Origin of the sequence: Rhodococcus sp. IEGM1428, assembly GCF_050321865.1 — a bacterium.
In the GTDB taxonomy this organism is placed as follows: domain Bacteria; phylum Actinomycetota; class Actinomycetes; order Mycobacteriales; family Mycobacteriaceae; genus Rhodococcoides.
The window spans coordinates 411975-469645 of sequence record NZ_JBNQFW010000004.1; the positions used below are offsets into that span (position 1 = coordinate 411975).

At 65.6% G+C, this 57671-nt stretch carries 52 protein-coding genes and 1 riboswitch (2 of these 53 cut by a window edge); of the genes, 39 read left to right on the forward strand and 13 right to left on the reverse strand.

The genetic code is table 11. The features are described from left to right. A protein-coding gene (locus tag ACQR3T_RS20185; protein WP_094610236.1) for a DEDD exonuclease domain-containing protein crosses the window boundary here: on the reverse strand, positions 1–1294 show its 5' portion. The gene continues 422 nt to the left of window position 1, outside the view; 1294 of the gene's 1716 nt are visible here — the first part of the coding sequence; it begins with the start codon at positions 1292–1294; the stop codon falls past the left edge of the window. 568 nt (positions 1295–1862) lie between these two features. After that, positions 1863–2025: riboswitch (cyclic di-AMP (ydaO/yuaA leader) on the forward strand. Positions 2026–2041: 16 nt separating this feature from the next. On the opposite strand from ACQR3T_RS20185, the gene ACQR3T_RS20190 reads away from it, so the two are divergent. The 4 genes from ACQR3T_RS20190 (at position 2042) to ACQR3T_RS20205 (ending at position 6512) form a co-directional block, all read left to right on the forward strand. Further along, positions 2042–2596 (forward strand): C40 family peptidase, encoded by a 555-nt coding sequence (locus ACQR3T_RS20190; RefSeq protein WP_032379066.1) that lies wholly within the window; start codon positions 2042–2044, stop codon positions 2594–2596. Positions 2597–2904: 308 nt separating this feature from the next. Further along, entirely contained in the window at positions 2905–3960 is a 1056-nt protein-coding gene (locus ACQR3T_RS20195) for an NlpC/P60 family protein (RefSeq protein ID WP_428694721.1), read from the forward strand. Between the two features lie 30 nt (positions 3961–3990). Continuing rightward, positions 3991–5364 (forward strand): hypothetical protein, encoded by a 1374-nt coding sequence (locus ACQR3T_RS20200; protein ID WP_428694628.1) that lies wholly within the window; start codon positions 3991–3993, stop codon positions 5362–5364. A gap of 23 nt (positions 5365–5387) precedes the next feature. Further along, positions 5388–6512 carry a glycosyltransferase family 4 protein gene (locus ACQR3T_RS20205; RefSeq protein WP_032403934.1) on the forward strand — a complete coding sequence of 375 codons (1125 nt, stop codon included), beginning with the start codon at positions 5388–5390 and terminating at the stop codon, positions 6510–6512. Between the two features lie 25 nt (positions 6513–6537). On the opposite strand, the gene ACQR3T_RS20210 is transcribed toward ACQR3T_RS20205, so the two are convergent. After that, positions 6538–8346: an AMP-dependent synthetase/ligase gene (locus tag ACQR3T_RS20210; protein WP_428694629.1), complete on the reverse strand. Its 1809-nt coding sequence runs from the start codon at positions 8344–8346 to the stop codon at positions 6538–6540. A gap of 203 nt (positions 8347–8549) precedes the next feature. Here ACQR3T_RS20210 and ACQR3T_RS20215 point away from each other — a divergent pair, with 203 nt between their 5' ends. The 6 genes from ACQR3T_RS20215 (at position 8550) to ACQR3T_RS20240 (ending at position 13257) form a co-directional block, all read left to right on the forward strand. Beyond that, positions 8550–8942: a hypothetical protein gene (locus ACQR3T_RS20215; protein ID WP_032379061.1), complete on the forward strand. Its 393-nt coding sequence runs from the start codon at positions 8550–8552 to the stop codon at positions 8940–8942. A gap of 134 nt (positions 8943–9076) precedes the next feature. Continuing rightward, a complete protein-coding gene (locus tag ACQR3T_RS20220) occupies positions 9077–9511 on the forward strand; it encodes an SRPBCC family protein (protein WP_428694630.1) in 435 nt (144 codons plus the stop codon). A gap of 32 nt (positions 9512–9543) precedes the next feature. After that, complete coding sequence (locus tag ACQR3T_RS20225) at positions 9544–10785, forward strand: ArsA family ATPase (protein ID WP_428694722.1); 1242 nt, start codon at positions 9544–9546, stop codon at positions 10783–10785. Between the two features lie 73 nt (positions 10786–10858). Then, a complete protein-coding gene (locus ACQR3T_RS20230; protein WP_094620010.1) occupies positions 10859–11311 on the forward strand; it encodes a hypothetical protein in 453 nt (150 codons plus the stop codon). Between the two features lie 64 nt (positions 11312–11375). Next, the gene (locus ACQR3T_RS20235) at positions 11376–12350 is read left to right on the forward strand and encodes an ROK family protein (RefSeq protein WP_032404044.1); all 975 of its coding nucleotides are present in this window, start codon (positions 11376–11378) and stop codon (positions 12348–12350) included. A gap of 178 nt (positions 12351–12528) precedes the next feature. Continuing rightward, complete coding sequence (locus ACQR3T_RS20240; RefSeq protein ID WP_032379058.1) at positions 12529–13257, forward strand: lysophospholipid acyltransferase family protein; 729 nt, start codon at positions 12529–12531, stop codon at positions 13255–13257. Positions 13258–13262: 5 nt separating this feature from the next. Here ACQR3T_RS20240 and ACQR3T_RS20245 read toward each other — a convergent pair whose 3' ends face one another. Beyond that, entirely contained in the window at positions 13263–14558 is a 1296-nt protein-coding gene (locus tag ACQR3T_RS20245; protein WP_428694631.1) for a glycosyltransferase 87 family protein, read from the reverse strand. An 80-nt stretch (positions 14559–14638) separates the two neighbouring features. Between ACQR3T_RS20245 and ACQR3T_RS20250 the strand changes: the two genes are divergently transcribed. After that, positions 14639–15130 carry a polyadenylate-specific 3'-exoribonuclease AS gene (locus tag ACQR3T_RS20250; protein ID WP_032379547.1) on the forward strand — a complete coding sequence of 164 codons (492 nt, stop codon included), beginning with the start codon at positions 14639–14641 and terminating at the stop codon, positions 15128–15130. Positions 15131–15175: 45 nt separating this feature from the next. Further along, the gene (locus ACQR3T_RS20255) at positions 15176–16561 is read left to right on the forward strand and encodes a class II 3-deoxy-7-phosphoheptulonate synthase (protein ID WP_032379057.1); all 1386 of its coding nucleotides are present in this window, start codon (positions 15176–15178) and stop codon (positions 16559–16561) included. Between the two features lie 19 nt (positions 16562–16580). Here ACQR3T_RS20255 and pknB read toward each other — a convergent pair whose 3' ends face one another. Beyond that, positions 16581–18563, reverse strand: coding sequence for a Stk1 family PASTA domain-containing Ser/Thr kinase (gene pknB / locus ACQR3T_RS20260; RefSeq protein WP_428694723.1), 1983 nt, complete (start codon positions 18561–18563; stop codon positions 16581–16583). Positions 18564–18766: 203 nt separating this feature from the next. On the opposite strand from pknB, the gene ACQR3T_RS20265 reads away from it, so the two are divergent. After that, positions 18767–19138, forward strand: a complete 372-nt coding sequence (locus ACQR3T_RS20265) for an Rv2175c family DNA-binding protein (RefSeq protein WP_032379055.1) — start codon at positions 18767–18769, stop codon at positions 19136–19138. On the opposite strand, the gene ACQR3T_RS20270 is transcribed toward ACQR3T_RS20265, so the two are convergent. Both ACQR3T_RS20270 and ACQR3T_RS20275 read right to left on the reverse strand, forming a co-directional pair. Next, complete coding sequence (locus tag ACQR3T_RS20270) at positions 19135–20100, reverse strand: phytoene/squalene synthase family protein (RefSeq protein WP_428694632.1); 966 nt, start codon at positions 20098–20100, stop codon at positions 19135–19137. The genes ACQR3T_RS20265 and ACQR3T_RS20270 overlap by 4 nt on opposite strands. Positions 20101–20110: 10 nt before the next feature. Further along, positions 20111–21667 (reverse strand): alpha-(1->6)-mannopyranosyltransferase A, encoded by a 1557-nt coding sequence (locus ACQR3T_RS20275; protein WP_155293244.1) that lies wholly within the window; start codon positions 21665–21667, stop codon positions 20111–20113. On the opposite strand from ACQR3T_RS20275, the gene ACQR3T_RS20280 reads away from it, so the two are divergent. Beyond that, a complete protein-coding gene (locus ACQR3T_RS20280) occupies positions 21657–21806 on the forward strand; it encodes a hypothetical protein (RefSeq protein ID WP_242459187.1) in 150 nt (49 codons plus the stop codon). The genes ACQR3T_RS20275 and ACQR3T_RS20280 overlap by 11 nt on opposite strands. Before the next feature lie 107 nt (positions 21807–21913). On the opposite strand, the gene crtI is transcribed toward ACQR3T_RS20280, so the two are convergent. Further along, positions 21914–23497 (reverse strand): phytoene desaturase family protein, encoded by a 1584-nt coding sequence (gene crtI, locus ACQR3T_RS20285; protein ID WP_428694633.1) that lies wholly within the window; start codon positions 23495–23497, stop codon positions 21914–21916. An 11-nt stretch (positions 23498–23508) separates the two neighbouring features. Next, the gene (locus tag ACQR3T_RS20290) at positions 23509–24630 is read right to left on the reverse strand and encodes a polyprenyl synthetase family protein (protein ID WP_428694724.1); all 1122 of its coding nucleotides are present in this window, start codon (positions 24628–24630) and stop codon (positions 23509–23511) included. 185 nt (positions 24631–24815) lie between these two features. Between ACQR3T_RS20290 and metF the strand changes: the two genes are divergently transcribed. Continuing rightward, entirely contained in the window at positions 24816–25742 is a 927-nt protein-coding gene (gene metF, locus ACQR3T_RS20295; protein ID WP_428694634.1) for a methylenetetrahydrofolate reductase [NAD(P)H], read from the forward strand. Positions 25743–25747: 5 nt separating this feature from the next. On the opposite strand, the gene ACQR3T_RS20300 is transcribed toward metF, so the two are convergent. Genes ACQR3T_RS20300 through ACQR3T_RS20320 form a run of 5 tightly spaced genes read right to left on the reverse strand, consistent with a single transcriptional unit; the run spans position 25748 to position 30781 of the window. Then, complete coding sequence (locus ACQR3T_RS20300; RefSeq protein ID WP_428694635.1) at positions 25748–26917, reverse strand: glycosyltransferase; 1170 nt, start codon at positions 26915–26917, stop codon at positions 25748–25750. Then, positions 26914–27669 carry an LppM family (lipo)protein gene (locus ACQR3T_RS20305; RefSeq protein WP_179278358.1) on the reverse strand — a complete coding sequence of 252 codons (756 nt, stop codon included), beginning with the start codon at positions 27667–27669 and terminating at the stop codon, positions 26914–26916. The genes ACQR3T_RS20300 and ACQR3T_RS20305 overlap by 4 nt, the downstream gene beginning before the upstream one ends. Before the next feature lie 27 nt (positions 27670–27696). Continuing rightward, positions 27697–28554, reverse strand: a complete 858-nt coding sequence (locus ACQR3T_RS20310) for a carotenoid biosynthesis protein (protein ID WP_428694636.1) — start codon at positions 28552–28554, stop codon at positions 27697–27699. Next, the gene (locus tag ACQR3T_RS20315) at positions 28551–30158 is read right to left on the reverse strand and encodes a phytoene desaturase family protein (RefSeq protein ID WP_428694637.1); all 1608 of its coding nucleotides are present in this window, start codon (positions 30156–30158) and stop codon (positions 28551–28553) included. Before ACQR3T_RS20315 ends, ACQR3T_RS20310 begins: the two co-directional genes overlap by 4 nt. A 5-nt stretch (positions 30159–30163) precedes the next feature. Continuing rightward, positions 30164–30781, reverse strand: a complete 618-nt coding sequence (locus ACQR3T_RS20320) for a GNAT family N-acetyltransferase (protein WP_428694638.1) — start codon at positions 30779–30781, stop codon at positions 30164–30166. Positions 30782–30978: 197 nt separating this feature from the next. On the opposite strand from ACQR3T_RS20320, the gene ACQR3T_RS20325 reads away from it, so the two are divergent. From ACQR3T_RS20325 to ACQR3T_RS20440, 24 genes are all read left to right on the forward strand, one after another. Continuing rightward, positions 30979–31434, forward strand: a complete 456-nt coding sequence (locus ACQR3T_RS20325; RefSeq protein WP_032403945.1) for an SAV_6107 family HEPN domain-containing protein — start codon at positions 30979–30981, stop codon at positions 31432–31434. A 227-nt stretch (positions 31435–31661) separates the two neighbouring features. After that, positions 31662–32099, forward strand: coding sequence for a DUF3040 domain-containing protein (locus tag ACQR3T_RS20330; RefSeq protein ID WP_428694639.1), 438 nt, complete (start codon positions 31662–31664; stop codon positions 32097–32099). A gap of 519 nt (positions 32100–32618) precedes the next feature. Beyond that, positions 32619–33050 carry a division/cell wall cluster transcriptional repressor MraZ gene (gene mraZ / locus ACQR3T_RS20335; protein ID WP_027497352.1) on the forward strand — a complete coding sequence of 144 codons (432 nt, stop codon included), beginning with the start codon at positions 32619–32621 and terminating at the stop codon, positions 33048–33050. Between the two features lie 219 nt (positions 33051–33269). Then, positions 33270–34301 carry a 16S rRNA (cytosine(1402)-N(4))-methyltransferase RsmH gene (gene rsmH / locus ACQR3T_RS20340; RefSeq protein ID WP_037177468.1) on the forward strand — a complete coding sequence of 344 codons (1032 nt, stop codon included), beginning with the start codon at positions 33270–33272 and terminating at the stop codon, positions 34299–34301. Beyond that, positions 34298–35104 (forward strand): hypothetical protein, encoded by an 807-nt coding sequence (locus tag ACQR3T_RS20345; protein ID WP_428694640.1) that lies wholly within the window; start codon positions 34298–34300, stop codon positions 35102–35104. Before rsmH ends, ACQR3T_RS20345 begins: the two co-directional genes overlap by 4 nt. Continuing rightward, on the forward strand, positions 35101–36957 hold the full coding sequence (locus tag ACQR3T_RS20350; protein ID WP_428694641.1) for a peptidoglycan D,D-transpeptidase FtsI family protein: 1857 nt from the start codon (positions 35101–35103) through the stop codon (positions 36955–36957). The genes ACQR3T_RS20345 and ACQR3T_RS20350 overlap by 4 nt, the downstream gene beginning before the upstream one ends. A gap of 159 nt (positions 36958–37116) precedes the next feature. After that, the gene (locus ACQR3T_RS20355; protein WP_428694642.1) at positions 37117–38718 is read left to right on the forward strand and encodes a UDP-N-acetylmuramoyl-L-alanyl-D-glutamate--2,6-diaminopimelate ligase; all 1602 of its coding nucleotides are present in this window, start codon (positions 37117–37119) and stop codon (positions 38716–38718) included. Further along, the gene (locus ACQR3T_RS20360) at positions 38715–40220 is read left to right on the forward strand and encodes a UDP-N-acetylmuramoyl-tripeptide--D-alanyl-D-alanine ligase (RefSeq protein ID WP_428694643.1); all 1506 of its coding nucleotides are present in this window, start codon (positions 38715–38717) and stop codon (positions 40218–40220) included. Before ACQR3T_RS20355 ends, ACQR3T_RS20360 begins: the two co-directional genes overlap by 4 nt. Beyond that, positions 40217–41302 (forward strand): phospho-N-acetylmuramoyl-pentapeptide-transferase, encoded by a 1086-nt coding sequence (gene mraY / locus ACQR3T_RS20365; RefSeq protein WP_032379042.1) that lies wholly within the window; start codon positions 40217–40219, stop codon positions 41300–41302. The genes ACQR3T_RS20360 and mraY overlap by 4 nt, the downstream gene beginning before the upstream one ends. Positions 41303–41305: 3 nt before the next feature. Continuing rightward, entirely contained in the window at positions 41306–42766 is a 1461-nt protein-coding gene (gene murD, locus ACQR3T_RS20370) for a UDP-N-acetylmuramoyl-L-alanine--D-glutamate ligase (protein ID WP_428694644.1), read from the forward strand. Then, a complete protein-coding gene (ftsW, locus tag ACQR3T_RS20375; protein ID WP_428694645.1) occupies positions 42763–44379 on the forward strand; it encodes a putative lipid II flippase FtsW in 1617 nt (538 codons plus the stop codon). Before murD ends, ftsW begins: the two co-directional genes overlap by 4 nt. Beyond that, positions 44376–45518 carry an undecaprenyldiphospho-muramoylpentapeptide beta-N-acetylglucosaminyltransferase gene (gene murG / locus ACQR3T_RS20380; RefSeq protein ID WP_428694646.1) on the forward strand — a complete coding sequence of 381 codons (1143 nt, stop codon included), beginning with the start codon at positions 44376–44378 and terminating at the stop codon, positions 45516–45518. The genes ftsW and murG overlap by 4 nt, the downstream gene beginning before the upstream one ends. 66 nt (positions 45519–45584) lie before the next feature. Continuing rightward, positions 45585–47090, forward strand: a complete 1506-nt coding sequence (gene murC / locus ACQR3T_RS20385; RefSeq protein ID WP_428694725.1) for a UDP-N-acetylmuramate--L-alanine ligase — start codon at positions 45585–45587, stop codon at positions 47088–47090. Further along, positions 47087–47896: a cell division protein FtsQ/DivIB gene (locus tag ACQR3T_RS20390; protein WP_428694647.1), complete on the forward strand. Its 810-nt coding sequence runs from the start codon at positions 47087–47089 to the stop codon at positions 47894–47896. The genes murC and ACQR3T_RS20390 overlap by 4 nt, the downstream gene beginning before the upstream one ends. A 172-nt stretch (positions 47897–48068) precedes the next feature. Beyond that, positions 48069–49322 carry a cell division protein FtsZ gene (gene ftsZ, locus ACQR3T_RS20395; protein WP_428694648.1) on the forward strand — a complete coding sequence of 418 codons (1254 nt, stop codon included), beginning with the start codon at positions 48069–48071 and terminating at the stop codon, positions 49320–49322. Then, positions 49319–50086: a peptidoglycan editing factor PgeF gene (pgeF, locus tag ACQR3T_RS20400; RefSeq protein WP_428694649.1), complete on the forward strand. Its 768-nt coding sequence runs from the start codon at positions 49319–49321 to the stop codon at positions 50084–50086. The genes ftsZ and pgeF overlap by 4 nt, the downstream gene beginning before the upstream one ends. Positions 50087–50105: 19 nt before the next feature. Further along, positions 50106–50864, forward strand: a complete 759-nt coding sequence (locus ACQR3T_RS20405; RefSeq protein ID WP_428694650.1) for a YggS family pyridoxal phosphate-dependent enzyme — start codon at positions 50106–50108, stop codon at positions 50862–50864. Positions 50865–50946: 82 nt separating this feature from the next. After that, positions 50947–51594 (forward strand): cell division protein SepF, encoded by a 648-nt coding sequence (locus ACQR3T_RS20410; RefSeq protein WP_037150824.1) that lies wholly within the window; start codon positions 50947–50949, stop codon positions 51592–51594. A gap of 82 nt (positions 51595–51676) precedes the next feature. Next, a complete protein-coding gene (locus tag ACQR3T_RS20415; RefSeq protein WP_032379036.1) occupies positions 51677–51964 on the forward strand; it encodes a YggT family protein in 288 nt (95 codons plus the stop codon). A 159-nt stretch (positions 51965–52123) separates the two neighbouring features. Further along, positions 52124–52975 carry a DivIVA-like cell division protein Wag31 gene (gene wag31, locus ACQR3T_RS20420; RefSeq protein ID WP_032379035.1) on the forward strand — a complete coding sequence of 284 codons (852 nt, stop codon included), beginning with the start codon at positions 52124–52126 and terminating at the stop codon, positions 52973–52975. 81 nt (positions 52976–53056) lie between these two features. Beyond that, on the forward strand, positions 53057–53233 hold the full coding sequence (locus ACQR3T_RS20425) for a hypothetical protein (RefSeq protein WP_032379034.1): 177 nt from the start codon (positions 53057–53059) through the stop codon (positions 53231–53233). Positions 53234–53518: 285 nt separating this feature from the next. After that, positions 53519–56656 carry an isoleucine--tRNA ligase gene (gene ileS / locus ACQR3T_RS20430; RefSeq protein ID WP_032379537.1) on the forward strand — a complete coding sequence of 1046 codons (3138 nt, stop codon included), beginning with the start codon at positions 53519–53521 and terminating at the stop codon, positions 56654–56656. A gap of 11 nt (positions 56657–56667) precedes the next feature. Beyond that, positions 56668–57342, forward strand: a complete 675-nt coding sequence (locus ACQR3T_RS20435; RefSeq protein ID WP_230594651.1) for a peptide deformylase — start codon at positions 56668–56670, stop codon at positions 57340–57342. A gap of 59 nt (positions 57343–57401) precedes the next feature. Further along, a protein-coding gene (locus ACQR3T_RS20440) for a DNA polymerase IV (RefSeq protein ID WP_052070819.1) crosses the window boundary here: on the forward strand, positions 57402–57671 show its 5' portion. It continues 1041 nt past the right edge of the window; the window shows 270 of its 1311 coding nt (coding positions 1–270); its start codon is at positions 57402–57404; the stop codon falls past the right edge of the window.

The window sequence follows — 57671 nt, forward strand, 5'->3', positions numbered from 1 at the left end:
GCAGGCGCGCGGCAGTCTCGTAGAGCTCCCTGTCCGCAAGTTCGGCGACTCGCCGGCGCATGGAATAGAGGATCGCGTCGTCCTGGCCACACACGAGCGCAAGAAACTGCGCCGGTGCGCCGGAGTACTCGTCGGCCGTCATCGGCCCGGAGAGCGCAGCTGGGCAGCCGCCGACGTCGGTTGCCGGGCAGTCGTCACCGTGCCGAACCGAACGAGCCAGCCGGCGGGTGCACGTGCGCAGACGGCAGAACTCCGCCACGAGCGCCGAAGCCTCTGCGGCGTCACCGCGAACCGAGAACGGTCCGAGACTGTTGGGCGTCGGCGTCCGGACTATCGACAGTCGTGGGAACGCCTCGTCGGTGAGGGTGATCCACCAGCCCTTCTTGGGAAACTTCGAGCGACGGTTGTACGGCGGGATGTGCGCCGAGAGCAGGCGCAGCTCTCTGACACCGGCTTCGAGTGCGTGCGCGCACTCGACGTGGTCGACACGCGTGGCCAGGGAGACCATCTCTTTCATCCGGCCCCTGGTCTCGGACCCGGTGAAATAGTTGCGTACTCGGCGCTTGAGGTTGTTAGAGGTGCCGACGTACAAGACCTCATCGGACGGGCCGCGGAAGAGATAGACGCCGGGCGTGCCGGGCAGGTGAGCGGCCAGCCCGCGTTTGGCGCGCTGGCCGGCCGACACCGCCGGAAGGTAGTCGACCAACTCGGCATAACTGTGAACGCCCTGATTGCCCACTCGTTCGATGAGGCCGTGCAGAACGTCGACCGTTGCACGGGCGTCGTCGAGTGCCCGGTGAGTCGGCCGGGTGCCGGATCGGAACAGTGTGGACAGCGCGGAGAGTTTGACCGAGGGGGCCTCGTCGCGAGTGAGTACCCGACGAGCCAGCTTGACGGTGCACAACACCTGGAACCGGGGCCACGCTATGTCGAGACGACTGGCGGCGGCCTTGAGGAAACCGGTGTCGAAGCCCGCGTTGTGGGCCACCAGCACCGAGCCGCGGGCGAACTCGAGGAAACCGGGTAGCACTCGTTCTATCCGAGGCGCGCCGATCAGCATCGCCGACGTGATTCCGGTGAGTTCGACGATGTACGGGGGAATGGACCTGCCCGGATCGACGAGGGTGGCGAATTCGCCGAGAATTTCGCCTCCGCGAACCTTGACCGCACCGATCTCGGTGATGGCCTCCGTGTCTGCGCTGCCGCCGGTGGTTTCGAGGTCGACGACGACGAACGTGGTCTCGTGCAGTGGGGTGTCCAGTTCGTCGAACGTCAGCTGGATGGGCAGGCTCACCGGGACGACGGTAGGTCCAACCTCCGACAAGAACGCGCATGGCGGCGTCGTCGGTGACCGTGTCGTCGCGCCCGGACCGTGAAGTGTCACGAAACCTGTCGGTGGCGCGCGCTACCTTTCGCTCGATCGGCTGATTCGGCCGCCTGAAACAGCAAAGAGACAAGGATCACAATGATCGTCGACTGCAGTGACTGCCTGGTCCGTGACATCGCCTGCGCGGACTGCGTCGTGACGGTGCTTCTGGGGCCGCCGGGAATGCCATCGAGGTCGGACGGACGGTGGGTCGGACCACCCTCGCCGATAACGCTCGAGCAGGAGGAACTGGGTGCGATGGGGGTGCTCGCGGATGTCGGTCTCGTCCCTACGCTCAAGCTCGTGACGAACGCGGACGTGACCGCCGAAGTTCCGTCGTTACCGACTCGTGACGCACCGGGGGATCAGCGCGCTGGTTAGCGAAATTCGGGTCGAATTCGGTTGCGTCGGCGCGTTGGGGTCGACACAGGGGTATGCCATTTCGTAACCTTCCTGAGACCTTGCGGAGTCTCGCCAGTCCAAACCGGAGTGGCGTCGCAAGTCACCGCCTAATCGATCACTCGCGAGAGTGTTCGTACCGGGAACCCGATATCTACTGGGGTGAATCCCGCTGAGCCACCCACGGTGGCCGGTGGGTAGGGCTGCTCTTCCCAGCCCGAACCCGTCAGCTAACTCGGTCGGCGGACGATAGGAAGAAACGGAGCACCATCTTTCGTGGCGTCACAACTTTCCAACCGATCATTGCGGCGAGTTCTCGTAGCCGGAGCGCTCACGGCAGGCGTGGTCATTCTTCCCGCTGCACCCGCGATGGCGGCCCCCCTCACCATCCCCGGCGTCGGAACCTTCGAGATTCCCGACATCCCGGGCCTCCCTCCCCTCAACATTCCGGGTATCCCCGCACCGGGTGCGCCGCTGGCTCCCCAGGTCACGCCCGCAGCGAAGGCCGTTCAGGCTGCTGAGTCCAAGATCGGCGCTCCGTACGTGTACGGCGCCTCGGGTCCGGATTCGTTCGACTGCTCGGGTCTGATCCAGTGGGCGTACAAGCAGGCTGGCCTCAGCCTGCCGCGCACGAGCTACGACCAGGCAGCCGCGGGCACTCCGGTCTCGCGTGACAGCCTGATGCCCGGCGACGTCGTCTCGTTCTACGGCGGCTCGCACTCGGGTATGTACATCGGCGACGGCAACGTCGTGCACGCATCCACGTCCGGCGTGCCGGTCAAGGTTGCTCCCGTGGACTCGATGCCGTTCGACGGTGCTCGTCGTTACTGATTCGAGCCGCAGACGTTTCTGTGATCGACCGACAGGGTCGAGCCGTACCCCGGCTCGACCCTGTCGTCGTCTCCGGCCACGGCATGCGACACGCCGGTCCGGTGGACAGCGGCCGCCCCAGTTCGTAATCTGATCGAGACCTGGTCGATGTTTACTTTGTGACCTGTCACCGACGAACCCCATCGATTTCAGACGGTGTTCACCTCCGCGCCCGCAAGAGCATGGGTATGGTTCGTTTCCGGCTGCTAATCCAACCGTCGCCTCGTGTAGGCGACAGATGTAAGGACGGAGAGTCGCTTTTCGTGGCGATATCGAGATCGAACCGAGTGTGGCGGCTGGCCCGTAACTCGGTGGTTGCTGTCGCGTTGGCCGCAAGCATCGCCGTAGTGCCGACGCAGACTGCGATCGCTCAACCGGGATTCGACTCGGCGTCCGACGCCCAGACCAAGCTTGCGGAGCTCTCCCGAGATTCCGAGCAGACGAACGAATCTCTGCACAACGCTCAGATCGACCTCGATGCCAAGACTGCGCAGCAACTCGATGCCCAGGCCGCCGTCGATCGGAGCCGCGCCGCTCTCGACGCAGCGCAGGCGCAGTTGACTCGGCTCAAGCCGGCCATGGACAAGGTAGCCAACGTCAACTATCAGGGCGCGCGTACCAACCGCCTCTTCGCTGTCATGGTCAGCGACTCACCTCAGCAACTGCTCGACCAGATGTCGGCTCTCGATGTGATCTCGGCCGAGACCGCCGGCCAGGTCGCCCAATTCCAGCAGGCGAGTTCGGATGCCGCAGCGGCCGAACAGGCGGCAACAACGGCCGCGGACCAAGCTCGTGTCGCGGCCGAGCAGGCCAAGGCGGTCAGTGACGATCTCCAGGCCAAGCAGAGCGAACTGCAGGGCCAGATAGCCGAGGTGATGGCCGCCTACAGCGCGTTGTCGTCGTCCGAGCAGCTCTCTCTCGCTGGATCGGCATTGCCCGACGGTTTCGATCCCACGACGATTCTGCAGAATCTGACGCCAGGGTCGGGTACCAGCGCGTTGCAAGCCGGTCTGACGCAGATCGGTAAGCCGTACGTCTGGGGTGGAACAGGTCCGGACGGCTTCGATTGCTCGGGACTGGTGGTGTGGGCGTACAAGCAGGTGGGAAAGACGCTCCCTCGGTCGAGTCAGGCTCAGGCCGAAGGCGGTACCCCGGTGGATCAGAAAGATCTGCAGCCGGGAGATGTGGTGCTGTTCTATCCGGACGCCTCGCACGTCGGTATCTATGCAGGTAACGGCAACGTGTTGCACGCGTCGACGTTCGGGGTCCCCGTCAAGGTGCAGTCGATGGCGTCGTTCCCGTACTACGGGGCGCGTCGATACTGAGGTGTGCCTCGACGATCGACGCCTGCGCGTATGAGCGGGCCTAGCCAGCCCGCGGGGATCCGCCTCCTGGTCCGATCGGCGCGGCTTCGATGGACAGCACTTGTTCTCGTTGCTGCAGTAGCGCTCTCGGTGGTCGTCTTTCACAACGTCTACAGCACCGACGGTGAATCCCGAGCTGCGTCGACCGACACGTCCGTCGGCCAGGCCCCGCCGACCTACGATCAGCAGCGCCGCGCCGATGTGACCGTCCTTCTCGACCGATGGGCCGACGCAGTTCGCGCTGGAGACGTCGACGGTCTGCGGGCATTGATGGATCCGCGGGCCGATCCTGATTTCGTCGAGACGCAGGTACGTAGGGCCGCGTCGGTTCCGGGCGTACCGTTCTCCGAATTCGGCTACGTCCTGGGCGACGACCCGGAAACACCGGTTCCTCCTTCGATTGCAGAGCCACTCGACGCCACCGACATCTGGGCACCGCCGGTGTATCTGCGCTACGCCGTGGCGGGGCCGGACGCGTCGCCGACGAGTCGGCCGGTCTCGCTCGTCGTAGCCGAGCGGGACGGTCGATGGCGGCTCGTCGACGATGCGGACCTGCCCGAGTATCGACGCCACACCTGGCGTGTGCCGTGGGACTTCGGATCGTTGACGACACGATCGGTTCCCACAACTTCGGGGACATCGGTGGTCATGGGGCATCCGGACCGGGAGCAGTTCGTCGATGCCCTGGCAGCCGAGCTCCCGTCGGCAATCGATGCCGTCACCGACTTCTGGGGAGACGACTGGGCGCGGGACGGTCTGGTATTCGTTGCATCCTCCGCCGAGGAGTTCGCCGAGCTGACCGGATCCGATCCGTCGACGGACGTGGCTGCGGTGACCGTGTCCGACGCGGTGGCAGGGGACGGTTCGCGTCCGACCGGCCAGCGGGTGGTGTTCGGTCCCGATGCCGCGGCCCGATTGACGCCGTTCACCGTTCGCTCGGTTCTGCGGCACGAGTTGACCCATGTGGCGGCCAGGGCGCGGACGGCGGACGGTACGGCGTTGTGGCTGGCGGAGGGGTTCGCCGACTACTCCGGGTACCGCAATTCCGGTGCCGATTTTTCGCAGCTCGCTCCTACCCTCGCCGCGATCGTGGCGTCGGGTGGACCGCCGACGGTGCTGCCGAAGGACGAGGATTTCGGTGCCGGAGGGGCGCGGTCGAGTGTGGCCTACGAGTCGGCGTGGTCGGTGTTCGCGTTCGTGGCCGATCGGTTCGGCGAGCCGACGCTGCGCAGGCTGTACGAGGCGTTGGCGGCTGGACCCGCCTCGGACGGCTCCACCGATGCCGCCTTCACGTCGGTACTGGGATTGGACCGCACCCAGTTCGTCGCCTCGTGGGGCAACTGGGTGGCTGATCGGGCGCGCTGACCTCGAGCGCTACGGTTGACGCCATGCGTCGTACTCTTCTCGTGACGAACGACTTTCCGCCTCGCCCGGGTGGAATCCAGTCCTACCTGCACAGTTTCGCCTCGCAACTACCCGCAGACGAGCTCGTGGTCTATGCACCGCGGTGGCGCGGTGACTCGCACGAGAAGTTCGATGCCAAGCAGCCGTTCGAGGTGATCCGGCATCCGACGACCCTGATGCTGCCGACTCCGCTCGTGGCGCGCCGGGCAGCTCGAATCCTGAAGTCGCATCGGTGCGACTCGGTGTGGTTCGGGGCGTCGGCTCCGTTGGCCGTGATGTCGTCGCACCTGCGCAAGGCTGGGGCAGAGCGCATCGTGGCCAGTACGCACGGTCACGAGGTCGGTTGGTCGATGGTGCCGGGCGGGCGGGCGACCCTACGCACGATCGGCGAGAACACCGATGTGGTGACCTACGTCAGCAAGTACACCCGGGGTCGGTTCAGCTCGGCGTTCGGTCGGACCGCAGCCCTCGAGCACCTGCCGCCCGGTGTCGATACGGATCGTTTCGTCCCCGACGACGCCGCGCGAGCGGAACTTCGCGCGCGCTACGGCCTCGGCGACCGACCCACCGTTCTGTGTCTCTCGCGGCTCGTACCCCGTAAGGGACAGGACTTCCTGATCCGAGCGCTCCCGGGAATTCGGCGAGCCGTCGACGGTGCCGTTCTGGTGATCGTCGGAGGAGGGCCGTACGAGAAGACTCTGCGCGAGCTCGTTCGATCCACCGGAATGGAGCAGCACGTGGTGTTCACCGGCACGGTGCCGTCCGCGGAGCTCGCCGCCCACCACACCATCGCCGACGTGTTCGCCATGCCGAGCCGCACCCGTGGCGCGGGTCTCGACGTGGAGGGTCTCGGAATCGTCTACCTCGAAGCGTCTTCCTGCGGTGTGCCCGTCGTAGCCGGAACGTCCGGCGGTGCGCCGGAAGCTGTGCAGCACAACAAGACCGGGCTCGTGGTCGACGGAACGTCGGTCTCGTGCATCACCGATGCGATCGTACGAATCCTGTCCGATCGCGCGCTGGCAACACAGATGGGCAACGCTGGCCGCGCATGGGTCGACGCCGAGTGGCGTTGGGACGTGCTGACGGAGAAGTTGCGATCGTTGATCTAGCGTCCGTAGTTCGAGGCCGTTGGCCTCACCGGGCGTAGATGGATTCGATCTCGTCGGCGTACGCCTTGGTGATGACGTTGCGCTTGAGCTTCATCGTCGGGGTCAGCTCGCCGCTTTCCTCCGAGAAATCATGGGGGAGCAGTCGGTATTTCTTGATGGACTCCGCGTGCGAGACGGACTTGTTGGCGTCGGCGACGGCAGCATCGATCTCGGCGACGAGATCGGGGTCCTTCTGCAGATCCGCCGCCGTGGCGTCGGTGGCCTTGCCGTGCGCGGACTTCCACCGATCGAACGCCTCCGGGTCGAGAGTGATGAGCGCCCCGATGAACGGTTTCTGATCGCCTACGACAACAGCCTGGCTGATCAGAGCGCCCGCACGAAGTCGGTCCTCCAAACCGGCAGGCGAGACGTTCTTGCCGCCGGCCGTGACGATCAATTCCTTCTTGCGACCCGAAATCGTGATGTACCCGTCGTCGTCGACGCTGCCGAGATCTCCAGTGCGGAACCACCCGTCGTCCAGTGACTCGGCGGTTGCCTCCTCGTTGCGCCAGTAACCGTCGAACACCACCGGCCCGCGTAGTTGAATTTCTCCGTCTTCGGCGATGCGAACGGTGTTGCCGGGCAACGGACGTCCGACACTGCCCACGCGTTGGAAGCCGATGGTGTTGACGGCGAAGGCAGCGGTGGTTTCGGTCAGCCCGTAGCCCTCGTAGATCGTCACGCCGATGCCTCGGTAGAAGTGGCCGAGCCGGCTACCGAGTGGAGCGCCACCGGAGATGGCCAGTTCGCATTTGCCTCCGAGCGCCGCACGCAGCTTGCCGTAGACCAACTTGTCGAACACGGTGTGCTTGGCGCGCAACACGATTCCCGGCCCGCCGGTGTCCTGCGCCTCGCTCCATTCCACCGCGCATTCGGTGGCCAGATCGAAGATCTTGCCCTTGCCGTCGGCATGCGCCTTCTGCTTCGCGGTGTTGTAGACCTTCTCGAACACTCGCGGCACCGAGAGGATGAAGTCCGGCTGGAACGTTCCGAACGTCGCGACGAGGTTCGGGATGTCGTTGGTGTGACCGAGCGTGACCCCGGCGTCGAACGACGCGATACTCACTGCCCGTGCGAGTACATGGGCCAGCGGTAGGAACATCAGGGTGCTTCGGCCCTGCGTCATCAGGGACTTCAGCGACGTCTCGCGAATACCGAGAGACTCCGCGAGCAGATTGGCGTGGGTCAGTTGGACGCCCTTGGGGCGACCGGTGGTGCCCGAGGTGTAGATCAACGTTGCCGGATCGGACGAGCTCAATGCCGAAACCCGTCGGTGCACAGAGTCCTCGGTGACATCTGCGCCCCCGTCGATCAGTGCCTGCACCGCGTCGGCGTCGGTGTCGGCCGACTCGATCACGAACGTCCGACGCACGGACTGTGCCGCTGCCACAACATCTTTCGTTTCCTGCACGTGCGCGTCGTTCTCGAGCACGAGCAGTACCGGCTCGGCATCTTCGAGAATCCACTCGACCTGCCCGGCGGAGGATGTCTCGTAGATCGGCACGGTCACCCCGCCCGCGGCCCAGATCGCATAGTCGACGACAGACCACTCGAATCGCGTCGACGACATCAATGCAACTCGATCACCCTGTTCGATGCCTGCTGCAATCAGACCTCGCGCCACCCCGACGACCAGTCGCTCGAACTCGGCCGCGGTGACGTCGGTCCAGCTGCCGTCAGCGAGGCGGCGGAACACGACGGCATCGGGCGTGTTGCGAGCACGGAGGAAGACGGTGTCGACAGCCGAGTCGGTGTCCTCGATGGCGTACTTTGCGGCGGCTGTGTACTCGCGCACGGGATTACCTCCGGATAGAACTGGGAGAACGAAAGTCGATAGCTCGGCTTCACAGATACTCTAGACCCGGCTCGAGGACGCGTGAATGCGCCTCGAGTGGAGCCTGCCGGAACGAGCAATGAAACCTCGAGTGGAGCCTGCCGGAACGAGCAGTAAAAGAGGTGACGTGCGCGGCCTGCGACCGGATATGTGAAGCTCTGTCGATGAGCAGTATTCAAGTTGCGGACCAGACATTCGTGGCCGCCCCCGGGGAACGGGTGGCGCAGGCGTTCGCCTCACCCGAGCGGTGGCGTCGGTGGTGGCCGGATCTGAACCTGACCATCACCGAGGACCGGGGTGAGAAGGGGATCCGCTGGGCGGTGCGCGGCGGTGTGGTCGGAACGATGGAACTGTGGCTCGAGCCCGCGCTGGACGGAGTCGTCGTGCACTACTTCCTGCATGCGGAGCCCTCCGGTTCCGGCGAGATCGCGTCGCAGCAGCATGCTCGTCGGGTGGCGGGCCGCGCCATGACCTTCGAGCTCAAACGCGAGCTGGAGGCCGGTCGGTCTGCGGGTGAGGCACCGAGCCACGTAGCGTCGAGTTCAGCTCGCGATTGAACCGCGCGGTACGGTCGGCCGGTTCGCGATTGTGCGTCCGCGGATCGATCGTGTGAGATAGATCTGCCCCCAGTTCCACGGCTCAACAGCGAACGAATCGATCGAAGTACCCGAGAGGAAGCGGACGAGAAGTCATGGCGGAGAAAACCCAGAGATCGATCGTCGTCGAAGCCCCGCCGAACCAGGTCATGGACGTCATCGCCGATTTCGACGCGTACCCAACGTGGGTCTCGGCCGCGAAGTCCGTCGAGGTACTGGACGTCGATGCGGACGGACGCGGTAAGCGCGTGAAGTTCGTGCTGGACGCCGGGATGGTGAAGGACACCTACGAACTCGAGTACGACTGGGCCGCCGACGGCAGCTCCGTGTCGTGGAACCTCGTATCGGGTGAAATGCAGAAGTCGCAGAAGGGCTCGTACACGCTGCGCGAAACCGGCGGCGGCACCGACGTGACGTACGAGCTCACCGTGGACCTGAGCATCCCGATGATCGGCCTGTTCAAGCGCAAGGCAGAGAAGGTCATCACCGACACTGCACTCAAGGAATTGAAGAAGCGGGTCGAAGGCTGAGCGAAGCTCGCACCGAACCCCGCACCACGGTGATGCTGTTCCTCGGCAAAGGTGGTGCGGGGAAAACCACGCTGGCGGCGGCGTCGGGCCTGCGACTGGCGAAGGCCGGCCAGCGGGTGTTGATTGCCTCCGTGGATCAGGCACCGTCGCTCGTCGACGCGTTTTCGGACCTGCCCGACGGCGCTGTCGATGGCGAGTCCGTGGAGCTGTGCCGAGTCCGACCCGTCACGGCGGGCCTGGACATCGTCGAGATCGACACGCTGAGACTGCTCGAGGCGCGGTATCGAGGGCTCGGTTCCTTGGTGGCGATGGCGTCGGCGGGCCACGAGCACGGGGTGAGCTTCGGGGCGATAGAGCCGGAGGAGCTACTGGGCTTTCCAGGAATCGAAGAGTTGCTGGGGATGCACGAGATCTGTCGTCTGGTGGACGAAGGTCGCTGGGACACAGTGATAGTGGACATGCCTGCATCGGCCGATGCGTTGAGAACTCTGCAGTTGCCCGACACCGTGGCCGCGTATGTGGAGCGTATCTGGCCGCACCACGATCGGATGGTGGCCGGCACCGGTTCCGATGTGCGGCTCACGCTCGTGGTGGCGATGATCGAGCGAGTGCTGGCCCAGGTCGATTCGGTTCGATCGCTGATCACCGACCCTGCGCGCACCGGCGCAACCGTGGTCGTCACTGCCGAACAGCTCTCGGTCGTCGATGCCGAGCGAACACTGTCGGCCGCGGCACTGCTCGGAATCAGAATCGATCGGGTTCTCGTCAACAAGATTCTGCCGAGGCTCAACTCCTCGTCGATCGGTCTGGTCGGTGCCCATCCGGCCGTGTTCTGGTTCGAGAGCTGGCGGGCCACGCAGCTCGCCGCCGTCGCCGAGCTGCGCCTACGCATCGGCACCGTACCGATAGTGGAGGTGGAGCGAGTTCCTGGTGAACCGGTAGGGTTGGGGCCCTTGCAGGACGTGGCCGATCGCCTGGAACCGAGCCTGCTCGAACGGCGCGCGCCGGAGCGGGGTGAGCAGCCCTCCGTGGTACTCGAGTCCGGGAGCGGACTCGAATCCGTATATGCGATGAGAATGCTGCTGCCGGTAGTGGATTCGACGACCTTGGGTGTGGGGCGAGTGGAGGACGACTTGATAATCACTGCCGACGGGAGGCGACGACGCATCAGGTTGGCGTCGGTGCTTCGTCGGTGCATCGCAGACTCCGCCGAGCTCGACGGGCCCTGCCTGGTGGTGCGCTTCCGCCCGAATCCCGACGTGTGGCCACTGTGACAGAACGTGCGGCCACGGTGACAAGACGTGCGGCCACGGTGACGACTCCGCGCACTACGTTCGGGGTGCAGCGATGACCTCCGGGCATTCCGAGCTGGGGGCCGATCTGTTGGCCCTGGCCGACACCGTGCTCACTCGGCTCGACCCCATCCTGCGCCGGGTTGCAGAGACTCAGCAGGAACGTGATCAACAGGGCTGCAGTTGGTGTCCGGTATGTGCACTTGCTGCACTGGTGCGCGGCGAGCGGCACGATCTGGTCGAACTCGTGGCCTCCGAGGGCACGGTGATCATCGCGTTGCTGCGTCAACTGCTCGCCGACCACACGAACACCGGAACCGGTCACACCGCCGCGGCTCCCGCGGAAGCCTCGCCGCCAGAGCCCGGGCCGGACCCGACGTCGACCGAACCGGTCGACCTTTCGAACGTGTCGGTCGACACGAATATCCCGGGCGAACGTCGAGCGGCGTTCGTTCCGATTACCGTTCGAGTGAAGAATTCACGATCGGACACGCAGGATCGTCCGTGACGGGTGAGCGCGCGGATCGATCGGTGACAGCCGTGTGGGGGACGGCGGAGAAAGGCATCAACGAATGAAACGACACCAGCAGCGACTGACGGTCGGCATCGACGTGGGCGGGACGAGTCTGCGGGCCTCCGTCGTCGACGCCGAGGGGCAAGTGCTGGATTCGACGGCTGCTCCCACTCCGCACACCGCGCGGGCACTCGAGCGCGGGCTCGACCGTGCCGTGCAGGAGTTGGCCGGGCGACACGACATCGCCGCCGTCGGGCTCGCGGTTGCAGGATTCATCGATTCCGAGCGCACGACGGTGCGGTTCGCTCCGCATCTGCCGTGGGTGAACACCCCCGTCGCAACCGAGATGAGCAAGCGCATCGGACTGCCGGTGCTGCTCGAACACGACGCCAACTCGGCGGCGTGGGCCGAATACCGATTCGGAGCCGCATCCGGTGGTCGCAACGTGGTGATGGTGGCCATAGGTACCGGAATCGGAGCGGCGCTGCTGATCGACGGCAGGATCTACCGCGGCAGCCACGGCGTGGCACCGGAACTCGGTCACATTCAGGTGGTTCCCGACGGCCGGGCGTGCCCCTGCGGCAAGCGTGGCTGCTGGGAGCGGTACTGCAGTGGTACTGCGCTGGTGGATACCGCCGTCGAGTTTCTTGCTGCCGACCCGTCGTCGTCGACGACTCTGGCCCGTGAGGTGTTCCTCGATCCGGGCTCGTTGACAGGTCGTCGGATCGCCACTGCCGCGCAGGACGGTGATTCGATCGCGCGACGAACGATGGAGGATTTCGCGCAGTGGCTCGGGGTCGGACTGTCGATGGTCAGTGACGTGTACGACCCCGATCTCATCGTGCTGGCCGGGGGAGTGGCCACGTCGTCGAGCCAGTTTCTCGCCCGTGCGACCGACAAGTACGCGGAGCTGGTGACCGGCACCGGCCATCGACCGTTGGCTCGTATTCGGAGTACGCAACTGGGCGAAGCGGCGGGCATGATCGGGGCCGCGGAGCTGGCCCGGGCCCAGTTCGTCACCGGTGTGCGCTGACTGAATCGACCCATATCGTGTGAGCTCGGTCCCGGAGTCGCAGATGATGTGGCTGGTGTCATAAACCGTGGGTACAGTTCACTACGCGGCACGGTTCCAGGACGCACGGCCGCGGTCGATTCTCGCTCGCGGGAGCAGGCACCAAATGATTTCCGGACCATCATCAGGGAGCGCGTCAATGTGGTACTGGCTGTTCAAATTCGTCATCGTCGGGCCCCTGCTCATCGCCTTGGGTCGGCCCACGATCGAGGGTGCGGAGAACATTCCGACGCACGGTCCGGTCATTCTGGCGAGTAACCACAAAGCCGTTCTCGATTCTTTCTACCTCCCGCTGAAAACGCCGCGCCGCATCACCTTTCTCGCCAAGAGTGAATACTTCACCGGTCCCGGACTCAAAGGTGCCTTTCAGAAGTGGTTCTTCACGGCGGTGGGACAGGTGCCGATCGATCGCACCGGAGCCGACGCGGCACAAGACGCTCTCAACGCCGGTGTTCGCGTGATCGAAGCGGGCAAGGTTCTCGGCATCTACCCCGAGGGCACGCGCTCTCCCGACGGCCGGTTGTACAAGGGCAAGACCGGCATGGCGCGTCTGGCTCTGCAGACCGGAGTTCAGGTCGTACCGGTCGCGATGGTCGGTACCGAGAAGATGAACCCCATCGGTTCGCGCGTCTGGCGGCCCGCCAAGGTCACTATCCGCGTCGGGAAGCCCATCGACTTCTCACGTTTCGAGGGAATGGCAGGCAATCGGTTCGTCGAGCGTGCCGTCACCGACGAGGTGATGTACGACCTGATGCTGCTGTCCGGTCAGGAGTACGTGGACGTGTACGCCGCGTCTCTGAAGAAGGCTGCACCGGTGGAAGATTCGGCTCCCGCGGCGCGCCGCATCCCCGACTCCAAGGCCAGCTGAATCCGCTATCGCTGAACCGCAGCGGCTTCGTTCGATGTGTTCGAGCGGTCGGAGAAGCTGATCGCGGCCAGGGCAACGATCGAAGCCAGAGCCCACCACACGTAGGCGGAGGCCGCGAACTGGTCCAGCAACGGCCAGCCGAGCCCGCTCCATCGTCCCTCGCCGAGCTTCCAATGTGGCGGGTACACCATCAGCGCCAGTCCGACCGCAACCAGAGTCAGCAGCAATGCACTGCGGCGGCGATAGCCGAGGACGGCCAGCACGATGGTGAACGGGACCGCCCACACCCAGTGATGCGACCAGGATACCGGTGAGACCAGCAGGCCGAACATGGCGTTGATCGTCAGGGCCAGCGCAATCTGCCCGGCCGCGAACGCCTTTCGCATTGCGACCGCCGCTACGCCGAGTACCACCACCGACAACGCGATCCACAGGATCGACCGGGGCAGCTCGTCCAGTCCCAGGCGCGCGAGTACGCCGGTGATCGACTGGTTCGGCGGGTAGGCCGGGCCACCGATCCGGTCGGAATCGACGATGGTCTCGGTCCAGTACTTCACCGAGTCCGACCACGTCAGCGCGAAGCCGATTGCGGTGAACACGGCGAAACTCAGAACCGAGATCACAGCGGCGCGAAAGTCCTTGCGCAACAGAAAGAACAACACGAACACGGCGGGAGTGAGCTTGACGGCGGCCACGAGACCGATCAGAACCCCTCGCGGCCACGGAGTCTTCTTCGGCAGGCAGTCGAGTGCGACGAACGCCATCAGCACGATGTTGATCTGTCCGTAGTTCAGCGTCGAGGTGACCGGCTCCAGTACGAGCACCGACAACGCGAACACTGCTCCGGCAGACCACCACACGAGTGTGCGAGGACGAAGTCCGAGCGAGGTGAGGGTGACTACGACGGTGACCAGCAGCAGCAGCATGGACAGCACCGTGACCGCGATCGACGCGGCGTACAGCGACACCGACGACAACGGGCTGAAGATCGCCGCGGCGATCGGGGGATAGGTGAACGGCAGGGTCGTACCGGTCGCGATCGGCGGCAACTGCCCGTAGAGGTCCCCGCCCTCGGCGAACACCTGACCGCCGAGTCGATACACGTCCAGATCCAGCCGGTAGTGCTCGCCGATTGCCCGCAGACCCGGAAAGCCGTTGAGGTGGAAAAGGACGCCGACCGCGGCGGCGATCAGGACGACGATCCTGCTCGACACGACGGCCCATCGCGGCCACCGACGTGGCGTCGGCCCGGCCGGCTCCGATGCCTCGGCGATCGGACGGTTGGTGTCGGGCGATGTCACAACGTGGGCCTTTCGGGGCTGTTCGGATTCGGACTACCGGTACGTGGGGAGGTGTCGGGGCACGCGCTAGGGTGAGCCGCGTGCGCTACTTCTACGACACAGAGTTCATCGAGGATGGTCGCACAATCGAGTTGGTCTCGATCGGTGTGGTTTCGGAGGACGGTCGCGAATTCTATGCGGTGTCCTCCGAGTTCGATCCCGAGCGCGCAGGCCGCTGGGTTCGGCGCAACGTGCTGCCCAAGCTGCCACCGTACTCGTCACCGCTGTGGATGAGTCGGTCTCGAATCCGGGACGAACTACTCGAGTTCCTGGTGCCGCACTACGGTGCCGAGGTCGAATTGTGGGCGTGGGTGGCTGCGTACGACCACGTAGCGCTGTGTCAGCTGTGGGGTTCGATGACCGAGCTGCCCCGTTCTCTGCCGCGGTTCACCCGGGAGTTGCGCCAGCACTGGGAGGATCGAGGCAGCCCCGAGCTGCCGTCGGTTCCCGACGATGCGCACGATGCACTGGCCGATGCACGGCACAATCTGGCGAAGTTCCAGGCGATCGAGGAGTACTCGCACCGCGGGTGAACACCCGTTGTCCTGCGATGACAGTGGTGCGAATATCCTGTACCCGTGAACTGGACTGTCGACGTACCCATCGATCGCTTGCCCGACCTGCCGCCGTTGTCGCCGACGATGCGCACTCGATTGGACGATGCGTTGGCCAAGCCGGCTGCGCAGCAGCCGCAATGGGACCCCGAGCACGCAGCGGACATGCGCAAGGTGCTCGAGAGCGTTCCGCCCATCACCGTCGCCGGTGAAGTGGAGGCGTTGTCGGACAAGCTTGCCGCCGTTGCGCGCGGTGAGGCCTTCCTGCTGCAAGGCGGCGACTGTGCCGAGACGTTCGTGGACAACACCGAACCGCACATCAAGGGCAACATCCGCACGCTGTTGCAGATGGCAGTGGTGCTCACCTATGGAGCGAGCATGCCGGTGGTGAAGGTGGCGCGGATCGCCGGACAGTACGCCAAGCCACGCTCGTCGAACATCGATGCGCTCGGTCTTCAGTCGTACCGCGGCGACATGATCAACTCGCTGGTGGCCGACGAAAGCGTCCGCGGCCACGACCCGTCGCGACTGGTGCGCGCCTACGCCAACGCCAGTGCCGCGATGAACCTGGTTCGCGCACTCACCGGCGCGGGCATGGCGGATCTGCACAAGGTGCACGATTGGAACCGAGAGTTCGTCGCGCAATCGCCTGCCGGTGCGCGCTACGAGGCGCTCGCGGGTGAGATCGACCGCGGGCTGCGGTTCATGGATGCCTGCGGCGTCTCCGACCCCAACCTGCACACCGCGCAGATCTTCGCCAGCCACGAAGCGCTCGTTCTCGACTACGAGCGGGCAATGCTGCGCCTGGACAACACCGACGATCACCCCAAGCTGTACGACCTGTCGGCTCACTTCCTGTGGATCGGCGACCGCACCCGCCAGCTCGATGGGGCACACATTGCCCTGGCCGAGCTGATCTCGAACCCGATCGGTCTCAAGATCGGGCCTACGACGACCCCCGAGATGGCCGTCGAGTACGTCGAGCGCCTCGACCCGACCAACAAGCCGGGCCGTCTGACGCTGATCTCACGCATGGGCAACGGCAAGGTCCGCGACATCCTGCCTGCCATCATCGAAAAGGTGCAGGCCACCGGACATCAGGTCATCTGGCAGTGCGACCCGATGCACGGAAACACCCACGAGGCGTCGACCGGATACAAGACGCGGCACTTCGATCGCATCGTCGACGAGGTGCAGGGCTTCTTCGAGGTACACAACGGTCTCGGTACGCATCCGGGCGGAATCCATGTCGAGCTGACCGGTGACGATGTCACCGAGTGCCTCGGCGGCGCACAGGACATCTCCGATCTGGACCTCGCCGGCCGCTACGAAACGGCCTGCGACCCGCGCCTGAACACGCAGCAGAGCATCGAACTGGCCTTCCTCGTAGCCGAGATGCTCCGCGACTGAATCGGTCGCTACATCCGGCTCAGGGCAGCGAGACGACCATCACCTCGGAGCCCGGTTCCACGTGGGAACCGGCTCCGGGGCTCTGGGTGATCACCAGCGAGCCGTCCGTGTCGACCACCTGACGGACGTCGATGGTCAGGCCGAGGGCTGCGAGCGTGGTGCGCGCCGAACCGACCGAACGCCCGAGCAGCGAGGGCACGGTGACGGCGTTGGACACCTCGAGCACGGCGGTGGTTCCCGATCTGACCGTCTGCCCGGCTTCCGGCGTCGTTCCGATTGCCTTGCCGCCGTCGGTCTCGTCGTCGAACGTCTCCCGAACCTCGCCTACGGTGATTCCCACCGATTCGAGCGTTGTGCGGGCCTGGTCGACGCTCTGGCCGCGTACGTCGGGAACCTCGACCGGCGGTGCGCCTTTGCTGCGCAGTACCGTCACCGAGCTTCCGGTGGTCAGAACGGTGCCCGGTGGTGGGTCCAGTGCTGCGACCCCGCCGATGGGAGCGGTGGTACTGAAGGCCTCGCCGCCGTCGACGGGAGTGAAGGTCCGGTCTCTCAGTTGCTGTTCCATATCGGCGACGGACGCGCTCGCGTCGATCGAGGGGACGCTCGGGCTACCCAGTGACACCAGCAGAAACACTGTGTCGCCCTTGGCGATTCGTGATCCGCCGGTGGGGTCGGTGCCGATGAGAAGGTCGGTGTCCACCGAATCGGAGTAGGTTCCGCGCACCGCCGCCTCCAGCCCAGCGGCCTCGACGGCGCTGGTGGCACCGGAGGTGTCGAGCCCGTCGACCATCGGGACGGCGGTGTAACGACCCGACCCCATCCACCAGCCGCCGAAGCCGACCAGCACGGCGAGGAGGGCGACGACGAGGAGCCAGATGACGATCGCTCGACGCGAGCGCTGTCGATCCGCCTCGAAGTCCGGGAAACGGTACTGCCCTCGGCCTGTCGCAGGTGGCTCGGCGGGCGGCGCATCGTCGTCTTCCGGGGCGTACTCGACACCGCGGGAGGTCGGTGACGTCACCACTCGGGTGTGCTGCACCCCGTGTTGCGGGGGCGGGGGCGGGGAATCCTGGACCACCTGGGTGCGAGCGGACGGCGCACGATCACCGGCCACCGTCGTCGGTGCTCCTGCGGCCGCGGAGCTCAGATGCTCGGCCGACCGCTTCGGCGCGGGTACTCGGTAGTCGGGCAGCGCCAGCGCCGACGCGGCCCCGCGCAGCGCACGCGCCATGTCGTCGGCGTTGCGATACCGGTGTTCCGGGGCGCGGACGGTCGCGTGCTGGACCACCTCGTCGAATTGCGGCGGAACGCCCGCGATGAAGGTGGAGGGAAGCGGTACGTCGTTGTCGATTCGCTGATAAGCGATGGACAGCGAGGTGTCGCCGGTGAACGGGGTGCGTCCGGTCAGCAGCTCGAAGAGCACGATCCCGACGCCGTAGACATCGCTGCTCGCGGACGCCGAGCCGGTGGTGACCTGTTCGGGAGACAGGTACGCGGCGGTGCCCAGAATCACACTGCTGGACGTGACCGTGGAGGCTGCGATGGCACGCACGAGTCCGAAATCGGCGATTTTCACGTCGCCGTCGTCGCTGATCAGAATGTTCTCGGGTTTGATGTCGCGGTGCACCAATCCTGCTCGGTGGGCGACCGCGAGCGCCTCGAGAACCGGCCGAACGACGGCGACTGCCGCGTGCGGTGGCATGGGGCCACGCTCACGCAGGAGCTCGCGGAGGGTTCCGCCCTCGACGAGTTCCATGACCAGGAAGGCGTGCTCGCCGTCCCGCCCGTGGTCGTACACGGCGACGAGGCCTGGATGGCTGAGCCTGGCCACGGCCCGTGCCTCGAACTCGAATCGCTGGACGAACTGCGGATCCTCGGCGAACTTCGGATCCATTATCTTCACCGCGACCGGGCGATCGAGCCTGGTGTCGAGGCCGCGATAGACCGTCGACATACCGCCCCGTGCGATCGGTCCGTCGATACGGTATCGACGATCGAGCATCGAACCCGGTCTCACCGAACCTCCTCTCGTCGTCCACTGCTCTGGCTGCTGTGCTGTCCGCTTCGGTACCGGACCTCTTCTGTGCGGAACTACGACGCCGATCGTATCGGTGTGTCGACCGGCCATCGGCGATCGTGTCGTGCTGTCCCTGTCGGGTCTGCCGTTTTTGAAGTCTGGACGCCGGACCCGTTAACGTTACCTGCGTGAGTGCCATTCCCTATGCCGACGACGTGCTCGATCCGTCGGTGTCTTTGCTGCAGTTCGCCGACGTCGCGAAGATCCTCGACGTTCCCAAGACCCGCGTCGAGCAGCTCGTTCGAGATCGCCAGCTGCTGGCTCTGAAGCGTTCGCGTGTGCCCGGCGTTCCCGAGCAATTCCTCGACGCGAGGACGGGCACCATCGTCAAGGGCCTGCCCGGCTTGTTGGCCGTGCTGCACGACGGCGGCTACGAGGACGAAGAGATCCTGCGGTGGCTGTTCACCGAAGACGAGAGCTTGCCCGGTGCGCCCGTGGCCGCACTGCACGGTGACCTGATGCGCGAAGTGATCAGGCGCGCACAGGCCATGGCCTTCTAGCGAACGGTCGCACGCTTGAAGCCGGTGACCGCGAACTGTGGAAGTGCGATTCGAGCTCGAGTCCACTGCGGCACCGTCGCCCGCTGGGAGAGCACTCGGTAGCCCTGCGATTCGACCTCGTCCAGAATCCGGCCGTAGAGGATCGACGCCGTACGCATCGACGGACGCACTCGCGGGTCGAGCATGTCGATACCGGCATCGGACGTGCGATAGATCGAGCGGGTGACGGCGATGAGGTGGGCGAGAGCTCGGGTGACCCGGGCATCGACGCTGCCGGTCGTGCGACACCACCGGAGCAGTTCTTCGTCGACTCCGAAGGCAGCCAGCTCGTCGGTGGGGAGATAGATTCGATCGCGATCGAGGTCCTCGCCCATGTCCCGAATGAAGTTCGTCAGCTGGAACGCCTCGCCCAGTGCTGCGGCAGAAGGCTCGGCCTCGGACCGTTCGACGACGGTTCCCAGGATCGGCAACATCTGCAGTCCGATGACCGCAGCGGAGCCGTACATGTACTCGCGCAGTTGCTCCATAGTTCGGTAGCGCGAGACGAACACATCGCTGCCCGGGATGTCCATGCGCATCGAGTGCATGAACGCGACGAAGTAGTCGTGCTGAATGTCGTACCGCAACACGGTGTCGCACAGTGCGCTCAGTACCTGGTCGGTCACGCTGTGCGGCAACGGCTTTCCGGCCAAGGCGTCGCGCACTCGGGATTCGATCGCGTCGAGCTCGACGATGCGGCGAGCATTGAGCTCGTCCGATCCGACGGCGATGTCGGTGCCTTCGAGGTCGACTATGTCGTCGACCATGCGGGCGAATCCGTACAGCGCGTGCACTGCAGCGCGCTTGTCTGTCGGCAGCAGGCGGGTGGCGAGGAAGTAGGTCTTACCGTGCTGGGCGTTGAGCTCGCGACAGATTCGGTACGCCTCGTGCAGCGCCGGATCGATGCCGTCCAGTTCCTTCATCGCGGGAGTCTCATGAGGTGGACTCGTCTCCGGATGGTTCGGGTGCGGTGTTCTTGGGCGCGTTCGGCACGGCACGGTGTTCCCTGGATCGGTCCGATCGTAAACGCAGCGGGTCGACGCGCGTCAACGCGAGGGCGGCAACCACGGCCGCGATGACGGCCAGTGCCACGTGCACGATGTTGTACAGGCCGATGGCACCGTCGGGTTGAAAGACGAGCATGAGCCATGTCGACAGACCGGTCAGGACCATGAGCGTCGTTCGAGACAGTGCGAAGCCGGCGGCGATCGCCAGCGGCCAGGAGTAGTACCAGGGCAGGGCAGCGGGGGAGAGAACGACCGTGGCGACGAGGGCGATCAGGATGCCCTTGACGGCGTTTCGCTCGGACTTGCGGCCCCACCACCAGGCCGCAGCGAGAATGACCACCAGGGCGATCGAGCACAGCAGCCGCATGACGTAGAGAACCGGGTCCAGACGAAGATCGAGGAACCAGGAGGTACCGACGGTCACCAGGTGCGCGAGAATCGTGGGCAGCGAAAGCCAGTTGATGATCTTCGCCGATCCCGAGAGCGCTGTCAGCCACCCGATTCCCACTCCGGCGACCAGCGAAGAGACCGCGAACACCGCAACGAAGACCGCGGCTCCGATACCCGCGGTCTTCGTGAACACCAGCACCGGCGAGGGCGGCGTTCGACCTTCGGCGCGGGCCTTGTCCCGTACGTGCAACATCCAGATCCAGACCAGGAAGGGCAGTGCCAGGCCCGCGGTCGCCTTGATCGCCACCGCGATCGCCACCAGCGCGATGCCGGCCACGTGGCGATGTTCGAGGGCCAACACGATGCCGGCCGTCATCAGGCCGACCATGAGCAACTCGTTGTGCACCCCGCCGATCAGGTGGATCAGGACCAAGGGGTTGAGAACCGCGAGCCACACAGCGGTGGTCGCGCGGCCGCCGAGGTGCTTGGCCAGCCGCGGAACCGCCCACATCATCAGCGCCAGACCGGGGAGCATGGTCAGGCGCAGGAGCATGGTCCCCGCGATGACGTTGTCGCCCGTCAACGTGGTGATACCGCGCCCGAGTAGCAGGAACAAGGGGCCGTAGGGGGCCGTCGTCGTGGTCCAGACATTGCTGACGTTGTCGAGCAGAACCCCCGGATTGGCAACGGGGCCAACGCCGTACGGATCGAAACCGTCACGGAGCAGGGCACCCTGAGCCAGGTAGGAGTAGGCGTCGCGGCTGAACATCGGTACCGACAGCAACAACGGTGCCGTCCATGCCGGAACGATCCACCTGAGCTCGCCGACCGTGGTGCGTCCGTGCAGGGTCGCTCGCCCGAGCCGGACCCAGGCGGTGATCATCAGCAGTACGCCGACCCAGACGATGATGGTCGACAGTACGAATCCGTGGCCGAATCGCAGCCACGACAGGTGCATCTCCTCGAGCAGCGGATCGCGTCGGCGCACGCTACCTGCGCCGAACCCGCCGAACGTGATGCAGACGGCCCCGACAACACCGAGGATTGCCGCTTTGCCCTCCGGGCTGCGCAGAAAGTTTCCCGTGGCGGTCATTCTCGACGGTCGTGGTGAGGTCGAGGACGCAGAGGCGTCGTCCGACGATCGATCCTCGGAGGTGGAGTGCGACGAAATCGAAGACATTGCCGCCTACTCCTCCTCTGCAACGAATTTGTTGTTCGCGATCTACATCTGAAGCCGATGCGTTTCGCCCGACGCCGAACGATCATGGTCGCAGCAATGAACGCGACCGGCAAACGATCGCGTTCAGCTTAGTTGGTCCGTGCAGTGAATCGAACGAAGCTACCGCCCCGAGCGTCCTGCCACCCGCTCGGCGGCGAGCTTTCCCGACACCAGAACCGTCGGAACGCCCACACCCGGCGTCGTACCGGAGCCGGCGAGAACCACGTTGTCGAGTCCGGCGACCATGTTCTTGCGTCGGAACGGCCCGGTCTGACGGAACACGTGAGCGGACGAGAACGGCGATCCTTCGATCATGCCCTTCTGCGCCCAGGTCTCGGGTGTGTCGATGTGGTCGAGAACGAATCCGTCCAGGACTCCCGCGTACCCGCGACCCTCCATCGTCGTCAGTATTTCGCGGAGATAGGGGTGCGCCAATTCCGCCCACGCCAGCGGGGCGCTGTCCAGATTGGGACACGGTGCCAATATCGACACCGGCTCACTGCGAACACCGCTGCGCACCACTTCGAGGTTCGGATCGCTCACCGAAGGCCGGGTGATGAGCAACGAGGGATCGGCCATCAACGATCCCTTGCCCGCCTTGGCGGTGATCCTCCGGAACGTCTCGGCCCATTCGTCGCCGAAGTCGATGGTGTGATGCGCGCGAGCGGGCCACTTGGCGGTCTGTTCGACGGGAACGGTTCCGTGCGCGACGACCGCCGACGGTGAGACGACGCCGTAGCCGTTGCGCCTGCCCTTCTTCGACACCGACGCCCGGTCCAGGAGTCGATCGACCACGGGCAGGTCGGCGGTGAGAACGAGTGCGTCGCAGGCGATTCGATGGCCGGTTGCGGTCAGCACGGAGTCGGCACGCCCGCGGTCGACGGTGATGTCGACGATCTCGGTGCCGAGGTCGAGTGTTCCGCCCGCGGTGACGAACGCGTCGGCCATGGCCCTGGCGATGGCCGCCATGCCGCCCTCGGGGAAGAAGACGCCGAGCGAGGTGTCCATGTGTGCGATGGCCCCGTAGACCGCCAGAGCCTTCTGCGGTGCCATGCCTGCGTAGAGCGCTTGAAAGGTGAAGACGCGGCGCAGCCGGGTGTCTTCGAGGAAGCTGTCGACACGCGGTCCGAGTCTGCCGAAGCCGCCCAGCTTGATCAGCGTGGCGGTGTCGCGAACGGCGGCCTTGGAACCCACGAGATCGAGCGGGGAATCGAAGTTCGAGTCGATGTACCGGTCGAACTCGGCATCGAAGATGTCGGCCAGCCACCGACGCAGGTTGCGGTATCCCTGCGCCTCGGCGGGCCCACAGGTCCGTTCGACCTCGGCCGCCATCGCCTCCGGGTCCGAGTAGACGTCGATCGACGTACCGTCGGCGTACCGCGTGTGATACGAGGGCGACAGCGCCCTGAGCCGGATCTGCGGCGTCGTCGACTCGAAATCGGCACCCACCGCGGCCAGTGCCTCCAGCACCAGGTTCGGCATGGTCAACACGCTTGCGCCGTTGTCGATGTCGTACAGATGCGAACCGTCGGTGTCGGACACCGGATACACCCCGACCCGGCCGCCCACGGTCTCGTCTCGTTCGACGATGGTGACCTTCTTGCCTGCTCCGAGTAGATGCAGACCGGCAGCCAATCCAGCCAATCCGGCTCCCACCACCACGACCCGGTCGGTGGGTCCGGCGACCGTGCGAATCGAAGACATGACGCTCACTTTCAGTACTGCCGCTTGATTGCGGCGGTTGCCATGGCGCGCAGATGCGCGGCGGCAGCCGGCTCGATCGAACTGTTGTCGAGGGTCGCCACCGCCCGAGCACCGAGCTCGTCGATCTGCCGTTCGACGGCGTCGACTGCTCCGAGTTCGACCAGAATCGAACGAATGTCGGCCACTGCCTCGGCATCGAGTTCGGTTCCGAGGCTGGCCCGGATCGTGGCTGCAAGATCGGGACGGTTCTCGTCGGCGTGCTTCAGCGCCGACGCGATGAGCACGGTGCGCTTGCCTTCGGTGATGTCGTCGCCCGATGGTTTGCCGGTCACCTCGGGATCGCCGAACACTCCGAGCAGGTCGTCCCGCAACTGGAACGCGATCCCGATATCGGCCCCGAAGCTGCGATAGGCGGCGATCAGGTCCTCGTCGGCATCCGCCAGAACTGCGCCGAGGTGCAGCGGTCGTTCCACCGTGTACGCGGCGGTCTTGAAGCGATTGACCCGCATGGCAGCCGCCACCCCCTCGTCCGTGCCTGCTTCGGCCTCGATGTCGAGGAGTTGACCACCCAGGACCTCGGTGCGCATGGCCGACCACACCGGCTGGACCCGGCATGCCGCGTCGTTGTCGATGCCCGATTCGCGGAGTAGATCGTCGGCCCAGCACAGGGCGAGATCACCGACGAGAATGGCCGCCGACTCGCCGAAGTGGTTCGAGGAGCCGGACCAGCCCGCGTCCCGATGCCGTTGGGCGAAGCCGACGTGCACGGTCGGAAAGCCTCGCCGTGTGCTGGACGAATCGATGATGTCGTCGTGGATCAGGGCACAGGCCTGAATCAGTTCGAGAGCCGAGCAGGCGCGAAGCACTGCGTCGGATCGCGGACCGGTGGGTTCGCCACCCGCACCGAGCCATGCCGTCCAGGCGAACGCGGGGCGCATGCGCTTGCCGCCGCGCAGCACGAACGCTTCGAGATCTGCCACGGCTGCGGGGTAGCCACCGCCGACGGTGTCGACGACCTCGCGGCGCGTGGCGAAGAACTCGGCGAGCTTCGCGTCCACGGCAGCACGCAGCGCCTCCGGTCCTATTGCATCGGTGGGGGTGTCGACGACGGGCGAAGACGAGTCTCCGGACAGGGCGATCCTCCAAGGTTGCTGTGTGTTGCGTGGGTACCGATCACCACAGTAATGGCCGCCGAACGACCGCACCGACGGGCAGCGAACATCTTTCGACAGGGATGCCCGACGGGTGTCGCCGGGCCGCAACCTATGATCTTCGGGTGAACGAAGAATCCGTCAGGGGGCGGTCCAGTCGAGGATTCGTGACGAGAACTCCGTCCATCGTCGACCGACTGCGGACGGAACCCGAGGCCAGAATCCCGTTCTCGGTGGAGTTCTCGCCCCCGCGCGATGCCGCGGCCGAGGCCAGATTGTGGCGCGCAGTTCGTGAGTTCGAGCAACTGCAACCGGCGTTCGTGTCGATGACGTACGGAGCCGGAGGCTCCACCCGCGATCGAACGGTGCGCGTCACCGGGCAGATCGCCGAGGAGACCACGCTGCTGCCGGTGGCGCATCTCACTGCTGTCTCGCACAGTGTCGACGAGTTGCGGTCGATGGTCGGGTCCTACGCCGACCGCGGCATCACCAACATCCTCGTGCTGCGTGGAGATCCGCCGGGAGATCCGCTCGGTGACTGGGAGAAGCATCCGGACGGAGTCGAGTATGCGGAGGAACTCGTTCGGTTGGTGCGCGATCTCGGTGACTTCCACGTCGGAGTGGCGTCGTTCCCCGAAGGACACCACCGCGCCGACGACCTCGAACAGGACACCAGGTGCCTGGTCGGCAAGCTCCGTGCTGGGGCCGAGTACTCGATCACCCAGATGTTCTTCGATGTGGACGATTATCTGCGTCTGCGCGATCGGGTGTCTGCGTACGATGCTGAGCAGGGTGCAAAGCCGATCATTCCCGAGATCATGCCCATCACCTCACTCCGGTCGGTTCGCCGGATGCTCGAGCTCTCGGGCACCACGCTGCCGTCCTCCCTGGACGAGAAGTTCACTCGCGCAGCCGGATCCGGGCCCGAGGAGGACCGCGCCGCCGTCCGAGAGGTGGGCATCGAACTCGCCACGAACATCGGCGAGCGGCTGATCTCCGAAGGTGCACCCGGATTGCACTTCATCACGTTGAACTTTGCCCGCGCCACCCGTGAGGTGTTGTGCAACCTGGGTCTCGCGCCCGCGCGGGTGTAGCCGCGTCAGCGTTGCGGTGAGGGCGACGGACGTGACTTCCACGTCAACGATCCTCGTCGCCTGCGAACGTGGGATTCCGCGACGAGTCCGGTGAAGGCGAGAATCGACACCGGATGCAGCGCAGCGTCTACCACGTCGTCGACGCCGAACCGCGGTCCCGATTCGCGTCGACGCGCGGCCATTCGAGACACGGTGCCCGCGAGGTATCCGGCCCAGCCGAGGCGACGCACCGATCCCGAAGCCGTGAGTGCCGCTATCGGCGGCACCAGGTAGATCGCGGCCGACGCCAGTGTTGCGGTGGCCGAACCGACCGGGCCGCCGAACTCGTTCCACAGCCACCGGCTGTACCCGGACCGCAGGTCGACAACCGACTGGTACATCCGGCAGCTGACGAACCCCGCTCCCGACACCACCACCGTCGACATGCGTTGCCGGCGCAGGGTGCGCGCCAGATCGAGATCCTCCGTTGGGCTGGCCGCGACGCAGCCGTGGCCCCCGATTGCGCGATACGCGGCGGCGTCGAATGCCATGAACTGACCACACGCTACTGCCATCGAGGGCAGCAGAATCGAGTTGGCCAACGGCACGGGAAGAGTGGACATCCAGGACCAGGCGAGCAGCGGTTGAACGAGTCGCTCGGCGACACTGCCGACCAGCTGTTCGGGCCACGGGCACAGCAGCGCCGCAGCGTGCTGTCGTAGCGTCCCCGCCGCGGCCGCCACGGCATCGGGCGCGAGTCGCACGTCGGCGTCGACGAACATGATCAGCGACGCCTGTGCGTCGCCTTCGTCGGCCAGTCTCGCCAGCTCGGCGCAGGCGGCGGCCTTGCCGGTCCAGCCGGCCGGGGGAGCGGCATCGGAGGTCACGACGCGAATTCTCGGGTCACCGGCGGCGGCCGTGCGGGCAGCCGACGCCGTTCCATCGCTCGAGTCGTCGTCGAGGACGATGACGTGCAGATCGGTGCACGATCGCTGACGGGTGAGATCGCCGATCAACAAGGGCAGTGTCGCTACCTCGTTGCGGGCGGGAATGCAGACGACGATGCGTTCTGCGATGTCCCGATCCGGAGTGCGCAAGCCGGGCGTGAAGCGCGCATTGAGCAGCGACACTGCGGCCGACGCCGTTGCCAGGACGGCAGCGGTAGCCGTCGTTCGTGCGAGGAGTCGGTAGGTCACACCGACGTTCTGTCGGTCGGACTGTCCGCCTCGGGTCCTCGCGGCTGCCGATTGCGCAGCGGTGGGTTGCGCGAGACCCAGGCCATGGCTCCGATGATGGCCGCGACGCCGACGGTCACACCACCGACGATGCCCGCCCAGCCGGCGAAGCTTCTGGTGTTGGGATCGGGGTAGTTGACCTCGGCGCGCACCGACGTCACTTCGCCTGCTGGCAACTTCCAGGAGATGGAGTTGTCGCTCTCGCGGGTGCCGTTCGTGGTTCCGATGCGGGCAGGGAATGCAATGGTGAACTGCACGTCCGAACCTTGAGCCGGAACCGAGGACAGGTCCGCGTTGCCCGCCAAGGTGACGGTGTCACCCGATCGCTGCAGCTCCAGCTGGAACGATCCGGCGGCGTTCTGGAAGATGGAGCCGAGCGTCTGCACATCGCCGAACGAGAGATCGTCGAAAATGGCCTGTGAGCCGACGTATCCGTCCTGGTTGTACGGCTCGACCCGCACCTTGTCCTCGATCGAGGACGGAACCACCAGCTCCGGGCCGGTATCGGAGTCCGAGGTCGGCACGCTGGCCGCCACGATCTGGCCCGCCACCCGGTCGTTCGCCGACACCCCCATCGTGACCTGTACCCGCAGGCACCCAGCCAGCAGCGGCGCGACCAGCAGCGCCAGTGCGACCACCGAGAGAATTCTGCGGCGATGGGTTCGGTGAGATGTTCGCGATGTCGACTGCACAGCGACATCGTGCCAGGGCATCGAGCCGATGTCAGTCGGCAGGGGTTGTCAGCGAGGCGTGTCGGTACCGAGACCGGAGACTGCTGCGCGCGATCGTGGGCGACGCTCGCGGCCACCGATCCACACCAGCGGTACGCCGACCGCGCCCATCACCAGGAACCCGTACACCGCCGAGAATCGAAGTTCCGGACCGTCGAGGAATACGGCATGCGCGAGCGCCGACCCCAGCCACGTCCACAGGAACAGCCCGATCGGTACTGCATCGTCGAGCGGTTGCAGCCGGGTGTCGGACGGGCGAACGCCTCCGATGGCACGGTCGAGCGACTCCACGACTGCCGCCATCAGCGTCGCCACCACGAGCCAGCCGAGGTAGTTGGTCAGCGGGATGGACGGCACCCCTGGCAGGCCGACGGCACCGGCCGTCCACGTCCATTGGCCGTCGGTGACCATCTGCGGATCGAGATAGAGGTCCCAGCCGACCATGCCCACCGCTACCGCCGCGATCCGGAGGCCGGCGGCGCGGACCTGTGTCGTGTCGAGACGGCGAACGACGTAGGTCACCGCGCACCAGATCGGGTAGAAACCGGCCGTCCAGGCCAGCGGGACCACCACGGGCACCTCGAACAGACTGGGACCCAAGCGATTCTGTGCGTAGAAGTATTCGCCGAAAGGGATGCCGGTGGCGGTGCCCACCAGTTCGGAGGCGAAACCGGTGCCTGCCGTCACGAGGACCAGAACGGTTGCCCACACCGCACCTCGGTGCAGCACGGCATGCAGGATCGATGCGAGTGCCAGCAACGCGACCACAGCAACCGTCACCGCGTCTCGGGTCGAGCCCGACACCAGTGGGTACACGATCTGGCAGCCGACAGCAGCGACCGCCACGACGATCGGTGCGATCCTCATACTCGCCTCCTCCGGAAGAACTCGCGACGGCGTCCGGCGCGGGCGTCGGCGATCGCGATTCGTGCGGCCGACCGACCACTGGCTGCGGTCACCCCGCCACCGGGATGGGTGGATGCGCCGGTGAGATACAGCCCGTCCGCGCCCGGGACTCGATGACCCGCCAGTTGTGGGTGCGGCCGCCACATCATCATCTGGTCGAGTGACATGTCCAGGTGCATGATGTTGCCTCCGATCAGCCCGAGTTCACGCTCGATATCGGGCGGAGACTGGACGTGTCGATCCAGCACTGCACCGGCGAACCCGGGTGCGTACCGATCCATTTCGGCCACGATCCGGTCCGCCTCGAACTCGGCCAACGAGCGTTCGCCCGGAACGTCCGAACGCCATTTTCTGCCGTCGGCGAGAGTGTGCGGATGCCACTGCGACCACAGCGAGATCTGATGCTGTCCCGGCGGCGCGATGGTGGGGTCGATGGCACTGAACGACATTCCCAGCACGGCCGGAGTCGGCGGTAGATCACCGGCGAGTGCATGGCCGTGCGCGAGGCGCAGCTGGCTGCGATCGCGCACCAGCAGTGCAAGGCCGTGGGTGCCGTCCTCGATTCGGTCGGCACTGGGATACACCGGAAGGGCGTCGGTGGCCAACCGGACCGCAGTACCGAGTCCCGGACCCACCCGAATCGTGCTGCGCCACCGAGCGATCTGCGCCGCGTCGTGCCCACCGTAGGCGAGCAGGTCGAGCGTGGTCAGGATGTGACAACCGGCAACGACCACACGGCTTGCGATCTCCCGACCCGACACGGTCGTGGTGGTCCAGCCGTGCGGCCGGCGTACGAGCGAGGTCACGGCGTCGCCGAGAGTGAGTTCGGCCCCGTCCCGCTGCAACCGGGCGATCATCGCCTCGGTCAGCGCACCACTGCCACCGACGGCGCGGCCGGGCGGAAGGGTGTGCATGAGAGCGGCGAAACCGACCATCGGGGCGGTACCCGGCTCGGACATCGGCGGCCCCGACTGAGCACCGAACCATGCCAGCGCGGCCTTGAGGCGTTCGCTCGAGAACATCTCGTCCAGCAACGAATCGCCGGTGGCGAGAAATTCGCGGGAGAGCATGCTGCCCCCGTCCGGAGCCCCGAGACCCCAGAAGGAACGGAGTAGCTTCGCCCCGGTCGGCGGCCCGCCGAACGCGCGCATGGTTCGTTCGCTACGGGGACCCCAGACCGAGACGAACGTGCGGTAGGCGCGGGCGTCCGCGGCCCCGCACGCGGCGGCGATGGAGTCGCAGGTGCGATCGAGATCGCGATGGAAGACGAGGGCGCGCTCGTCGGTGTCGACGGCTCCCGGTGCGAACGCCCAGGGATCGCAGTCGATGTAGCGCAGGCCGAACTGTGCGAGGTCGAGCTCCTCGACGATGCCGGTGTGGCGAATCATGATGTGTGCCGACGAACCGCGATCCACTCGATGTCCGGGAAAGCGCTCCACGGTGGATACTGCGCCACCGGCAATGGTGTCGCGTTCGAGAACCTCGACAGACCACCCGGCATCGGTCAGGTAGCAGGCAGAGGTCAGGGCATTGTGGCCGGAGCCCACCACCACAGCGTCGATCACATCTTTCAGGCTACTGGCCCGTCCAGCGGCAACCGGCGACCCAGGACGGCGAAGGGCCGTCGATCGCCCGCGAACCTGAAGTCCCGCAGCACGTCCTCAAAGCCCAGCCGCCGATAGAGCCGCCAGGCTCGATTGTCCTCTCGCGCCACCTCGGGTGTGGACAACATCACGTTGTCCGCGCTGACACCGTCGAGCAACCGACGGCACAGTTGCCCGCCGAGGCCATATCCCTGAGCGCTCGGGAGGACGTGGAGCTCGGTCAGCTCGAAGTAGTTCCCCAACGCGTTCTCGACGCTGTGCGGAGGGTGCCCCGAGCGGCGCAATCCGTCACGAACCTGTTGATGCCACCACTGATGGGGTGCACCGTGGTAGCCGTAGGCAACTGCGACCAGTGAATCGGGCTGGTTCGGGTCGGAGTTCGGGAGCAGCGCTCCCACCGCTCGCCAACCCGGACGATGCAGATGTTCGCTCCACATCGGTGCCCGGCTCTGCTCGGTTCCGCGTGGGTAACCCATGGCTTCGACGTAGATCGACAGTGCTTCGAGCAGCCGCGGGCGGAATTCCGGGGGCGTCAGATCGACCAGGTACGGCGTTGTCCGCGCATCGGTGACGACTGTCCTCAACCTTTCTTCGGAAACTTGTCGGTGGGCACAGCTATATTGAAAAGCGTCGAACGGGTGTTCGATGATCGGGGCCGAGTGCGCCGGTGGTTTCGACTCGAATCAGGGGGTCGAATACTCCGGAGTTCGACTGTAAGGCTTCGTCACGGTTCCGGGCGCGTCAGGTACGCACCGGAGATTCGAACTGGAGGTGTTCGAGTATGACGATCACGAAGGCATTCGATGCCGGCGTGCGGTCGCCGGTGCCGCGTCAGGCCCGGGTTCTGCTCGGTCGGGCCGATGCTCTGTTGTCCGAGTCCATCGGGGAGAGCGATGCGGGTGATCGGTTTCTCGGAAGCTACGCCGCGGCGCTCAAAGGAGCGGCGGCAGTACTGGCGTCGTTGCCGAACTCGATCGGTGCCCGCCCGCGCTCGCGCAACGCGTGGGTGCTGATGGCGAAGGCAGCACCCGAACTCGCGGTCTGGTCGGATTACTTCGCATCGTTCTCGGCCACCCGCGCCGCGGTCGAAGCGGGCGCATCGAGCACGATCGCCGATCTCGATGCCGACGATTTCTATCGGCACGTGAGTCGTTTCTTGAACTCGGTCGACGATCGACTCGGCGGTCAGTCGCGGTTCGCCTCCGTCGATCCGATGGCCACACCGTTGTCGGCGTAGCTCACCGAGCTGGTCGACGGGTGTGAACTGCCACGTCACACGGTGTTCGACGGCAGTTTCCGGGACGCCCGTCTCGAAAACTTCGGCGTTTCTCAGGAACACATCGTGCGAGTAGGTGGTAAGCAGCGGATTCAGCTCGTATCATCGTCACTAGGTAGCCGCCAAGGTCAGCTTCCCGTCGTTTCGCAACAGAAACGACCTTCAATATCAGTGCAGGGGGAGGTACCGTGCCACTCTCCGAGCACGAGCAGCGCATGCTCGATCAGATCGAGAGCGCTCTCTACGCCGAGGATCCCAAGTTCGCGTCTCATGTGAGGGGCGGCCGCGTTCGCGCGGCGTCGAGCAGGAGGCGCTTTCAGGCTGCCGCGCTGTTCGTCGTGGGACTCGTGTTGCTCGTCGCCGGTGTTGCTTTGTCGACGAACAGCTTGGCTTTTCTCGTCGTCAGTCTCATCGGCTTTTTGTTCATGTTCGGTGCCGGGGCACTGTTCCTGTTCGGCGGCTCCAAGAAGGGAGCCGCAGCGGCGCCGGACGAAGGTGGCACAACCAACAGTGCTGCCGAGGCCTCCGGTCGTGGTTCCGGACAGAAGTCGAAGGGTGGCCGCAAAGGCGGCAGCTTCACCTCTCGCATGGAAGACCGGTTCCGTAAGAGGTTCGAGCAGGACTGAGTCGTCCGGGTTCCGAACAACCCGCCCGAGATCGGTTCGCTCCCACAACTTCACACGTCACGCACAGCAGCACCTCACCTTCGGGTGGGGTGCTGTTGTCGTTTCCGCCGTGATCGGACCACGTGCCGCGGCCGCCTCGGCCGAGCCGACGTTGGACGCCCGGTGTGGATGGTCGTAGCCGGGCGCATGTCGGGCCGCCTCCCCACTTCGCCCCACGGTCAGCAAAAGTCCCCACTTTTCCCCACCTGAGCCCCACTGGGTGCTTAGAGGCGACGCTTCTCCGCCGCCCGGTGGTGTGAAAAGCCTGGTCATGCCTCTGGGCCGGAGGAGTCTGGGTGCCCGGCGTCGGATCGTGGCGACTCTCCATGATCGGGTGCTGACCGGTAATTCCAGCAGTCTTGCTGTAGCTGAGCTGCGGAAATGTGTAATTGTCCAAAGTTTTCACGCTGCGAATGGTTCGAAGTGGGGGAGAGTGGGGTAAAGTGGTCCGCAGCGGAGAGTCGAGGCTGGAGGTGGCGAGTGTTTCTCGGTACCTACACGCCGAAGCTCGACGACAAGGGTCGACTGACGTTGCCGGCCAAGTTTCGGGACGCGCTTGCAGGAGGTGTCATGGTGAGCAAGGGGCAGGATTTCAGCCTCGCGGTCTACACCGCGGCAGACTTCGCGGAGCGGTCTCGGAAGCTGACGGCGGCGTCTCGTGCCAACCCGAAAGCCCGCGCCTACGTTCGTCAGTTCTTTTCGGGAACTGACGAGCAGCGGCCGGACGGACAGGGGCGCATCACCATCAGCCCAGAGCACCGTCGCTACGCGGGACTCGAACGTAACTGCGTCGTGATCGGTTCGATGGATTTCATCGAAATCTGGAACGACGAAGCATGGGCCCGTTACTCCGCTGAAAACGAACAGGACTTCTCCGACGCATTCGACGAATCCCTCGGAGGAATCTTGTAACCCGCCCAGGTCGCCTGCGAGTGCAGCGAGGCCTCTGCCCGATCAGAACCCTGACGTTCTTCCCCAACGCCAGGTTTCGCAGATCAGGACCCTGACGTTCTTCCCCAACGCCAGGTTCCTTATCGGACAGGGACCTCGAAGCATTCGCACCGGCGTCCGTGGGCAACCCGCACGGCCCGGACCCGGGCGAGACGTACGTACGCACGACCGGGAGGAACCATGACGGAGGGCGACGGGCAGGACGAGAGCGCATCGTCCGCAGACCGACCCGATCGTCGATCCGCAGGTCCGCTGCACGTGCCGGTTCGACTCGGCCGCGCCGACGAATTACTCGGCCCCGCACTCGATTCCGCAGACGGCACCCGCGTCATGATCGACGCGACCCTGGGACTCGGCGGTCATGCCGAACACTTCCTGCGAACCTATCCACACCTGCACCTCATCGGACTCGATCGCGATCCCGATGCACTTCGACTCGCCGGATCCCGGTTGGCCCCGTTCGCCGATCGAATCACGTTGGTACACACAACGTACGACGGTATCGCCGAGGCGCTCGACCAAGCCGGCTTGCCGGCACTCGATTCCGTGCACGCCATTCTGTTCGATCTCGGAGTGTCGTCGATGCAGCTGGACGAGTCCGATCGCGGGTTCGCCTACTCCGTCGATGCGCCACTGGACATGCGGATGAATCCGACGGTGGGCATCACTGCTGCCGACGTGCTCAATACCTACTCGCACGGTGACATCGCGCGGGTGCTCAGCACCTACGGCGAGGAGCGGTTCGCCGGCAAGATCGCCTCCGCTGTTCTGCGACGACGTGAGCACACGCCGTTCACCACGAGTGGTCCGTTGGTCGAGCTGCTCTACGCCGCAATCCCGGCCGCGACGCGGCGCACCGGTGGACACCCGGCCAAGCGCACGTTTCAGGCCCTGCGTATCGAGGTCAACGGCGAGCTGGACTCGCTGAAGTCTGCGGTGCCCGCCGGGCTCGAGGCCTTGGCTGTGGGGGGCCGGGTGGTCTTCATGTCGTATCAGTCGCTCGAAGACCGAGTCGTCAAGCAGGAGTTGGCCCCTCGGATCAAGTCCCGTAGCCCCGAGGGGCTGCCGGTCGAGCTTCCCGGAATGGGTCCGGAGTTTCGGCTCCTGACCAGAGGTGCCGAGCGTGCCTCGGATGAAGAAATCGACGTCAACCCACGCTCGGCTCCGGTGAGATTGCGCGCCGCCGAACGGATTGCAAGGAGAGCGGAATGACGGTTCCAGGCACAACCGTTGGAACACAACGCAATCGGGTTCCCCTGGTACGCCCTGAACGAACGGGTAAGGGCGGTGGACGATCCGGTGCCGCTCTTCGTGCGTACGAGCGCAGGCAGCAGCGCGCCTCGATTCACACGTCGGACTCCGCTCGTGGTTCCGGCACTCGTCGGTCGATCGACGGAGGCGCTATCGCTGCGCGAATTCCGTTCGTCGCCTTGATCATCGGCTTGCTCGCCCTCGGGCTCGGTTTGACGCTGTTGCTCACCACACGGTCTGCAGGCGACTCCTACGACCTCAGCGCCGCCAAGGCCGTCAACACCGAGCTTGCCCAGCAACGGGCCTCGCTGCAGAAGGACGTCGAGTTGGCGGAATCCGCGCCCGAGTTGGCACGTAAAGCCGCCGAGCTCGGAATGGTTCCGGCCAAGAATCCTGCGCGCTTGATCGTCGCGCCCGACGGTGGCGTGCAGGTCGTGGGTACCCCGGCTCCGGCCGACGGTGCGCCGGTTGCTCCGCTCGATCCGGTGGCTCCCGCCGCTGCAGGCGAGGGCACCGTCCCCACAGCGGGATCACAGTCGCAGCAACAGACACCGCGCAGCGCGTCGCAGCCCAACCGGACCTCGGGCACGGTCGATACTCGTGCCGCCACGCCGAGTGCAAGCAATGGCGCTGGAAACGTAGCTCTTCCTGAACAATTCATTCCCATGAGCATCCCCTCGCTCGAGACACCGTCGGCCGAAGCACCGTCGTCCGCTACCGCTGTGGCTCCGGCCACCGAAGAAGCCGCGGGTGACGGGCAGTGACCAGGCCTACGCCTGCTCCGAGTCGACGGCCACCGAGCCGAAAGCGTCTCGACTCGTCCACCTTTCGGTTCCGTCACGGAACCGGCAGAATTCTGATGTACGTGGCGCTGGCCGTCGCGGCAGCGCAATTGCTGTGGATTCAGGGTTTCGACGGTCCGAGACTGTCGGCCGAGTCGGCGTCGCAGCGCACCACCACAGTTGTCGATCCCGCGATCCGCGGGTCGATTCTCGATCGCAACGGCAATCCGATCGCCTTCACGATGGAGGCGAAAGCGCTGACGTTCCAGCCGGTTCGGGTTCGTAAGGAACTCGACGAGGCGAGGGCGAAAGATCCCACTGCGCCGGAGACCGAGCAGTACCTCGAGGACATCGCCGCGCGCATCCACAACGATCTCGGCGACGTGATTAGCGAGAAGGATCTGCTCGCGAAACTGAAGAGCAACGACGAATTCACCTACCTGGCACGGGGTGTGGACGCCTCCGTGGCGTCGAAGATCAGTGCGGATTTCAAGCAGGTCGGGCTGGAGCGTCAGGACATTCGGGAGTATCCGGGCGGATCTCTGGCCGCCAACATCGTCGGTGCCACCGGTTGGGACGGACACGGTCTGCTCGGCCTGGAGGATTCGCTCGACGCGACTTTGGCCGGAACCGACGGTTCGCAGACCTACGACCGTGGGTCCGACGGTGCCGTCATTCCCGGTAGCTGGCGCGACAAGCAGCCTGCAGTCAACGGTTCCAGCGTCGAACTGACCATCGATGCAGACCTTCAGTACTACGTGCAGCAGCAGGTGCAGTTGGCGAAGGACCTGTCCGGAGCCAAGAATGCGTCTGCCTACGTGCAGGATTCACGCACCGGTGAAGTGCTGGCGATGTCGAACGACAACACCTTCAATGCCGGGATCGGTGTCGGTAACAACGAGCGCACCAAGGAGATGGGCAATCTACCCGTCACCACCCCGTTCGAGCCGGGTTCGGTGAACAAGATCATCACGGCGGCTGCGGCCATCGAATACGGACTCACCACCCCGGACGAGGTGTTGCAGGTTCCGGGCAGCATCTTCATGTCCGGTGTGTCGGTCAAGGATGCGTGGGACCACGGTGTCGCGCCGTACACCACGACCGGTGTGTTCGGTAAGTCCTCCAACGTCGGCACGCTGATGCTGGCGCAACGCGTCGGCGAGGACCGATACGCCGACATGCTCAGCAGGTTCGGCCTCGGCCAACGCAGTGATGTCGGTCTGCCCAACGAGAGCGCCGGAAGCGTGCCCAGTCGGGATCAATGGTCGGGCGGCACGTTCGCCAACCTTCCCATCGGTCAGGGCCTGTCGATGACGCTGCTGCAGATGACCGGGATGTACCAGGCGATTGCCAACGACGGCGTGCGCATCCCCCCACGCATCGTCGAGGCGACGGTGGACGCGAACGGTCAGCGGACCGAGACCCAGCGGCCGGACGGGGTGTACGTCGTCAGCCCCGATACCGCGAAGACGGTTCGCAACATGTTCCGTTCCGTCACCCAGGACGACACGGGTAACCAGCGCGGGACGGGAGTGGCAGCAGGCGTCGAGGGCTACCAGATCAGTGGTAAGACCGGTACGGCGCAGCAGGTCGATCCGGAATGCAAGTGCTACTCCAACTCGAACTACTGGATCACGTTCGCGGGTATCGCACCCGCCGACGATCCTCGCTACGTGATCGGCATCATGCTCGACGCCCCGACACGCAGCGCCGACGGCTCGGGCGGTCAGTCGGCAGCCCCTCTGTTCCACAACATCGCCAGCTGGATGCTGCAGCGGGACAGCGTGCCCATGTCGGCAGACCCCGGACCCAAGCTGGTTCTGCAGGCAGACTGAGTTCCGAACCCGCCGGTTCTTCGAGTCGGGGCGGCAACATCGCGATCCCGGTCGCCGGTAATCTGACACATCGGTTCGGGCGCGTTCGTTCGGCCGCCGCCGCGGCGTGATCGAGCCGGGGCAGGCGCGCGCCCTGCAGTAGAGAGGAAGGGAGCAGGAGTGACTGTCTCAGCGGATTCACAACCGGCTCCGGGTTCACGTCCGGCGCATCCACCGCACACCGAGGTGTCCGAGGTGGCGTCCGCGGCCGGAGCCACGATCGGTGCCGGGGACCCCGCAGGCGTGCGTGTGACCGGCATCGACCTGCGAGCACAGTCCGTCCTGTCCGGCGATCTCTTCGCCGCGTTGCCCGGTTCGTCTCGCCACGGAGCCGAATTCGCAGCGGACGCGGTCGGTCGCGGTGCCGTGGCGGTTCTCACCGACCCCGCCGGACTAGACATCGTGGTGCGCGCCCTCGCCGGCGTCGACCGACAGGTTCCGGTGCTCGTGCACGACCGCCCGCGTCAGGTGTTGGGTGCGGTGTCCGCGCTGATCTACGGCAATCCCTCTTCGAAGATGACCGTCGTCGGGATCACCGGTACATCGGGAAAGACGACGACGTCGTATCTGGTCGAAGCAGGCCTGACGGCCGCCGGTCGTCGGTGCGGGTTGATCGGCACCATCGAGACACGCGTCGCAGGTCGATATGTACCGAGCGCACTCACCACGCCCGAGGCACCACAGTTGCACGCGCTCTTCGCGGTGATGGTGGAGGAGGGCGTCGACACAGTGGTGATGGAAGTGTCCTCGCACGCGTTGTCTCTGGGCCGAGTCGACGGAACCCGCTTCGCGGTCGGAGCGTTCACCAATCTTTCTCAGGACCATCTCGATTTCCACGACTCGCTCGAGGATTACTTTCTGGCCAAGAGTCGGCTGTTCGCGGCCGACTCTGCTGTCCGCGCCGACACCGCGGTCGTCTGTGTCGACGATGCGTGGGGTGTGCGGATGGCAGATATCGCCCGCGCTGCCGGTTCGACGGTGGTGACCGCATCGACCGGTGACGACTCGCAATGGACGGTGTCGGACTGGGCCAAGCACGACGACGGGACGCAGTCGTTCGTCGTCGCGGATCCGAACGGTCTGTCGGTGCCGGTCTCGGTCCGACTGCCGGGTCGCTACAACGTGGCCAATGCCGTGCTCGCGCTGGCGACCTGCGCGGCGGCCGGTGTGGACGCGCCGACAGCGGCGGCGGGGCTCGCGACGGTCGATGTGCCGGGACGCGTACAGCGCATCGATCGAGGTCAGAACTTCCTGGCCGTGGTGGACTACGCGCACAAGCCCGCGGCCGTCGAGGCCGTGCTGGCGACGTTGCGTGAATCCTCCCGTGGCCGGATCGCGGTGGTGCTCGGGGCGGGCGGAGACCGCGACACTGCCAAGCGCCCGCTGATGGGTGCAGCCGGGGCTCGGGGAGCCGATCTCCTCGTGGTGACCGACGACAACCCGCGCAGCGAGGACCCGGCCGCCATTCGGCGGGCCGTGGAAGACGGAGCGCTGTCGGTGCCGGACGATGTTCGTGGTGAAGTGAGAAATGTGGCAGGCCGCGCGGCGGCGATCGAACAGGCCGTGGTGTGGGCGCGCGAAGGGGACGTTGTGTTGATCGCAGGAAAAGGGCACGAGACAGGCCAGGAGATCGCAGGGGTGAAACACCCGTTCGACGACAGAGTGGTACTCGCCTCGGCTATCGACGCGCGGTTGGTCGGCACGAGCGCGGGCGCACGGTGATTCCGCTGACGATGGGCCGTATTGCCGAGATCGTCGGAGGCACACTGCACGACGTGTCGGATCCGACCGTCGTGGTGCCGGGGCCGGTGGAGTTCGATTCCCGCAAGGTGACCCCCGGCAGTATCTTCCTCGCCCTCCCCGGAGCCAAGGTGGACGGGCACGACCACGCCGCCGACGCGGTCGCCGCAGGTGCGGCGCTGGTGTTGGCCGCGCGTCCGGTGGGCGTACCGGCCGTGGTCGTCAGTCCGGTCCCGCACGACAGTCGTGCGATGGCGCTCGAGAACGACCCGGACGGTTCCGGTTCGGCCGTGTTGACCGCACTCGGAGCTCTGGCCCGGGCCTCGGTGCTCGAGTTGACCGCCGAGCACGGCCTGACCGTCGTCGGCGTGACGGGATCGTCGGGAAAGACCTCCACCAAGGATCTGATCTCCGCGGTACTCGAACCGCTCGGCTCGGTGGTGGCCCCGCCCGGATCGTTCAACAACGAACTCGGCCACCCGTGGACGGCTCTGCGGGCCGACGCCGATACCGACTTCCTGTGTCTCGAATTGTCGGCCAGGGGAATCGGCCACATCGCCGAGCTCGCCGAGCTCGCGCCTCCGCGGATCGGGGTGGTGCTCAATGTGGGCACGGCGCACCTGGGCGAGTTCGGGTCGCGTGCCGCCATCGCGTTGGCAAAGGGTGAACTCGTCGAAGCGCTGCCCGGTGCCGCCGACGGAGGAGTGGCGATTCTCAACATCGACGATCGTCTGGTTGCCGAGATGGCAACGCGCACAACGGCATCCGTCATCACGGTAGGGCGCAGCGCCGATGCGGACGTCAGGGCGGTCGACGTGCAGGTCGATACCGACGCTCGCGCGTCGTTCACGCTCGAATGCGCGTCGGGCACGGTAGCGATCACCCTCGCGGTGCATGGTGAGCATCAGGTCGGCAACGCGCTCGCGGCAGCGGCCGTCGCGCTCGAATGCGGAGCAACGTTGGCGCAGGTGGCCGACGCATTGTCGACCGCTGCTCCGACGTCCATCAGGCGGATGGACGTGCGTACTCGTGCCGACGGGGTCACGGTGGTCAACGATTCCTACAACGCCAATCCCGATTCGATGCGCGCCGCACTCAAGGCCCTGGTGTCGATGTCGCGCCGTGACGACGGGCCCAAGCGTCGCAGCTGGGCGGTTCTCGGAGAGATGGGCGAACTGGGTGCCGACTCGGTGGTCGAGCACGACGCGATCGGCAGGCTGGCCGTACGACTCGATGTCGATCGGTTGATCATCGTCGACTCGGGACGTCCCACTCGAGCACTGCATCAAGGTGCGGTCATGGAAGGTTCGTGGGGCGAGGAGTCGATGCTCGTACCCGACCGCGAGTCGGCGATCGCGGTGCTCCTCGACGAGGTGCGTCCCGGCGACATCGTTCTGGTGAAGGCGTCACAGTCCGGGGCCATGTGGACAGTTGCCGACGCCGTCCTGGCCGAGTCGAACGCCGTCGCGGAGGGCGAGCAGTGAGGCAGATCCTGTTCGCCGGCGGCATCGCGCTCGCCGTCGCAATTCTGCTGACCCCGATACTGATCAAGACCTTCTCGAAACAGGGCTTCGGTCAAGAGATTCGTGTGGAAGGTCCGGCGAGTCACCAGTCCAAACGTGGTACGCCCACGATGGGCGGCGTGGCGATTCTGGTCGGAATCTGGGCCGGTTACTGGGGCTCTCACCTGATCGGGATCGGGTACGACGCCGACGGTCCGTCGGCCTCTGCTCTGCTGGTCCTCGGACTGACGACGGTGCTCGGGCTCGTCGGTTTCCTCGACGACTTCATCAAGATCCGCAAGCAGCGCAACCTGGGCCTGAACGCCACCGGCAAGTACGTCGGTCAGATAACGGCGGCCGTGCTGTTCGCGATTCTGGTACTGCAGTTCCGCAGCGACAGCGGTCTCACTCCCGGCAGTACTCAACTTTCCTACGTCCGAGACATCGCCACCTGGTCGATGTCCGCTGTCGTGTTCGTGTTCTTCGTCTGCCTACTGGTGATCGCGTGGTCCAATTCGGTCAACCTCACCGACGGCCTCGACGGCCTTGCCGCCGGGTCGATGACGTTGGTGCTCGGTGCCTACACCGTCATCACGTTCTGGCAGTATCGCCAAGCCTGTGCAGGCCCTGCCGGGCCTGCCCCCGGATGCTACGACGTACGAGACCCCCTCGACCTGGCTCTGGTCTGCGCCTCCGCTGCGGGCGCATGCATCGGTTTCCTGTGGTGGAACGCGGCGCCGGCCAAGATCTTCATGGGTGACACCGGATCTCTCGCCCTCGGCGGCCTGATCGCAGGTCTGTCGGTGGTCACCAAGACCGAACTGATCATGGTCGTCATCGGGGCGCTGTTCGTCGCCGAGGCTGCATCGGTCGTCATTCAGGTCGCGGTGTTCCGCTCCAGTCGCCGACGGGTGTTCCGCATGGCCCCGTTCCATCATCACTTCGAGTTGGCGGGATGGGCCGAGACGACGGTGATCATCCGGTTCTGGTTGCTGGCCGCCATCGCGTCGGCCGTCGGACTCGCCCTGTTCTACAGCGAATACCTCGCTGCCGTCGGCGGATAGGGCATGAACGAATCTTCGCATGACCTGACGTGGTTGCGCGGTAAGTCGGTGCTGGTGACCGGTGCCCGCGTGTCCGGCCTCGCCGTGGTGCGCCCATTGCTGGATCTCGGGGCCGTCGTCACCGTCACCGACTCCGATCGCGGTGCGCTCGACGGGGCACCGAGCATCGGTGTCGCGGTGGTGCTGCAGGACGACCTGCTCGGCAATCCCGCGGCGCTGGCAGCGTTTTCGCTCGTCGTCACCAGTCCCGGCTTCCGTCCCGATTCTCCGGTGTTGGCCGCTGCCGCAGAACAGAGCATTCCGGTGTGGGGCGATGTCGAATTGTCCTGGCACGTGGACCGGGCCGAGCTGTACGGCCCCAGAACTCGCTGGCTGGTGGTGACCGGAACCAACGGGAAGACGACCACCACCTCGATGCTGGCGTCGATTCTGGAGGCGGCCGCGATCGAGTCGGTGGCCTGCGGAAACATCGGACTCCCCATCGCCGACGCGTTGCGTCGCACCCCACATCCGAGTGTTCTCGCCGTGGAACTGTCGTCGTTCCAGTTGTTCTGGGCTCCGTCGGTGCATCCGGCGGGCGGGGTGGTGCTCAACATCGCCGAGGATCACCTCGATTGGCACGGCGGCATGGACGGGTATGTCCACGCCAAGGCTCGAGCGCTGTCCGGTGATGTCGCTGTCGTCGGGCTCGACGATGAGCGAGCGGCGAGTCTGGCCGCGGGCTCGCCTGCGGTCGACGTCGTCGGTTTCCGGTTGGGTGAACCCGCCTCGGGCGAGCTGGGAGTGCGGTCGGGCGTACTCGTGGACAACGCCTTCGGTGAGAACGTCGAACTTCTCGCAGCCGAGGACGTCGAGCCGAGTGGACCCTCCGGCATTCTCGATGCGCTGGCGGCCGCCGCGCTGGCTCGCTCGATAGGGGTGCAGGCAGATGCGGTTCGTACCGGTCTGCAGAGCTATCGGGTGGGACCGCATCGCGCGGCGGTGGTGCGCGAGCTCGGCGGAGTGACGTTCATCGACGATTCGAAGGCGACGAATCCGCATGCCGCTCGTTCGTCGATCCTGGCCCACGAGAGCGTCGTATGGATCGCGGGAGGGTTGCTCAAGGGTGCCGTGATCGACGATCTGGTCGTGGAGATCGCCGATCGACTCGTTGCTGCGGTGGTGCTCGGCCGCGATGGGATGCAGATCGCACAGGCTTTGGCGCGACACGCGCCCGATGTTCCGGTCGTCAGGCTCCCTTCGGGAGACGATGCTGGTGTGACTCATGGTGCTGAAGATGCTGATGCGGTGATGCGGGCGGTGGTTGCCCATGCGGCCGGACGCGCTGCGCCGGGGGATACCGTCCTGTTGGCTCCCGCGGCTGCATCGCTGGACATGTTCGCCGACTACGGCCATCGCGGCCGCAGCTTCGCCGAGTCGGTCCAGCGCCTCGATGCGACCGACATCGGATCGCTGTGCTCGTGACCACCGCTGCTCGGCCGCCGCGCTCTTCTCGTCGCACCTCGCCGCCCCGCACTCGAATCGGCCTGTGGTTCGGCCGTCCGTTGGCGTCGTTCCACCTCATCGTCACGATCGCCGTACTGCTGACGGTGCTGGGCCTGGTGATGGTTCTGTCGGCGTCGTCCGCCGAGTCCTTCGCGGCCGACGAGTCCGGATACGCGCTGTTCACTCAGCAGTTGATCGGCGTGGCACTGGGAGTCGTCGCGTTCTACGTCGCTCTGCGACTCCCGGTTCGGTACCTCAGGAAGCTGTCTTTTCCTCTGTTCCTGGTCTCGATCACGATGTTGATGCTCGTGCTGATTCCCGGAATCGGTGCCGAGCGTCAGGGTGCGCGGCGTTGGTTCGACTTCGGCGTCGTCTCGTTTCAGCCGTCCGAGCTGGCCAAGGTGGCGCTGGTGCTGTGGGGTGCGCACCTGCTGGCCTCGCGTCGCAGCGAACACGGCAACATCAAGTCCTTGCTGGTGCCGCTGCTGCCTGCTGGTCTGCTGATGTGTCTGCTGGTGGTGTTGCAGCCGAACCTGAGTACGGCCATCGCCCTCGGCATCATCCTGGTGGCGCTGCTGTGGTTCGCCGGCCTCAACGCCCGGTTGTTCGGTGCGGTGCTGATGACGGGTCTGGCGCTGGCGACTGTGCTCGCGTTCACCGCCGGCTACCGCTCCAACCGCGTGAAGGCCTGGCTCAACCCGGGAGAAGACACCTCGGGACTGTCCTATCAGTCGACCCAGGCAAAATACTCGCTGGCCGACGGCGGTTTGTTCGGCCGCGGGTTGGGGCAGAGCCGTGCGAAGTGGAGCTATCTTCCCAACGCGCACAACGACTTCATCTTCGCCATCATCGGAGAAGAACTCGGCACGATCGGCTGCCTTGCGGTCATCGGGCTGTTCGGCCTGTTCGTCTACACGGGCCTGCGCATCGCCATGCGCTCGGTCGATCCCTTTCTGCGCCTGCTGACGGCCGGTGCCACCTGCTGGGTGTTCGGGCAGGCCATGATCAACATCAGCTATGTCATCGGCCTGCTGCCGGTGACCGGTCTGCAGCTGCCACTCGTGTCCTACGGCGGCACGTCGACAGCTATCACGCTGTTGATGTTCGGCATCATCGCCAGCGCTGCCCGCCACGAGCCGGAAGCGATCGCAGCCCTGCACGCCGGCCAGGAGGGCCGGATCGCGCGTGCCCTCAAGCTTCCGCTGCCCGCGGTGTTCTCGCCCCAACGCGCCGCGATGGCTCGCTCGAAGTCCACTCGGCCCACGTTGGCCGCTCAGGACCGCAAGCGTCTCGAGGCCCGCAGGGGTAAGGATGGACGAGGAGCGCGGGCACCCGAGCCAGGTCGTACCCGAGTATCGAGTTCTCGGGCCGACACGATGTCGCCCGCATCGACCGACCGACGTGGCGATTCGCTCCGTGGCCGGGCTCGCCGCGCCGAACCGCAGCGTCGTGAGCCGTCCACCGGGTACCCCGCAGGATCCCGGACGTCCCCCCGGCCCCGTCCCGAAGCTCAGACTTCGTACCGTCCGCGTCCGGAACCACAACCCGGTCGCCCACCCGTTCGCTCGGGTGAGCGAGGATATCGACGGTGAAGCAGACCTCTCGACCGATCTCAGTCGTGGTCGCCGGAGGCGGAACCGCCGGGCACATCGAGCCGGCGCTCGCCGTGGCCGACGCCCTCCGCGTCCTCGACCCCACCGTCACCGTCACCGCTCTCGGCAGCAGCCGCGGCCTGGAGACGACGCTCGTTCCTGCCCGTGGGTACGCCCTCGAACTGATCCCGCCGGTGCCGCTGCCGCGTAAGCCCACCATCGACCTGTTGAAGCTGCCGGTCCGCGTCGTGCGATCGGTACGTCGAACCAGGGAGATATTCGCGGCCGTCGAGGCCGACGTGCTCGTCGGATTCGGTGGTTACGTCGCATTGCCCGCCTATCTGGCCGCGCGTGGACGGCTGCTCGGTCGTGGTGGACGACTTCCCGTGGTCATTCACGAAGCCAATGCCAGGGCAGGCATCGCCAACAAGGTCGGGGCTCGGTCCGCTCGACGGGTGCTCGCGGCCGTCGCCGGATCGGGTATCGCAGCGCGCGGTGCAGCCGACGCTGAAGTGATCGGAATTCCGGTGCGCCCCACCATCACCGAACTCGACCGCGCGGCGGTGCGCGCACAGGCCAGGGAACACTTCGGTCTGCCGGAGAACGGCCCGGTACTGCTGGTGTTCGGTGGTTCGCAGGGAGCCCGATCACTCAACGACGCAGTCTCCGGTGCCTCGTCTGCGCTCGCCGAGGCGGGCATTTCGGTTCTGCACGCGCACGGACCGAAGAACTCGCTGGACGTCGAGCAGCGCAACCCGAACGCTCCGTACGTCGCGTTGCCGTACATCGACCGGATGGATCTGGCGTACGCGGCCGCGGACCTGGCCATCTGTCGTTCCGGTGCCATGACGGTCGCCGAGGTGTCCGCGACCGGTCTGCCCGCGGTGTACGTACCCCTGCCACACGGAAACGGCGAGCAGGAGCTCAACGCCCGTCCGGTCGTCGACGCCGGAGGTGGCATCCTGGTGTCCGATGCGACACTGACCGAGCAGTACGTGACCGACACGGTGATCGCGCTGCTGAACGACACGGAAAAGATTGCTGCTATGTCTCGGGCCGCGGCCGGTGCCGGGCACAAAGGAGCAGCAGCGGCCGTAGCGCAGATCGTGCTCGATACTGCGCACGCGGCGAGACGCTGATCCGGGCGGTGTCGCGCATGCGAAGAGAACGAGGGAGACGTCCGCGTGACAATTGACGGTGCGGCGATGTCGGAATTGCCGGCAGAGCTCGAACGAGTGCACATGGTGGGTATCGGTGGTGCCGGAATGTCCGGTATCGCGCGCATCCTGCTGGCGCGCGGCGGGCAGGTATCGGGATCGGACGCCAAGGAATCACGTGGTGTGCTCTCGCTCCGTGCACGTGGTGCGCAGGTTCGTATCGGTCACGACGCCAGTGCGCTCGACATGATCGACGGCGGCCCCACCGTCGTGGTGACCACCCATGCCGCGATTCCCAAGACCAATCCGGAGCTGGTCGAGGCCCGGATGCGCGGAATTCCGGTGGTGCTGCGGCCGGCCGTGCTGTCCTCTCTCATGCAGGGCTACCGCACATTGCTGGTCTCGGGCACCCACGGGAAGACGTCGACCACCTCCATGCTGGTGGTCGCGCTCCAGCATTGCGGGTTCGATCCGTCGTTCGCCGTCGGGGGAGAGCTGAACGAGGCCGGGACCAATGCGCACCACGGAAGCGGCGACGTGTTCGTGGCCGAGGCGGACGAGAGCGACGGTTCGCTGCTGCAGTACACGGCCGACGTGATCATCGTGACCAACATCGAGGCCGATCACCTGGACCACTTCGGCACCACCGAGGCCTACGTGCAGGTGTTCGACGACTTCGCCGCCGTGCTGCGCCCCGGCGGCGTGCTCGTGGCATGCATGGACGATCCGGGTTCGGCAGCACTGGCTCGCCGGGTGGTCGAGAAGAACCTGCCCGGCGTGACCGTGCTCGGCTACGGTTCGTCCGACGTCGACGCCGGACCGGTCGAGATGGCCGTTCGTCTGTTGGCGTGGGAGCCCGAGGACATTGGCGGCGTCGCGCAGCTGCAGATCGCCGGTGAGGATGCGGCGCGCACGGTTCGGCTCGGTGTTCCTGGACGGCACACTGCGCTCAATGCGCTTGCGGCGTTCGTCGCGGCGCGTCAGGTGGGTGCCGGTACCGAGGAACTGCTGGCGGGGCTCACCGGCTTCGGCGGGGTTCACCGACGTTTCCAGTTCACCGGTCGAGAGCACGGCGTCCGAGTGTTCGACGATTACGCACACCACCCCACCGAGGTGCGTGCGGTGTTGACGGCAGCGCAGGCTCTCGTCGCCGGCCAGGACCGCGCCGGTCTCGAGCGGGGGCGGGTCGTGGTGCTGTTCCAACCGCACCTGTATTCACGGACCGCCACGTTCGCCGAGGAGTTCGGTGCTGCGTTGTCGTTGGCGGACGAGATCGTGGTGCTCGATGTCTACGGTGCGCGCGAGGAGCCGTTGCCCGGTGTGACGGGAGCACTGGTTGCCGCCTCGGTGACCAAACCGGTGAACTATCAACCGGATCTGTCGTCGGTGGCCAAGCAGGTCGCTCATCTGAGCAGGCCGGGCGACGTGGTCATCACCATGGGTGCCGGTGACGTGACGATGCTCGGTGGTCCGATTCTGGACGCACTTCGCTCGAAAACCGATTTCGGTGCTGCGACCGGCCGCGGCATACCGAAGGATCGGCCGGCGCAGTGAACCGCCGCTCCGATCGAGTTCGTTCTTCGAGGTCGGGAACAGCTGCAGCAGAGGATGATTCGCCATCCCAGGTCGGTGACAAGCATCTGAGTGACAAGCAGGCGCGCGCCCTGGCCAGGGAACACGAGCGCGCTCGGGTGAAGCGGTCGCGTCGCAAGGCCGTGCTGATTGCGCTTGCCGTCGTCGTCGTGGTGGTGGGATCGGCTGCGCTGGTGTACTTCACGCCGCTGCTCTCGGTTCGGAGCGTCACGGTCGCGGGGGAGTCCTCGGTGTCCGAGCAGGAGATTCTCGATCTGCTCGACGTTCCCGCCGGTCTTCCGCTGATTCGGGTGGACACGGCTGCGGCGGCGCAGCGGGTGGCGACGATTCCGGCGTTGGCGACGGTGCGCGTGCAGCGCAAGTATCCGTCGACCGTGCAGGTGGCTGTCGAGGAGCGAACGCCGGTGGCGTTCTTCGATTCTCCGGACGGAACTCATCTGCTCGATTCCACCGGGGTGGATTTTGCGATCGCGCCTCCACCGCCCGGGGTTGTGCGGCTGGTGACCGAGAATCCGGTGTTCGGTGATGCGGTGACGAAAGATGCTCTGGCGGTGCTCGATACGCTGCCGCCAATGTTGCGAGATCAGGTGGGAGAGTTGCGAGCGAGCACCTTGTCCGACATCTCGATTCTGTTGCTCGACGGACGAACCGTGGTGTGGGGTAGCAAGGACAACTCCGAACGCAAGGCCGCGGTGGCGATCGCGTTGCTGTCGCAGCCCGGTCAGATTTTCGACGTGTCGAGTCCGGATCTACCCACCACGAAGTAGTTTCGGCGCGAGTGACGCATATTTCCGGCGCGGCGTCGGCGCGCCTAATGGCGATAGCCGTCGGGGATGAATAGCGTTCCGAGCAGTTCAGTACTTGACATAACTCTAAGCCTGTGGTTTAGGTTGAGGGTTTTCCACATTTCACGCAACAACCCACGGAAGGCGAGAGCCCATGACGCCCCCGCACAACTACCTCGCCGTAATCAAGGTCGTCGGCATCGGCGGCGGCGGCGTGAACGCGGTCAACCGCATGATCGAACAGGGACTCAAGGGAGTCGAGTTCATCGCGGTCAACACCGACGCTCAGGCCTTGCTGATGAGTGACGCAGACGTCAAGCTCGACGTGGGCCGCGAGCTGACCCGCGGACTCGGCGCAGGTGCCGATCCCGAGGTGGGTCGCCGCGCAGCAGACGATCACAAGGACGAGATCGAAGAGGTGCTCAAGGGTGCCGACATGGTCTTCGTCACCGCAGGAGAGGGCGGCGGCACCGGTACCGGCGGCGCTCCCGTCGTAGCCAACATCGCTCGCAAGCTCGGCGCACTGACCGTCGGCGTCGTCACTCGGCCGTTCTCTTTCGAGGGCAAGCGTCGCGGCGGACAGGCCGATACCGGCATCCAGCAGCTTCGAGAGTCCTGCGACACGCTCATCGTCATCCCCAACGACCGCTTGCTCCAGCTCGGCGATGCAGCGGTGAGCCTCATGGATGCATTCCGCAGCGCCGACGAGGTTCTGCTCAACGGTGTCCAGGGCATCACCGACCTCATCACCACCCCGGGCCTGATCAACGTCGACTTCGCCGACGTCAAGGGCGTCATGTCCGGCGCAGGCAGTGCACTGATGGGCATCGGTTCCTCCCGCGGCGAAGGTCGCGCGATCAAGGCCGCCGAATCGGCGATCAACTCGCCGTTGCTCGAAGCGTCGATGGAAGGCGCACGCGGAGTGCTCCTGTCCATCGCCGGCGGCTCGGACCTCGGTCTGTTCGAGATCAACGAGGCTGCGTCTTTGGTGCAGGAAGCAGCCCACATCGACGCCAACATCATCTTCGGAACGGTCATCGACGATTCGCTCGGCGACGAGGTTCGGGTGACCGTCATCGCCGCCGGCTTCGACGGTGGCACCCCGACGCGCCGCCCGGTCGAAGCGGCCACGTCCACGCGCGGTCCGATCGGATCGGCCCGCTCCGGTGAGGTGTCCTCGCGCACGAACGACAGCTCCGAAGGTGCTGTGTTCCGTGACCCGGTCGGTGCACCGAGTGGCAGCAGCCTGCCGCCGCTGAACTCGTCGAGCTCGTCCAACCGTGAGTCGTCCAGCCGGGAATCCGGCGGCGGGCAGGGCCGCGAGGGTGTCGGCTCCGGCCGTCGAGTGCCGATCGCCGAGGACGAGGGCGAAGACGAAGTCGACGTGCCGTCCTTCATGCGGCGGTGAGCGGTACCGCATCCGCTGGTCCGTTCCGCGTTCGACGCGTCTCGACCACGAGAGCGGGCGGTGTCTCGGCACCCCCGTTCGACACTTTCAATCTCGGCGATCACGTCGGCGACGATCCGTCGGCCGTCGAGGCCAACCGCCGTCGTCTCGGCGAGAGATTGGGAATGGGAGTCGAGCGGCTCGTCTTCATGGAACAGGTTCACGGACGCACCGTCACGGTGGTCGACGGTCCCGTAGCCGAGCCGGTGGCGATGACCGATGCATTGGTGACGACGCAGCGTGACCTCGGGCTGGTGGTGTTGACCGCCGATTGTGTACCGATCCTGCTCTCCGACGAGGAAGCCGGAGTGATCGCCGCTGTGCACGCAGGCCGGGTCGGTGCCCGTATCGGCATCGTTCCTCGGGTCGTGGAGGCCATGGTCGAGCTCGGTGCAGTGCCCGCAAGGATCGGTGCATTTCTCGGCCCGGCTGCGAGTGGACGCCAGTACGAGGTGCCCGCAGCGATGCGCGCGGACGTCGACAAGCATCTCCCCGGCAGCGCGACAACGACGGTTCGCAACACGCCGGGACTCGACATCCCCGCCGGTGTCCGGGCCCAACTGCTCGCGGCGGGAGTGTCCGCAGTGGCGCAGGATCCGCGCTGCACCATCGAGGACAGAACTTTGTTCAGCCACCGCCGGGAAGGTTCGACCGGCCGGATCGCCAGTGTCGTGTGGATGGACAGTGCATCGACGGACGATCGGCCTGCAGCGGTCGATCGCTGAGTCGGCAGAAGGGGATGTCATGAGCGAACCCATCGATGATGGCGGGCCGGTCGCGGACCGTGCGGTCGAGATCGAGACAGCGTTGACGTCGGTGCGCGAGCGGTTGCGCCGCGCCTGTGTCGATGCAGGCCGGACGCCCGCTGACGTGGCTCTGCTGCCGGTGACCAAGTTCTTTCCGGCGTCGGACGTGCGCACCCTGTACCGGCTCGGTTGCCGCGACTTCGGCGAATCCCGAGAGCAGGACGCATCGCCGAAGGTTGCCGAGACGGCCGAGGATTTTCTCCCCGATCCGCCGCGTTGGCACATGATCGGGCACCTGCAGCGAAACAAGGCGAAGTCCGTCGCGGCCTGGGCCCATTCCATCCATTCGGTGGACAGTGCGAGGCTCGTGGCGGCGCTGTCGAAAGCGACCGTATCCGCGCTCGACGAGGGTGTGCGTCGGTCGGAACTCGACGTGCTTCTTCAGGTCAGTCTCGACGGCGATGTGCACCGCGGAGGCGTCGAACATGACGAACTCCACGAGCTGGCCGAGGCTGTGTCGAACGCAGCAGGGTTGCGTCTGGCGGGGTTGATGGCGGTGCCGCCTCTCGACGCCGAACCGGAGGCCGCGTTCGCCGACCTCGAGAATCTCCACCATCGTCTGTTGCTCGATCACCCCGAGGCACTCGAGCTGTCTGCCGGTATGACCGGAGACCTGGAAGCTGCTGTGCGCCACGGATCGACGTGCGTGCGTGTCGGTACCGCAATACTCGGGGCCCGGCCGATAACCTCGCAATAACAGTCCACGGATCACATCAGTCACAACAGACACTTGCGAACCTGGGGATCGACGGTAGACACACTCCACGGAAGGCAGAACGATGAGCACCCTGCACAAGTTCAAGGCGTACTTCGGCATGGTTCCGCTCGCCGACTACGAGGACGACTACCTCGACGATCCGGACGCGCGGCGCAGCTCCCGTGGTGGGCGTGACAGCTACGACGACATCGACGAGCGTGAGTTCGTGAAGCCGTCGTTCGGTGGATCTCGGCACGCTCAACTCGACGACGACTACGACGATTACGAGGCTCCCCGGCCGGCGGCCACCCTGGCCCCGATCGGTGGCCGAGGACGTACATCGGCACCGTCGACCCGAGGTACGGCCACTCGCGGAGCACTTGCCATGGACACCCGTATGGATGTGCGGGCGGAAACTCGGCGCAGCCCGATCGTCGACGACGGTGGTCCGCTGTCGAAGATCACCACGCTGCGTCCGCGCGACTACAGCGAGGCCCGCACCATCGGCGAGCGCTTCCGCGACGGCACTCCGGTGATCATGGACCTGGTAGAGATGAGCAACGCGGACGCCAAGCGACTGGTCGATTTTGCGGCCGGTCTGGCCTTTGCACTCCGTGGTTCCTTCGACAAGGTGGCGACGAAGGTCTTTCTGCTCTCGCCCGCCGACGTCGATGTATCGCCGCAGGAGCGCAGGCGCATCGCTGAGACCGGTTTCTACAGTCAGCAGTGAGAGTTTCTCTGTTCGGAGCGGTAGTTCGAGGCTGTGACCAGCGCACTTTGCTCAGCCTGGCGAAGTCAGGCAGAGTATAGCCGTGATCGTGTTCACGGTGATCAACATCGTATTGTTTCTTTTCTGGCTCCTTCTCATCGGTCGAATCATCGTCGAGTTCATCAGGACTTTTGCGAGAGATTGGCAACCGACGGGAGTGGTCGTCATCTTGCTCGAGGCGATCTTCACGGTTACCGACCCGCCGGTGAAGTTTCTCCGCAGGATCATTCCGCCGCTCAACCTCGGTGGAGTTCGGCTGGATCTGTCCATCATGGTCCTGCTGTTCGTCGTCTTCATCGCGTGGAATGTGACCAGCGGTCTCGCGGCCTGAGGCCGAAGATGGAATGTTAGAACGTAGGACGCGCGCAAGCTGCGTGTCCTGTGTGACAGAATGGACGCCAGTTACAGTTTGATTGTTCTGCACTCGCGCGGAATGGCATATAACTGAATGCTTGCTCTACCGCCCCAAGACGCGTGAAGGGATCCTTCCATGCCGCTGACTCCAGCTGATGTGCACAACGTAGCGTTCAGCAAGCCGCCTATCGGTAAGCGTGGTTACAACGAAGACGAGGTCGACGCTTTCCTCGACCTCGTCGAGCAAGAGCTGTCGCGACTGATCGAAGAGAACGCCGACCTCCGCCAGCGAGTCGGTGAGCTCGATCAGGAGCTCGCGGATGCCAAGAGCTCGGTTCGGCAGAACCCGCAGCCCGCTCAGGTCGCGGCACCGAAGGTCGAGCCGCCGCGCCCGGTGGATCCCCCCAAGCCCGCGCCTGTGGTCCAGCAGCCTGCACCGGTCGCACCCGTTGCCGCAGCCCCGCAGCAGAGCGGCGACTCCAACATGCAGGCCGCCAAGATCCTCGGCCTCGCTCAGGAGATGGCCGATCGTCTCACCGGTGATGCCAAGTCGGAGTCCGAGCAGCTGCTCGGCAATGCTCGCACCAACGCCGAGCGTCTGGTGTCCGATGCCCGCACGCGCTCCGAGTCGATGATGTCCGAGGCTCGGCAGAAGTCCGAGTCGCTGCTCTCCGACGCACAGACTCGCTCCGAGACCCAGCTTCGTCAGGCCAAGGAGAAGGCCGACGCACTGCAGGCCGACGCCGAGCGCAAGCACACCGAGATCATGGCGACGATCAACCAGCAGCGCTCCGTTCTGGAAGGCCGAATCGAGCAGCTCAAGACGTTCGAGCGCGAATACCGGGTGCGCCTCAAGTCGTACCTCGAATCTCAGCTCGAAGAGCTCGAGAATCGTTCGTCGGCTCTGCCCGTCGACAACGGCCAGGACAACTTCAATCAGGACAACCAGTCGTCCGGGTACAGCCAGTCGTACGCCAAGGGCAACTGACGCTCGACTGCGTCCGCCGACGCTGCCGATGACGGCAGCGTCGGACCCGGTTGTCATGGCGAATGGTGAGCGAGGAATCCCGTGTTGGTCCTGACTCTCGGCGCAGCGGCGATCGGTTTCGGATTCTTGGTTCTCGCCCTGATGACGGGTTCCGTCGTGTGGGCCTGGGCGTGCATAGTGGTGTGCATCCTCGGAGCGATTCTGCTCCTGGTCGGCGCGCTCACCGGCCGTCGACCACCGCCAGAACTCGACAGGTAGCATCACCTTCAGGACAGGTAGGTTCAGGCGTCGATCCGGCCATCACCGGGGAGCCTTCGGAAGAACGACGTCGATGCGAAGCGCCGAGGTGTTTCGGATGGACGTTCAGTAGAACCGAACGGGTGAGCCCGTCACAGCTCACGTGGAGTGGCTCGCTCCGACGGCAGGAACGTCGAGTGTGAGCAAGCGGGGTGGTACCGCGGTATCGGCGTCCAGATCGTCGAATGTCGTCCCCGTGCCAACAGATGTCGCGTCTCGTACGCGTCCGGCACGGAGGAGACAGACATGACAGATTCGAGCTCACGTCCCACGAGCGCGTCGTACCCCCTGGTGGATCTGGCCGAGGGTCGATCGGGAAGTGTTCCGTTCCCCGATCTCGAGCGCATGGTGCTGCACGAGTGGGCCGAGGACGGTACGTTCCGGGCCAGCATCGACAACCGCGCAGATGCCGAGGAATTCGTCTTCTACGACGGTCCTCCGTTCGCGAACGGCCTGCCGCACTACGGACATCTGCTCACCGGGTACGTCAAGGATCTCGTTCCGCGTTTCCAGACCATGCGCGGCAAGAAGGTCGAGCGTCGCTTCGGTTGGGACTGCCACGGTCTGCCCGCAGAGCTGGAAGCGGAGAAGCAGCTCGGCATCAAGGACAAGTCCGAGATCGACGAGATGGGCCTGGCGAAGTTCAACGCCTACTGCAAGCAGTCGGTACTGCAGTACACCGACGAGTGGCGCGACTACGTCACCCGGCAGGCGCGGTGGGTCGATTTCGACAACGACTACAAGACCCTCGACGTCGACTTCATGGAGTCGGTCATGTGGGCGTTCAAGACGCTGCACGACAAAGGCTTGATCTACCAGGGCTACCGAGTTCTGCCGTACAGCTGGTACGAGCAGACGCCCTTGTCCAATCAGGAGACCCGCCTGGACGACGCATACAAGATGCGTCAGGATCCCGCGGTCACCGTCACGATGCCGTTGACTGCTCCCGGCTCACCGCTGGACGGCGCGAACGCACTGATCTGGACCACCACTCCGTGGACCCTTCCGTCCAACTTGGCGATCGCGGTGCACCCCGATGTGCATTACGTGCAGGTGCGAGGCACGGACGGCGAGCGTTACGTGCTTGCCGCTGCGCGTCTTCCGCACTACGCGAAGGAACTGGGGGAGGAGCCGGAGGTGCTCTCGGAGCACACCGGCACCGAGTTGGTCGGACTCGCCTACGCACCGCCGTACGACTTCTTCCTCGGCCACGAGAACGCACACCGCGTGCTGCAGGCCGACTACGTCACCACCGATTCGGGCACCGGAATCGTGCACCTCGCGCCCGCTTTCGGTGAAGAGGACATGGACGTCGCCACCGCGAACGGTATCGAGGTGGTGCAACCGCTCGACGCGGGCGGAAAGTTCACCTCGCTGGTACCGCCGTACGAGGGTCTGATGGTGTTCGATGCCAACCCGGTGATCATCAAAGACCTCAAGGCCTCGGGCCGCCTGCTGCGGCACGAGACCATCGAGCACTCGTACCCGCACAGCTGGCGCAGCGGTCAGCCGCTGATCTACATGGCGGTGCCGTCGTGGTTCGTCGCGGTCACCAAGTTCCGTGATCGGATGGTCGAGCTCAACCAGGAGATCACCTGGGTGCCCGAGCACATCAAGGACGGCCAGTTCGGCAAGTGGCTAGAAGGCGCACGAGACTGGAACATCAGCCGAAACCGTTACTGGGGCAGCCCCATTCCGGCCTGGACGTCCGACGACCCCGCCTACCCTCGTCTCGACGTGTACGGCAGCCTGGACGAGCTCGAGCGTGACTTCGGTGTGCGTCCGACGGATCTGCATCGTCCTTACATCGACGACCTGACGCGACCCAACCCGGACGACCCGACCGGCAAGTCCACGATGCGTCGCGTTCCCGAGGTGCTGGACTGCTGGTTCGAGTCGGGCTCGATGCCGTATGCGCAGGTGCACTTCCCGTTCGAGAACGAGGAATGGTTCTCCACGCACAACCCGGGCGATTTCATCGTCGAGTACAACGGGCAGACCCGTGGCTGGTTCTACACGCTGCACGTGCTGGCGACCGCGCTCTTCGATCGGCCTGCGTTCAAAACTGTTGCCGCACACGGCATCGTGCTCGGCGACGACGGTCTGAAGATGAGCAAGTCCAAGGGTAACTACCCGGACGTCAAGGAGGTCTTCGACCGCGACGGCTCCGACGCCATGCGGTGGTTCCTGATGTCGTCGCCCATCCTGCGCGGCGGCAACCTGATCGTCACCGAGCAGGGCATCCGCGAGGGTGTGCGGCAGGCACTGCTGCCGATCTGGAATGCGTGGAGCTTCCTTCAGCTCTACGCCTCGACGCCCGGCCAGTGGCGTACCGATTCGCCGCACGTGCTCGATCGCTACGTTCTCGCCAAGCTGTCGGCCACCCGCGACGCGATCACCGATGCGCTCGAGGGCAACGACATCGCCGGTGCCTGCGACGAGCTGCGCACGTTCTGCGATGCACTGACCAATTGGTATGTGCGACGGTCTCGTTCGCGGTTCTGGAGCGAGGACGCCGACGCGATCGACACCCTGCACACCGTGCTCGAGGTACTCACGCGCATCGCAGCTCCGTTGCTTCCGCTGATCAGCGAAGTGGTGTGGCGGGGCTTGACCGGTGGCCGCTCGGTGCACCTGACGGATTGGCCCGAGGCCGACGAACTGCCGTCGGATCCGGAACTCGTCGAGAGCATGGACGAGGTTCGTACGGTGTGCTCCACCGTGCTGGGTCTGCGTAAGGCGCAGAACCTGCGAGTGCGGTTGCCGCTGCCCGAGGTGACGGTTGCCGCCGCCGATGCGGAGCGCCTGCGTCCGTTCGTCGACATCATCGCCGACGAGGTCAACGTCAAGAAGGTCGACCTCACCGAAGATGTTGCCGTACACGGAAAGTTCGAGCTCGTCGTCAACGCGCGTGCTGCGGGCCCGCGTATCGGCAAGGACGTCCAGAAGGTGATCAAGGCTGTCAAGGCAGGCGATTGGGAAGAGGATGCCGACGGTGTCGTGAGCGCAGCAGGAACAGTGCTGCTGCCCGAGGAGTACACCCGCAAACTCGTTGCGGCCGAGCCGGAATCGACGGCACCACTGCCCGGTAACGCCGGTCTGGTGGTGCTCGATTCCGCCGTCACCGAGGAGCTGGAGGCGGAGGGCTGGGCCAAGGATCGCATCCGAGAACTGCAGGACGCGCGTCGTAATCACGGACTCGACGTCTCGGACCGCATCGACATCGTCATCGAGGTGCCCGAGCACCGACAGGCATGGCTGGACACTCACCGGGATCTGATCGCGCGCGAGGTGCTCGCACTCTCCCTCGTCGACGGACGCGTCGGAGACGACGGCAGCGATCTCGGTGAAGGAGTTCGGGCAGCGGTCACGAAGTCGTCGTGAATGAAGGGCAAGTGAGTGAAGGGCATGTGAGCGAAGGGCATGTGACCGATGAGGCGGTGGTCGGTGCCGTTCACGAGCTCCTCGCCGAAGCTCGCGGTGGCGTCGTGCCGATCGTCGCGGCCGGCGACCCGGTTCTACGGTCGCGGGCAACGGCGTACGACGGGCAACTCGACGCCGACACGTTCGCGGGGTTGGTCGAGGTGATGCGGGCGACGATGCACGCCGCACCGGGCGTCGGTCTCGCTGCGCCGCAGATCGGCATTCCGCTGCAGATTGCGGTGATCGAGGATCTGTTCGATGTCGGCGAGGCGGTCGCTCGTACGCGAGAGCGCACGCCGCTGCCGTTCCGAGTGTTGGTCAATCCCCGGTACGCGCCGGTGGGGTCGAGGACGGCAGGTTTCTACGAGGGCTGTCTCAGCGTTCCCGGATACCAGGCCGTCGTGACCCGGGCAGCCGAGGTACGGCTCGAGTGCACCGACGAATTCGGTCACGAGATCGACGAGGTGGTCCGCGGCTGGCCGGCCCGAATCGTGGCTCACGAGACCGACCACCTCGGCGGAACGCTGTACATCGACACCGCGCACACCCGATCGTTGACCACGACCGAGAACTACGGTGAACTGTGGTCGGATCCGACACCCGAACGCGCTGGTCAGGCGCTCGGCTTCACCGTCGATCCTCGCTGACCGTGCCGAACATCGCCGACGAGACCCTGCGGAGTCGCCGATGGGTGCTGCACCTGGACATGGATGCGTTCTTCGCCTCCGCCGAGCAACTGACTCGGCCCACGCTGCGGGGCCGCCCGGTTCTCGTCGGCGGAGCCGGCGGGCGAGGTGTGGTGGCGGGCTGCAGCTATCAGGCGCGTGCGTTCGGAGCCCGATCGGCGATGCCGATGCATCAGGCACGTCGACTGGTCGGTGCGAGTGCGGTGGTGCTGCCGCCGCGGTTCCCGCTGTACTCGGAGTTGAGTCGGCGGGCGTTCGAGGCACTGCGGGGGCGGATGCCCGTCCTCGAA

Coding starts and splice junctions, on each gene's coding strand:
- ileS (WP_032379537.1), top strand. CDS start 53,519: ATGACAGATTCGAGCTCACGTCCCACGAGCGCGTCGTACCCCCTGGTG.
- rsmH (WP_037177468.1), top strand. CDS start 33,270: ATGACGGAGGGCGACGGGCAGGACGAGAGCGCATCGTCCGCAGACCGA.
- ACQR3T_RS20200 (WP_428694628.1), top strand. CDS start 3,991: ATGAGCGGGCCTAGCCAGCCCGCGGGGATCCGCCTCCTGGTCCGATCG.
- crtI (WP_428694633.1), bottom strand. CDS start 23,497: ATGTCTTCGATTCGCACGGTCGCCGGACCCACCGACCGGGTCGTGGTG.
- ACQR3T_RS20310 (WP_428694636.1), bottom strand. CDS start 28,554: ATGAGGATCGCACCGATCGTCGTGGCGGTCGCTGCTGTCGGCTGCCAG.
- ACQR3T_RS20275 (WP_155293244.1), bottom strand. CDS start 21,667: ATGACCGCCACGGGAAACTTTCTGCGCAGCCCGGAGGGCAAAGCGGCA.
- ACQR3T_RS20235 (WP_032404044.1), top strand. CDS start 11,376: ATGAAACGACACCAGCAGCGACTGACGGTCGGCATCGACGTGGGCGGG.
- ACQR3T_RS20215 (WP_032379061.1), top strand. CDS start 8,550: ATGAGCAGTATTCAAGTTGCGGACCAGACATTCGTGGCCGCCCCCGGG.
- ACQR3T_RS20205 (WP_032403934.1), top strand. CDS start 5,388: ATGCGTCGTACTCTTCTCGTGACGAACGACTTTCCGCCTCGCCCGGGT.
- murC (WP_428694725.1), top strand. CDS start 45,585: ATGTCGGAATTGCCGGCAGAGCTCGAACGAGTGCACATGGTGGGTATC.
- ACQR3T_RS20240 (WP_032379058.1), top strand. CDS start 12,529: ATGTGGTACTGGCTGTTCAAATTCGTCATCGTCGGGCCCCTGCTCATC.
- ACQR3T_RS20305 (WP_179278358.1), bottom strand. CDS start 27,669: ATGCCCTGGCACGATGTCGCTGTGCAGTCGACATCGCGAACATCTCAC.
- ACQR3T_RS20220 (WP_428694630.1), top strand. CDS start 9,077: ATGGCGGAGAAAACCCAGAGATCGATCGTCGTCGAAGCCCCGCCGAAC.
- ACQR3T_RS20325 (WP_032403945.1), top strand. CDS start 30,979: ATGACGATCACGAAGGCATTCGATGCCGGCGTGCGGTCGCCGGTGCCG.
- ACQR3T_RS20345 (WP_428694640.1), top strand. CDS start 34,298: ATGACGGTTCCAGGCACAACCGTTGGAACACAACGCAATCGGGTTCCC.
- ACQR3T_RS20230 (WP_094620010.1), top strand. CDS start 10,859: ATGACCTCCGGGCATTCCGAGCTGGGGGCCGATCTGTTGGCCCTGGCC.
- pknB (WP_428694723.1), bottom strand. CDS start 18,563: ATGCTCGATCGTCGATACCGTATCGACGGACCGATCGCACGGGGCGGT.
- ACQR3T_RS20405 (WP_428694650.1), top strand. CDS start 50,106: ATGAGCGAACCCATCGATGATGGCGGGCCGGTCGCGGACCGTGCGGTC.
- ftsZ (WP_428694648.1), top strand. CDS start 48,069: ATGACGCCCCCGCACAACTACCTCGCCGTAATCAAGGTCGTCGGCATC.
- ACQR3T_RS20225 (WP_428694722.1), top strand. CDS start 9,544: ATGCTGTTCCTCGGCAAAGGTGGTGCGGGGAAAACCACGCTGGCGGCG.
- wag31 (WP_032379035.1), top strand. CDS start 52,124: ATGCCGCTGACTCCAGCTGATGTGCACAACGTAGCGTTCAGCAAGCCG.
- ACQR3T_RS20410 (WP_037150824.1), top strand. CDS start 50,947: ATGAGCACCCTGCACAAGTTCAAGGCGTACTTCGGCATGGTTCCGCTC.
- murD (WP_428694644.1), top strand. CDS start 41,306: ATGAACGAATCTTCGCATGACCTGACGTGGTTGCGCGGTAAGTCGGTG.
- ACQR3T_RS20270 (WP_428694632.1), bottom strand. CDS start 20,100: ATGAAGGAACTGGACGGCATCGATCCGGCGCTGCACGAGGCGTACCGA.